The sequence below is a fragment of the Arthrobacter sp. NicSoilB8 genome (genome assembly GCF_019977355.1).
Classification (GTDB): Bacteria; Actinomycetota; Actinomycetes; order Actinomycetales; family Micrococcaceae; genus Arthrobacter.
In genome coordinates this window covers 2,519,489-2,575,198 of record NZ_AP024655.1, presented here as the reverse complement: position 1 = coordinate 2,575,198, position 55,710 = coordinate 2,519,489, and the positions used below count along the sequence as shown (strand labels likewise).

The 55,710-nt window shown below is 67.9% G+C and carries 54 protein-coding genes and 1 tRNA gene (2 of these 55 only partly in view); 21 read left to right on the top strand and 34 right to left on the bottom strand.

Annotated features, from left to right (window positions below):
* Together LDO15_RS11535 and LDO15_RS11530 are read right to left on the bottom strand one after the other, a co-directional pair.
* Positions 1–396: the 5' portion of a VOC family protein gene (locus LDO15_RS11535; RefSeq protein ID WP_223978958.1), read on the bottom strand. It extends 36 nt beyond the left edge of the window; 396 of the gene's 432 nt are visible here — the first part of the coding sequence; the start codon lies at positions 394–396; its stop codon lies off the left edge, out of view.
* Positions 393–899, bottom strand: coding sequence for a helix-turn-helix transcriptional regulator (locus LDO15_RS11530; RefSeq protein ID WP_223978957.1), 507 nt, complete (start codon positions 897–899; stop codon positions 393–395). Before LDO15_RS11530 ends, LDO15_RS11535 begins: the two co-directional genes overlap by 4 nt.
* Before the next feature lie 114 nt (positions 900–1,013).
* Between LDO15_RS11530 and LDO15_RS11525 the strand changes: the two genes are divergently transcribed.
* From LDO15_RS11525 to LDO15_RS11505, 6 genes are all read left to right on the top strand, one after another.
* A complete protein-coding gene (locus LDO15_RS11525) occupies positions 1,014–2,273 on the top strand; it encodes a type III polyketide synthase (RefSeq protein ID WP_223978956.1) in 1,260 nt (419 codons plus the stop codon).
* 126 nt (positions 2,274–2,399) lie between these two features.
* Entirely contained in the window at positions 2,400–3,077 is a 678-nt protein-coding gene (locus tag LDO15_RS11520; protein ID WP_263428389.1) for a class I SAM-dependent methyltransferase, read from the top strand.
* Complete coding sequence (locus LDO15_RS11515; RefSeq protein ID WP_223978953.1) at positions 3,070–4,290, top strand: NAD(P)/FAD-dependent oxidoreductase; 1,221 nt, start codon at positions 3,070–3,072, stop codon at positions 4,288–4,290. Before LDO15_RS11520 ends, LDO15_RS11515 begins: the two co-directional genes overlap by 8 nt.
* Positions 4,291–4,368: 78 nt before the next feature.
* The gene (locus LDO15_RS23385; RefSeq protein ID WP_263428126.1) at positions 4,369–4,494 is read left to right on the top strand and encodes a hypothetical protein; all 126 of its coding nucleotides are present in this window, start codon (positions 4,369–4,371) and stop codon (positions 4,492–4,494) included.
* Positions 4,495–4,503: 9 nt separating this feature from the next.
* Complete coding sequence (locus tag LDO15_RS11510) at positions 4,504–5,598, top strand: hypothetical protein (protein ID WP_223978951.1); 1,095 nt, start codon at positions 4,504–4,506, stop codon at positions 5,596–5,598.
* 9 nt (positions 5,599–5,607) lie between these two features.
* Positions 5,608–6,279 carry a peptide deformylase gene (locus tag LDO15_RS11505; RefSeq protein WP_223978949.1) on the top strand — a complete coding sequence of 224 codons (672 nt, stop codon included), beginning with the start codon at positions 5,608–5,610 and terminating at the stop codon, positions 6,277–6,279.
* Here LDO15_RS11505 and LDO15_RS11500 read toward each other — a convergent pair.
* Positions 6,276–8,405 (bottom strand): S9 family peptidase, encoded by a 2,130-nt coding sequence (locus LDO15_RS11500; RefSeq protein ID WP_223978947.1) that lies wholly within the window; start codon positions 8,403–8,405, stop codon positions 6,276–6,278. The genes LDO15_RS11505 and LDO15_RS11500 overlap by 4 nt on opposite strands.
* 142 nt (positions 8,406–8,547) lie before the next feature.
* On the opposite strand from LDO15_RS11500, the gene LDO15_RS11495 reads away from it, so the two are divergent.
* From LDO15_RS11495 to LDO15_RS11480, 4 genes are all read left to right on the top strand, one after another.
* A complete protein-coding gene (locus LDO15_RS11495) occupies positions 8,548–9,489 on the top strand; it encodes a putative RNA methyltransferase (RefSeq protein ID WP_223978945.1) in 942 nt (313 codons plus the stop codon).
* A 123-nt stretch (positions 9,490–9,612) separates the two neighbouring features.
* Entirely contained in the window at positions 9,613–10,074 is a 462-nt protein-coding gene (locus LDO15_RS11490) for an NfeD family protein (RefSeq protein WP_223978943.1), read from the top strand.
* A 95-nt stretch (positions 10,075–10,169) separates the two neighbouring features.
* Complete coding sequence (locus tag LDO15_RS11485; RefSeq protein WP_223978941.1) at positions 10,170–11,123, top strand: SPFH domain-containing protein; 954 nt, start codon at positions 10,170–10,172, stop codon at positions 11,121–11,123.
* 449 nt (positions 11,124–11,572) lie between these two features.
* Complete coding sequence (locus LDO15_RS11480) at positions 11,573–11,920, top strand: RNA polymerase-binding protein RbpA (protein ID WP_026266329.1); 348 nt, start codon at positions 11,573–11,575, stop codon at positions 11,918–11,920.
* Between the two features lie 207 nt (positions 11,921–12,127).
* On the opposite strand, the gene LDO15_RS11475 is transcribed toward LDO15_RS11480, so the two are convergent.
* The 18 genes from LDO15_RS11475 to LDO15_RS11390 form a co-directional block, all read right to left on the bottom strand.
* Positions 12,128–12,877, bottom strand: coding sequence for a polyprenol monophosphomannose synthase (locus tag LDO15_RS11475; protein WP_223978939.1), 750 nt, complete (start codon positions 12,875–12,877; stop codon positions 12,128–12,130).
* Between the two features lie 509 nt (positions 12,878–13,386).
* On the bottom strand, positions 13,387–15,051 hold the full coding sequence (locus LDO15_RS11470; protein WP_223978937.1) for an amidohydrolase family protein: 1,665 nt from the start codon (positions 15,049–15,051) through the stop codon (positions 13,387–13,389).
* A 92-nt stretch (positions 15,052–15,143) separates the two neighbouring features.
* Entirely contained in the window at positions 15,144–18,044 is a 2,901-nt protein-coding gene (locus tag LDO15_RS11465) for a DEAD/DEAH box helicase (RefSeq protein ID WP_223978935.1), read from the bottom strand.
* Between the two features lie 24 nt (positions 18,045–18,068).
* Positions 18,069–18,863, bottom strand: a complete 795-nt coding sequence (gene tatC, locus LDO15_RS11460; protein WP_223987295.1) for a twin-arginine translocase subunit TatC — start codon at positions 18,861–18,863, stop codon at positions 18,069–18,071.
* A gap of 48 nt (positions 18,864–18,911) precedes the next feature.
* Positions 18,912–19,181, bottom strand: a complete 270-nt coding sequence (tatA, locus tag LDO15_RS11455) for a Sec-independent protein translocase subunit TatA (protein ID WP_223978933.1) — start codon at positions 19,179–19,181, stop codon at positions 18,912–18,914.
* A gap of 35 nt (positions 19,182–19,216) precedes the next feature.
* A complete protein-coding gene (locus LDO15_RS11450; RefSeq protein WP_223978931.1) occupies positions 19,217–19,606 on the bottom strand; it encodes an alkaline shock response membrane anchor protein AmaP in 390 nt (129 codons plus the stop codon).
* A 5-nt stretch (positions 19,607–19,611) separates the two neighbouring features.
* Positions 19,612–21,657 carry a WYL domain-containing protein gene (locus LDO15_RS11445; protein WP_223978929.1) on the bottom strand — a complete coding sequence of 682 codons (2,046 nt, stop codon included), beginning with the start codon at positions 21,655–21,657 and terminating at the stop codon, positions 19,612–19,614.
* Between the two features lie 178 nt (positions 21,658–21,835).
* Entirely contained in the window at positions 21,836–22,231 is a 396-nt protein-coding gene (locus LDO15_RS11440) for an FKBP-type peptidyl-prolyl cis-trans isomerase (RefSeq protein WP_223978927.1), read from the bottom strand.
* 39 nt (positions 22,232–22,270) lie between these two features.
* Complete coding sequence (locus LDO15_RS11435; RefSeq protein WP_223978926.1) at positions 22,271–23,206, bottom strand: FKBP-type peptidyl-prolyl cis-trans isomerase; 936 nt, start codon at positions 23,204–23,206, stop codon at positions 22,271–22,273.
* Between the two features lie 111 nt (positions 23,207–23,317).
* Positions 23,318–24,682, bottom strand: a complete 1,365-nt coding sequence (pafA, locus tag LDO15_RS11430) for a Pup--protein ligase (RefSeq protein WP_223978925.1) — start codon at positions 24,680–24,682, stop codon at positions 23,318–23,320.
* Between the two features lies 1 nt (position 24,683).
* Positions 24,684–25,391: a proteasome subunit alpha gene (gene prcA, locus LDO15_RS11425; RefSeq protein WP_223978924.1), complete on the bottom strand. Its 708-nt coding sequence runs from the start codon at positions 25,389–25,391 to the stop codon at positions 24,684–24,686.
* Between the two features lies 1 nt (position 25,392).
* Positions 25,393–26,235, bottom strand: coding sequence for a proteasome subunit beta (gene prcB, locus LDO15_RS11420; protein ID WP_223978923.1), 843 nt, complete (start codon positions 26,233–26,235; stop codon positions 25,393–25,395).
* 86 nt (positions 26,236–26,321) lie between these two features.
* Positions 26,322–26,525, bottom strand: a complete 204-nt coding sequence (locus tag LDO15_RS11415) for a ubiquitin-like protein Pup (RefSeq protein WP_026266331.1) — start codon at positions 26,523–26,525, stop codon at positions 26,322–26,324.
* A gap of 90 nt (positions 26,526–26,615) precedes the next feature.
* Positions 26,616–28,226: a depupylase/deamidase Dop gene (gene dop, locus LDO15_RS11410; RefSeq protein ID WP_223987293.1), complete on the bottom strand. Its 1,611-nt coding sequence runs from the start codon at positions 28,224–28,226 to the stop codon at positions 26,616–26,618.
* Positions 28,227–28,285: 59 nt separating this feature from the next.
* On the bottom strand, positions 28,286–30,097 hold the full coding sequence (gene arc, locus LDO15_RS11405) for a proteasome ATPase (RefSeq protein ID WP_223978922.1): 1,812 nt from the start codon (positions 30,095–30,097) through the stop codon (positions 28,286–28,288).
* Between the two features lie 84 nt (positions 30,098–30,181).
* A complete protein-coding gene (locus tag LDO15_RS11400) occupies positions 30,182–31,318 on the bottom strand; it encodes a tRNA (adenine-N1)-methyltransferase (protein ID WP_223978921.1) in 1,137 nt (378 codons plus the stop codon).
* Positions 31,319–31,419: 101 nt separating this feature from the next.
* Positions 31,420–32,607 carry a site-2 protease family protein gene (locus LDO15_RS11395; protein WP_223978919.1) on the bottom strand — a complete coding sequence of 396 codons (1,188 nt, stop codon included), beginning with the start codon at positions 32,605–32,607 and terminating at the stop codon, positions 31,420–31,422.
* Entirely contained in the window at positions 32,600–33,385 is a 786-nt protein-coding gene (locus tag LDO15_RS11390; protein WP_223978918.1) for an HAD family phosphatase, read from the bottom strand. Before LDO15_RS11390 ends, LDO15_RS11395 begins: the two co-directional genes overlap by 8 nt.
* Positions 33,386–33,538: 153 nt before the next feature.
* Between LDO15_RS11390 and LDO15_RS11385 the strand changes: the two genes are divergently transcribed.
* On the top strand, positions 33,539–34,444 hold the full coding sequence (locus tag LDO15_RS11385; RefSeq protein ID WP_223978917.1) for a PAC2 family protein: 906 nt from the start codon (positions 33,539–33,541) through the stop codon (positions 34,442–34,444).
* A 71-nt stretch (positions 34,445–34,515) separates the two neighbouring features.
* On the opposite strand, the gene mshC is transcribed toward LDO15_RS11385, so the two are convergent.
* On the bottom strand, positions 34,516–35,796 hold the full coding sequence (gene mshC / locus LDO15_RS11380; protein WP_223978916.1) for a cysteine--1-D-myo-inosityl 2-amino-2-deoxy-alpha-D-glucopyranoside ligase: 1,281 nt from the start codon (positions 35,794–35,796) through the stop codon (positions 34,516–34,518).
* Positions 35,797–35,811: 15 nt separating this feature from the next.
* Positions 35,812–36,645, bottom strand: a complete 834-nt coding sequence (locus LDO15_RS11375; protein ID WP_223978915.1) for an undecaprenyl-diphosphate phosphatase — start codon at positions 36,643–36,645, stop codon at positions 35,812–35,814.
* A 68-nt stretch (positions 36,646–36,713) separates the two neighbouring features.
* Between LDO15_RS11375 and LDO15_RS11370 the strand changes: the two genes are divergently transcribed.
* Entirely contained in the window at positions 36,714–37,649 is a 936-nt protein-coding gene (locus LDO15_RS11370) for an aldo/keto reductase (protein WP_223978914.1), read from the top strand.
* A 51-nt stretch (positions 37,650–37,700) separates the two neighbouring features.
* Here LDO15_RS11370 and LDO15_RS11365 read toward each other — a convergent pair whose 3' ends face one another.
* The gene (locus LDO15_RS11365; RefSeq protein ID WP_223978912.1) at positions 37,701–37,976 is read right to left on the bottom strand and encodes a hypothetical protein; all 276 of its coding nucleotides are present in this window, start codon (positions 37,974–37,976) and stop codon (positions 37,701–37,703) included.
* 39 nt (positions 37,977–38,015) lie between these two features.
* Between LDO15_RS11365 and LDO15_RS11360 the strand changes: the two genes are divergently transcribed.
* Positions 38,016–38,249: a DUF5703 family protein gene (locus LDO15_RS11360; RefSeq protein WP_018772920.1), complete on the top strand. Its 234-nt coding sequence runs from the start codon at positions 38,016–38,018 to the stop codon at positions 38,247–38,249.
* A gap of 86 nt (positions 38,250–38,335) precedes the next feature.
* Here the strand turns inward: LDO15_RS11360 and LDO15_RS11355 are convergent, their stop codons facing one another.
* The gene (locus tag LDO15_RS11355) at positions 38,336–39,499 is read right to left on the bottom strand and encodes an acyl-CoA dehydrogenase family protein (protein WP_223978910.1); all 1,164 of its coding nucleotides are present in this window, start codon (positions 39,497–39,499) and stop codon (positions 38,336–38,338) included.
* A gap of 15 nt (positions 39,500–39,514) precedes the next feature.
* Positions 39,515–40,831: a M20/M25/M40 family metallo-hydrolase gene (locus tag LDO15_RS11350; RefSeq protein ID WP_223978908.1), complete on the bottom strand. Its 1,317-nt coding sequence runs from the start codon at positions 40,829–40,831 to the stop codon at positions 39,515–39,517.
* Positions 40,832–40,995: 164 nt separating this feature from the next.
* On the opposite strand from LDO15_RS11350, the gene LDO15_RS11345 reads away from it, so the two are divergent.
* A tRNA-Leu gene (locus tag LDO15_RS11345) sits at positions 40,996–41,078 on the top strand.
* A gap of 48 nt (positions 41,079–41,126) precedes the next feature.
* On the opposite strand, the gene LDO15_RS11340 is transcribed toward LDO15_RS11345, so the two are convergent.
* The 3 genes from LDO15_RS11340 to LDO15_RS11330 form a co-directional block, all read right to left on the bottom strand.
* Positions 41,127–41,612, bottom strand: a complete 486-nt coding sequence (locus LDO15_RS11340) for a DUF805 domain-containing protein (RefSeq protein WP_223978906.1) — start codon at positions 41,610–41,612, stop codon at positions 41,127–41,129.
* Positions 41,613–41,828: 216 nt separating this feature from the next.
* The gene (locus tag LDO15_RS11335) at positions 41,829–42,926 is read right to left on the bottom strand and encodes an AI-2E family transporter (protein WP_223978904.1); all 1,098 of its coding nucleotides are present in this window, start codon (positions 42,924–42,926) and stop codon (positions 41,829–41,831) included.
* A gap of 53 nt (positions 42,927–42,979) precedes the next feature.
* Positions 42,980–44,500, bottom strand: a complete 1,521-nt coding sequence (locus LDO15_RS11330) for a CYTH and CHAD domain-containing protein (RefSeq protein WP_223978902.1) — start codon at positions 44,498–44,500, stop codon at positions 42,980–42,982.
* Positions 44,501–44,654: 154 nt separating this feature from the next.
* On the opposite strand from LDO15_RS11330, the gene LDO15_RS11325 reads away from it, so the two are divergent.
* Complete coding sequence (locus tag LDO15_RS11325) at positions 44,655–44,918, top strand: hypothetical protein (RefSeq protein WP_223978900.1); 264 nt, start codon at positions 44,655–44,657, stop codon at positions 44,916–44,918.
* A gap of 190 nt (positions 44,919–45,108) precedes the next feature.
* Here LDO15_RS11325 and LDO15_RS11320 read toward each other — a convergent pair whose 3' ends face one another.
* From LDO15_RS11320 to LDO15_RS11310, 3 genes are all read right to left on the bottom strand, one after another.
* The gene (locus LDO15_RS11320) at positions 45,109–46,002 is read right to left on the bottom strand and encodes an alkaline phosphatase family protein (RefSeq protein ID WP_223978898.1); all 894 of its coding nucleotides are present in this window, start codon (positions 46,000–46,002) and stop codon (positions 45,109–45,111) included.
* A gap of 241 nt (positions 46,003–46,243) precedes the next feature.
* Entirely contained in the window at positions 46,244–48,448 is a 2,205-nt protein-coding gene (malQ, locus tag LDO15_RS11315) for a 4-alpha-glucanotransferase (protein WP_223978897.1), read from the bottom strand.
* Positions 48,449–48,457: 9 nt separating this feature from the next.
* A complete protein-coding gene (locus tag LDO15_RS11310; protein ID WP_223978896.1) occupies positions 48,458–49,027 on the bottom strand; it encodes a hemerythrin domain-containing protein in 570 nt (189 codons plus the stop codon).
* Between the two features lie 139 nt (positions 49,028–49,166).
* On the opposite strand from LDO15_RS11310, the gene LDO15_RS11305 reads away from it, so the two are divergent.
* The 6 genes from LDO15_RS11305 (at position 49,167) to LDO15_RS11280 (ending at position 54,438) form a co-directional block, all read left to right on the top strand.
* Positions 49,167–49,520: a TraR/DksA C4-type zinc finger protein gene (locus LDO15_RS11305; RefSeq protein ID WP_223978895.1), complete on the top strand. Its 354-nt coding sequence runs from the start codon at positions 49,167–49,169 to the stop codon at positions 49,518–49,520.
* Between the two features lie 11 nt (positions 49,521–49,531).
* The gene (locus LDO15_RS11300) at positions 49,532–50,323 is read left to right on the top strand and encodes a M50 family metallopeptidase (protein WP_223978894.1); all 792 of its coding nucleotides are present in this window, start codon (positions 49,532–49,534) and stop codon (positions 50,321–50,323) included.
* Between the two features lie 9 nt (positions 50,324–50,332).
* Positions 50,333–51,400, top strand: coding sequence for a glutathione S-transferase C-terminal domain-containing protein (locus LDO15_RS11295; RefSeq protein ID WP_223978893.1), 1,068 nt, complete (start codon positions 50,333–50,335; stop codon positions 51,398–51,400).
* A gap of 387 nt (positions 51,401–51,787) precedes the next feature.
* The gene (locus tag LDO15_RS11290) at positions 51,788–52,861 is read left to right on the top strand and encodes an aromatic acid exporter family protein (RefSeq protein ID WP_223987291.1); all 1,074 of its coding nucleotides are present in this window, start codon (positions 51,788–51,790) and stop codon (positions 52,859–52,861) included.
* 323 nt (positions 52,862–53,184) lie between these two features.
* Positions 53,185–54,102: a hypothetical protein gene (locus LDO15_RS11285; protein ID WP_223978891.1), complete on the top strand. Its 918-nt coding sequence runs from the start codon at positions 53,185–53,187 to the stop codon at positions 54,100–54,102.
* 9 nt (positions 54,103–54,111) lie between these two features.
* A complete protein-coding gene (locus tag LDO15_RS11280) occupies positions 54,112–54,438 on the top strand; it encodes a hypothetical protein (RefSeq protein WP_223978889.1) in 327 nt (108 codons plus the stop codon).
* A gap of 38 nt (positions 54,439–54,476) precedes the next feature.
* On the opposite strand, the gene LDO15_RS11275 is transcribed toward LDO15_RS11280, so the two are convergent.
* Together LDO15_RS11275 and LDO15_RS11270 are read right to left on the bottom strand one after the other, a co-directional pair.
* Complete coding sequence (locus LDO15_RS11275) at positions 54,477–55,397, bottom strand: MaoC/PaaZ C-terminal domain-containing protein (protein WP_223978887.1); 921 nt, start codon at positions 55,395–55,397, stop codon at positions 54,477–54,479.
* On the bottom strand, positions 55,394–55,710 hold the final stretch of the coding sequence (locus LDO15_RS11270) for a 3-oxoacyl-ACP reductase (RefSeq protein WP_223978886.1). It continues 1,024 nt past the right edge of the window; the window shows 317 of its 1,341 coding nt (coding positions 1,025–1,341); the start codon falls outside the window, past its right edge — the gene reads right to left on this strand; the stop codon is at positions 55,394–55,396. Before LDO15_RS11270 ends, LDO15_RS11275 begins: the two co-directional genes overlap by 4 nt.

Sequence of the window (55,710 nt, the reverse complement as noted above, 5' to 3'; positions counted from 1 at the left end):
CAGATTGCCGGCGGGATCGCGGAAGGCGCAGTCGCGGACCCCATACGGTTGCTCGGTCGGTTCCTGGACCACCTCGGCACCGCCGGCCTGCAGCCGCTCGAACGTACCGTCGACGTCGGTGGTGGCCAGGAGGACCCTGGCGTAGGTGCCCTTGGCCATCATCTCTGCGATGGTGCGGCGTTCGTCGTCGGTGACGCCGGGGTCGGCGGCTGGCGGCTCGAGGACGATCGAGGTGCCCGGCTGGCCGGCGGGGCCGACCGTGATCCAGCGCATCCCGCCGTATCCGACGTCGTTGCGGACCTCGAATCCGAGGATGTCGCGGTAGAAGGCGAGGGAGGCGTCCGGGTCGTTGTGCGGAAGGAAACTTGAGTGAATTGAGATGTCCATGGCGTTCATGCTAGTTGCGGCTCGGGGGCGGGCGCTTCTCGATTCCTGATCGGTCTGGTCACCTGTTTCGCCACGCAGGACGGCATCCCCGCCGTCGCCTGCGCCGCCTTGCGCCGGTAGACGCTCGGCGGCACTCCCACCAGTTCGGTGAAGCGGCTGCTGAAGGTTCCCAAGGACAGGCAGCCCACGGCGAAGCAGACGTCGGTGACGCTGAGCTCGCCGAGACGCAGGAGCGCCATCGCGCGCTCGATGCGCCGCGTCATGAGGTAGCTGTAGGGTGACTCGCCGTAGGCAAGGCGGAACTCGCGGCTGAGGTGCCCGGCCGACATGTGTGCTCCACGGGCCAGGGCCTCGACGTCGAGCGGCTGCGCGTACTCCCGGTCCATCCGGTCGCGGACACGGCGCAGCCGCGCGAGGTCGAGCAGGCGCTGTTCGTCACGTCGCTCTTCGTCACGGCGCTGTTCGTCTCTTTGCTGTGGCTCCGGTAGCAGCTGTGGATCGGTGGCGGGCATGCGTGTCACATGTGTGATGGTGCTACGCCGCGGCGGTGTTGTCCAGTGCGGCAGGCACCCCCGAATCTCCGGCCGATCCATTGTCTTTAGCGGCGGGCTCGCTGAGAATGAACCATGACGGTCAACCTGAGGTCTCTGGAAACTGCAGTCCCGCCAACCATCCTGATCCAGCCCGAGGCCAGGGCCGTGTTCGCCGCCCAGCCGGGCCTGACGCGGCTCGGTTCCCGGCTCGTCAACACGTGCTTTGACTCGGCAGCCATCGACACCCGGCACACGGCGGTCCAGGAACTCACCACAGAGAGCCGGGCACAGGATCCCCAGTTTTTCGACCCTGCCACGGGCCTGCTGCTCAGCCCCAGCACCAAGGTCCGGAACGACATCTTCGCCACGGAGGCCACCAAGCTCTTCATAGAAGCCGCCCAAAAGGCGCTCGCCGCGTGCCCCGGCGTCGACGTCCCGGACATCACCCACCTGGTCACCGTTTCCTGTACCGGATTCTTCAATCCGGGCCCGGACTACAAGATCGTCCGGGCCCTCGGCCTGAATCCTGCCGTTCAGCGCTACCACCTGGGATTCATGGGCTGCTACGCCGCCTTCCCCGCGCTCCGGGCCGCGAAGTCCTTCTGCGAGGCCGATCCCGAAGCGGTGGTGCTGGTGGTCTGCGCCGAACTCTGCTCGCTCCACGTGCGGACCTCCAATGATCCCGACACCATCATGGGATCGGCACTGTTTGCCGACGGTGCCGCCGCAGCCATCGTCACCGCCCGGGACATCCCCGGCGAACCCGCGCTGCTGCGGCTGGACCACTTCGAAACCGTCCTGACACCCGTCGGGGAAGAATCCATGGCGTGGAACATCGGCGACGAAGGCTTCGAAATGGTCCTGGGCAACTACGTCCCGCACATCATTGACGACCACATCATCGGCGCCCTCGAGCCGCTTTTGTCACGGGACAGCTCGTTGCACGGGCTGCCCTACCGCGACATCCAGCACTGGGCGATCCACCCGGGCGGCCGAAGCATCCTGGACAAGGTCCAGTCCAGGCTGGACCTGAGCGATGAACAATTGGTCCCCGCCCGCGAAACCCTCCGAAACTTCGGCAACATGAGCAGCGCCACCGTCCTGTTCGTCATCAGGCACATCCTGGACCTGCCGGCCGCCGACGACGGCCAGAATGGCACGGGCGACGCTGCAGTCAACCCGGGTGAGCAGCGGATCTGTTCGATGGCCTTCGGTCCGGGCCTGACGGTGGAAACGGCGCTCTTCACGCGGCTGCAGGCTCCACGGGGTGCCACCCCGGCTTCCGGCTCAGAAACTTCCGCCGCCGACGGCGCCGGGGCGGAGCCGGCGCAGCCAGTATCGGTGCGGGCCTGAGAGCGGGCCACACTGAAATCCTTCAGCGCCAACCCCTTCGGCGCCAATCGGGCGGGCCTCTTGGCCAGCTCTGCACGGCTCCGCGCGGCCCTTCTGCGGGACCGCGCGTCCGACGCCGTGGAGGAAATGGACCTCCCCGGCTGTGATCCCGCCCGGCTTGAGCGGACCTATGCCCAGTTCGCGCTCGTCAACCGCGCGGTCGCCGGCTGGCGAGGCATCTACCGGACCTGGATGCGGCCGCGGCTGTCCACGGATTCCCCCACGTCCCTGTTGGACATCGGGTGCGGCGGGGGCGACGTTTCCGTGTTGCTCGCCCGGTGGGCCGCCCGGGACGGCCTGCGCCTCCAGGTCACTGCCATTGATCCGGATCCGCGGGCCAGCCTGTTTGCCCGGGGCCGCCACGCGTCGGCGGGCGTCACGTTTCGGCAGGCGGCCGCCGTCGAGCTGCTCGACGAGGGCCGGAAGTACGATCTCGTGGTCTCTAACCATGTGCTGCACCACCTTGACGGGCTGGCGGCGTTCCTGGCGGAATCGGCCCGGCTGTCCCGCGGCACGGTGATCCACAACGACCTCCGCCGCAGTCCCGCGGCCTATGCCCTCTTCTTTGCCGGCTCCTGGGTGTTCACCGGCTCTTACATCCGGCAGGACGGGCTGACTTCGATCCGGCGAAGTTTCACCGCCGCCGAGCTGGCCGCCGCCGCTCCCCCGGGCTGGACGGTTGCCCGCCGTGCTCCCTTCCGGAACCTGTTGCTGCTGGACCGCGCGTTCGGCGACCACGGGAAGGGGCCGGTGTCCCGTGGCTGATGTGCTGATCATCGGTGCCGGCCCGGTGGGACTGTTCATGGCCGCGCTGCTGCTGCAGGACGGTGTGGACGTGCAGGTCCTGGAGCAGCGGAGCGCCCCGGATCCCCATTCGCGGGCCATCGGCATCCATCCTCCGGCGCTGGCCGCCCTTGCGCGGGTAGGTGTCGGCGAGGCTCTTGTGGCCGAGGGCGTGCGCATCCGCCGCGGAATCGCCGTGGCCCGCGGGAAGACTCTCGCCGAGATGTCCTTCGCGGGTGTCTCGGACCGTTTTCCGTTCATCCTGTCCCTGCCGCAGGGCCGGACGGAGGCGCTGCTGGAACGGCGCGTCAATGAGCTCGACGACGGCGCCGTGCACCGGGCCGTCCGCCTCACGGGACTGTCCGACGACGGCGCCACAGTCACCGTTGACGTTGTCACCCCCCGCGGTGCCGTCCGCTGCGAAGCGCAGCTGGTCATAGCGGCCGACGGCGTGCGCTCCACGGTGCGGGCCCTGCAAGGCATCGCCGTACGGGTTAAGGACTATCCGGACAGCTACGTCATGGGAGACTTCGCGGACGGGACCGGTTTCGGTCCGGACGCCGCGCTGTTCCTGGCCGGGGCCGGCATCGTGGAGTCCTTCCCGTTGCCCGGTCAGCTCCGCCGTTGGGTTGTCCGGCTGGGCGCCGGCGACATCACTGCAAGCGACTCCACAGGTGGCCTCACTGACGGTCCTCTCAGCGCTGGTGTTTTCAGCGCTGGTGTTCTCAGTGCCGACGGCCACCGCGCCGATGCCCGCTGGCTCATGCAGCGCGTGCGCGAGCGGACCGGGGTAGAGATCGACCCCGGCACCAACAGCATGCTCAGCAGCTTCGGCGTCCGCACACGCCTGGCCCGCCGGATGGTGGCCGGCCGGACCGTGCTGATCGGGGATGCTGCGCATGAGGTCAGTCCCATCGGCGGCCAGGGCATGAACCTGGGCTGGCTGGATGCTGCTGCGCTGGCACCGATCGTGGCGGCGGCGGTGCGCGGCGAGGATGTGGCGGGGAGGCTGCGCGCATTCCAGCGGACCCGGCTGAGGGCCGCTGCCAGGGCCGCACGCCAGGCCGAAATCAACATGGCCCTGGGCCGGCCCCTCACAGACGGCCTCTTGGCAGTGCGAAACACGGCCATCGGGGGCGTGGCTGCCGTCCCGGCCGTGAATTCCCGGATCGCCCGCCGGTTCACGATGCACTGAGCTGAGCTGAACTGTGTACTGAACTGCACTGTGGACTGAACTGCACTGTGGACTGAACAGCTCTGTGTACTGAACTGCATGCCATCAGGCGGAGCGGCGCTGATCATCGCGGTCCTGGGCACCACGCGGCCCGGGGACTGGCCGGCCTCCCACACGGCCTCGAACATGCTGAACCCCGGCACCCGGCTGCGCACCCCGGAATAGACTGTGCGCATGGACGGCTTGCCCGCGGCGCGCCGCCGCCGCACAGTGTTCAGCATCAGGTGCCGCGCAGCGGCTGCCGTGGCTGTGCTCGGCGTTGCCGCGTCCTGCAGCGCGGGTCCCGGCGGCGGACCCGCGGGACCGGCGTCGACGCAGCCCGCGGCGACGCAGCCCGCTGCGACGGCGGGTACCGCCGCCACAGGGCCAGTCACGGCGGAGATCAGCCAGTTCCGCGACAACTACGCCAAACAGATCATCGAAATTCAGCTGACCAACACCACGGGCGGTGCCCTGAGGGTCCTTGGCGCGGAACTGACCAGCCCTCTCTTCGCGGGACAGATCACCTGGCAGGCGACCGCGGGCGGGATCGAGCTGCCGCCGGGCCAGACGAAGAGCCTGCCGGCATCGCTGCCCGCTCCGGAATGCGGCAGTCCCGCACCAACCCCGGCCGCGCCCGGAGCGGCATCGGGCGACGACGGTAGCGCCCAGGTGTCCCTCCGGCTGATGTTGCCGGAGAGTTCTGTGCCGGAGAGTTCTGTGCCGGAAAGTGGTGTGCCGGAAAGTGGTGTGCCGGAAAGTGGTGGGCCGGAAAGTGGTGGGCCGGAAAGTGGTGGGCCCGCTGCCGCCGCGACGGCCCCGGCTGCCGACCCGTTCGGCGTCCTGGTGCGAAATAACGCCGAGATGTGCGTGACCCGGGCGGCCGCGGCCGTGGCCGCCATGATGCTGGCTCCGGACCTTGAGGTCGCCGCGGACGGGCGGACCGCCGTCGTGCGTCTGCTGATCACACCCCGCGCGGCCGGCGGGACGGCCGCGGCCGGGGAGCTGGTGCTGGAACGGATTGAGGAAACCACCCTGCTGGCGGAGGCCCCGCAAGCCCCGTGGCCGCATGACCTGACGCTCCGCGCAGGCGGTTTCCCGGTGGAACTGCGGCTCGGCATCAGGCCCGCCCGCTGTGATCCCCACGCCGTGGCGGAGGACAAGGTGGGCACACTCCTGCCGCTCCGGGTCAGCGTGGGGGGCAGGCAGGGTGTCCTGAAAATCGACGCAGGCGACAAACTTCGCGGCCGGATCTACGAATTTGTTACAACGGCTTGCGGTCGCCAGTAGTCTGAGGGCATGTCCTTTGACGCCAGGCCCACCGATTTCAGCGCCGCCCGGATTCAGGAGGCCGTCCAGGAGATTCTGGGCGCGGGTATCCTTCCACACATTGTCCAGGCGGGGCATCCGGTGCTCCGGCACGTGGCGGCCCCGTACGAGGGCCAGTTGAGCGACGCCGAACTCGGTCACCTGATCGACCTCATGCGCAGCGTGATGCACAAGGCCCCGGGCGTTGGCCTGGCGGCCCCGCAGCTGGGAATTCCGCTGCAGATCGCCGTTCTGGAGGACCAGTTCGCCGTAGATCCCGAAGTTGCGGCCGTTCGCGGGCGTGAGCCGCTGCCGTTCTTTGCCATGCTGAACCCGCGCTACCAGCCCCTCGGCACCACCTCCTTGGCCTTCTACGAAGGCTGCCTCTCCATCGGGGGCCTGCAGGCTGCGGTGCTGCGGCCGGAATCTGTCCGGCTGGACTTCGCGGCCCCGGACGGGACACGGATGCAGCGGACTTTCACCGGCTGGCAGGCCAGGATCGTCCAGCATGAGACCGACCACCTCCACGGGATCCTGTTCCTGGACCGGGCCGAGCTGCGCTCCATCAGCAACAATGCCGAATATGCCGCCCGCTGGGCCCAACCGGACATCAGCCGTGCCCGGCTGGAACTCGGGTTCCTGCCGGACCCGACGGACGACTAGGGCTGCGGCGCCGGATTCCCGGCGGATGGCAGGTACCGGGCCCACCACTTCAGGATCTCGTCGAACCGCTGCTTTCGGTGGTGCGGGGTACCGGAGCGCGACAGCTCATGGTTTTCGCCCGGGAAGACCAGGAAACCGGTCTCGACCCCCAACTGCTTGAGGGCGGTGAAGTACCGCTGGCCCTGTTCCACAGGGCACCGAAGGTCGTCCTCGCTGTGAATCACCAGCGACGGCGTCCGAACATTGTGCACGCGCGCCATGGGACTCTGGGCCGCCATGCTTTCCGCCGAAGTGCCGGTGTATTCGCCGCCGAAGAACCAGCCGATGTCCGAAGAACCGGTGAAGCTCACAGGATCCAGGAAACCGCGCTCCACGATGGCCGCCCGGAAACGGTGGTCGTGGCTGATGGTCCACGCCGTCAGGTAACCGCCGTAGGATCCGCCCATGATTCCGACGTTGTCGGCGTCGAGGTCCTCGAACTTCGCCACGGCGCCGTCCAGGAAGGCGAGGACGTCCTGCATGTCCACGGTTCCCATCCGCTCCTTGATGAACCGCCCGTGATCCTGGCCGTAGCCGGCCGAACCCCGCGGATTGCACATGAGCACCGCGTAGCCGGCCCCGGCATACACTTGGGCCTCGTCGAAGAAGGCCGCGCTGAACTGGGCAAAGGGGCCGCCGTGGATGGTCAGCAGCACCGGGTGCGGCCCGGGGCCTGCCGGCTTCACAAGCCAGCCATGGACCGGGTACCCGTCGGCCGAGGGCAACGTGAGTTCCTGCGGCTCGCTGATGACCGCAGCGCTCCGCAACGGCGCGGAAAAATCCGTCAGGCGGCGCATCTGTCCGCCGTCGAGCACCCCAACATCTCCGGCCGTGGCCTGATCGCTGAAACTCAGCACCAGCGACCCTCCGCCGTCCGCGGCGCCGGTCACCACCCGGGGGCCAGCCAGGAGCACCGCGTGGCCGCCCGCCGCGTCGAACTCGTGCAGCTCCACAGTGCCGCGCGCATTGTTCAGCACCAGGGCGCCCGCGGCGCCGCGCAGCTCGATCCGGCTGCCGCCGGACAGGTCCAGGGTCTCGACGTCGCTGAGCGCCGTGGCGGTTCCGCCGGCGGCCGGCATCGCGTAAAGGGCGGTGTTCCTGGCCACGAAGTCGCGGCCGGATTCGCCCAGGTCCTGGGCGAGGAAGAACAGCCACTGCCCGTCGGCGGACTGGCGCACCGCACTGACGGCCTGCCGTCCGGTGTTGGCCGGCAGGACGGCCTGCGGCTGCCCGCCGGCGGTCGGGACCGAGTAGATTCCGCTCGCGAGGTCGGTGTCGCGGCCCTCGTGAAGGGCCGCGGTGAAGAAGATGGCGGCGCCGTCGGCGCTGAAGCTGGCGCCGTTATGGTCGGCGGCCCCGGTGGTGAGTTGCGTGGCGACCGGAAGCAGGCCGGCGGCTGACTCCGCAGGCCCGGCTGCCGCGCCGAGAGCCTCCAAAGCGCGTCCGGCCGGGGCCACCTTCGGTTCGGCGTCCAGCTGCGGCACCTCGACGAGAAACAGCTGCAGCGGCTTGTCGGCCGTGTAGCCGAGGCCGTTCATCCGGTACTGGAAATCGGTGATCAGCCGGGCGTCCTCACTGCCTGCGCCGACGCCGTCGATGCTGCCGTACCTGCCCTCGTCCGGGGTCCTGGCACTGAACACGATGCTGCGGGAATCGGGTGACCAGGCAAAGGAGCTCACCCCCAGCGGAGCTGCCGTTAGCGGCTGGGGTTCACCGCCTGCTGCTTCCACCACGTGGAGCTGCGGCTTCCCGCCGGCCGCCGCGCGCAGGAATCCGAGGACCTGGCCGTCCGGCGAAAAGTCCGGCGCCGTGTCACGGAAACCGCGCGTCAGCCTACGCGGCCGCTGGCCCGGATCCAGACGGCCCGAATCTGTCGAGTCCCGGTTTCCCGAATCCCCGTCCTCTGACTGCGCGTTCCTTGACACCGGGGCCTCCGGGGCCGGGCCCAGCGGGACAGTCCACAACTGGCCCACGTAGGCGTCGGCATCGAAGTCCGGGCGGATCACGGACACCACGGCCCGGGAGCCGTCGGGATGCACGGCGGGGGCGGAGACGGAATTGAGCAGCGGCAGATGTTCAGATTTCACGCTTGCGAGCCTAACCCTTGGTGCGCGCGCTGTGAAACACCTCACGTGTTACCGGTGCGGCGCGGACACAGGCCCTCGAGCGGCTGCCCCGCAGGGCGCAGTCCCGCATGGCGGCTCCGGGCGCCGCGCATAGGATGAAGGTATGCCTCCTGCCCGTGACATCCCGCTGCTGTGCCCAGTGTGCCGGAACCCCTTGCGGTTTGGCGGCGACGGCGCGCCTACCCTCGCGTGCGGCGCCGGCCACAGCTTCGATGCGGCCAAGCAGGGGTACTTCAACTTCCTGGTCGGCAAGGGCACCGTGTTTGAGGCGGACACCGCAGACATGGTGGCGGCGCGCTTCGATTTCCTCTCCGCAGGGCACTATCAGCCGCTCGCCGATGCCGTGGCCGAACTGGCCATGCCGGCGCTCGCCGCGGCCCCCGGTATCCGGCCCGCGGTGCTCGACGCCGGCACAGGCACCGGCCACTACCTCAGGACCGTGTTGGACCGGGCTGCGCTGGAAAGTTCCCCGCTGGAAAGTGCTGCGCTGGAAAGTGGTTCGGCCGACAGTGCCTCGCCCGGGCGTGTTCCGGCCGCGGCGATCGGCCTGGACATTTCCAAATTCGCCCTGCGCCGTGCCGCCAGGATGAACCCGGACGCGGTGAACGTGGTCGCGGATGTCTGGCAGCCCCTGCCGGTCGCGGACGCCGCCGTCGACGTCGTGACGGTGGTCTTTGCACCGCGCAACGCGGCCGAGTTCGCCCGAGTGCTCCGCCCCGGCGGCCGCCTGGTAGTGGTCACCCCGCGGCCCGGTCATCTGGCGGAGATCGCCGGCCAAGCCGGGATGCTCGGGATCGAGCCGGCCAAGGACGAGCGCCTCGCGGCCTCCCTGGACCGGAACTTCACTCCCGCCGGGGCCAGGGACCTGGACCTGGCGTTGTTCCTGAGCCCTCGGGACGTCGCCAACCTTGCCCTCATGGGGCCGGCAGGCCACCACCTGGACCGCACCGGACTCGCCGCCCTAGAGGACGGACTTCCACAACGGACGTCCGTCTCGGCCCGGTTCCGCATCAGCGTGTTTGAGAGAAATCATCCCGGCAAGTAACGACTTGGCCACTTTGCCCATGAATTCCCGGCGGCCGGTCCCAGCGATTGCCCTTCCGCTTAGGATGGAAAGACAGTTACTGGGGAGCTGCGCCTTCCGCTCCCGGAACTCAAGGGGGAATTGATGTCTGAATGGCTGGCCGAGAACTGGTGGGCTTTGTGGCTCACGCTCTTCCTCCTGTTTGCCGTGGTCGAGATGATCACCCTTGACCTGTTCTTCATCATGCTCGGTGGCGGTGCCCTCGCAGGTCTCGTGGCGGACTTTGCCGGAGCGGATCTGTGGCTGCAGATCATTGCCTTCTGCGTGGTGTCCCTGCTCATGATCGGCTTCGTCCGGCCGGTGGCCCTCAAGCATCTCCACAAGGGGCCCGCGGACCGGCGGACCAATATCGAAAGACTCATCGGCGAATCCGCCATCGTCATGGAGGCCGTGAGCGAAAGCGGCGGGCTCGTCAAGATTGGCGGGGACGTCTGGAGCGCCCGGTCCGAATCGGGAGTCCTGGTGCCCGGCCAGCAAGCCGTGGTCAGCGCCATCGACGGCGCCACGGCGATCGTGGCCCCGCAGCCGGAGTCGGCCATCCAATAACACGGCACCACGACGTCCTGCGGGCAGTGAAGGCAGCCAGCCGTTGATCGGCCGCAGCGAGACAAAGACCAAACAAACTGGGGAATAGGTGATGTATGGATATCGCAGTCGCAATTGTGCTGCTGGTACTAATTGTGTTCGTAATTATTGTGCTGGTCCGATCGGTCCGGATCATTCCGCAGGCCCGGGCCGGCGTCGTCGAACGGCTGGGCAAGTACCAGCGCACCCTGAACCCCGGCCTCACGCTCCTCATTCCGTTCGTGGACCGCTTGCTGCCGCTGCTCGACCTGCGCGAGCAGGTGGTTTCCTTTCCGCCTCAGCCCGTCATCACCGAGGACAACCTGGTGGTCTCGATCGACACCGTGGTCTACTTCCAGGTCACTGATGCCCGGGCCGCCACCTATGAGATCGCCAACTACATCCAGGCCGTGGAACAGCTGACCACCACGACGCTCCGCAACGTGGTCGGCGGACTCAACCTCGAGGAAGCCCTGACGTCGCGCGACCAGATCAACGGCCAGCTCCGCGGAGTCCTCGACGAGGCTACCGGGCGCTGGGGCATTCGGGTGTCCCGGGTGGAGCTCAAGGCGATTGACCCGCCCCACTCGATCCAGGATTCGATGGAGAAGCAGATGCGGGCCGAACGTGACCGCCGTGCCGCCATCCTGACCGCGGAAGGCACCAAGCAGTCCGCTATCCTCACCGCCGAGGGACAGCGCCAGTCCTCCATCCTGAAGGCCGAAGGCGACGCCAAGGCCGCGATCCTGCGCGCCGACGGCGAGGCGCAGGCCATCCAGAAGGTCTTCGACGCGATCCACAAAGGCAACCCGGACCCGAAGCTACTGGCCTACCAGTACCTCCAGACCCTCCCGAAGATCGCCGAAGGCACGTCGAACAAGCTGTGGATCATTCCCAGCGAGCTTGGCGAGGCACTCAAGGGGATCGGCGGCGTCCTGGGGGCCGGGACTGCACCTCAGGCGGCGTCGACGACGGAGGTCACCCCGCAGGCATCGCCGGATGGTGCCGACAACCCAGGGAGCCGGCTTTAGCCCCCGCTCCGTTTGTGGATTGTCAGGGCGCGCTTCGAATTCAGGGCGCCGCGGGCTTCACCGCGTAGTCAACGGCGCCCGTTCAGCCCTCCGCAGGCCCCCGCTTGTCAGGCCCTTTGGCCGGCCAAGCGGAGGCCTGACGGCTGTAAGCACAACCAGGCGCGTAGTGCGTACGCAATTCACGCCGCCCGGCTACTCGCTTTACCTCGGGTGCGCCACTCCCGTATACTTGAATATTTGTCCGGCCGGTTCAGCCGCCCGGAACAAAAACGCTCCGCACAGCGTTGATTCCAATGACGTGCCAAACAGTTTTTGTCCACTGGTGACTGTCACCTGGCCCGGAACTGCGGGCCAGTTACAGTACAGCGCAGTGCAACCAGATATCCGGCGCCTGACGGTCCCCGGATAACGCAGGGCTGGACCCTGCGAACCGAATAGAGGGAGAAAAGATGAGCGATCGCAGCCTGCGGGGTATGCGCCTTGGCGCACAGAGCATGGAGACCGAATCCGGCGTCGAACCGGCTCCGCGCCAGCGGGTTGAATACCGTTGCGAGGACGGCGAGCAGGTGTTCGTGACGTTCTCCTCGGAAGCCGAAATCCCCCCGGTTTGGGTTTCGAAGACGGGCAAAGAGGCCTTGCTGGTGGACGGCGAACGCCCCGTCAACAGCAACGAAAAGGCAGTGCGCACGCACTGGGACATGCTGCTGGAACGCCGCAGCCTCCCCGAGCTTGAGCAGATCCTCGAAGACCGCCTGACGATCCTGCGCGAACGCCGCGGCGAACGCCGCTCGGCCTAGACAGCCGGCGCACCCGCCACCTCAAGCAACGCGGGGTCACTTACGGCCCATCCTGATACCTAGGATGGGCCGTAAGTGACCCCGCGTTGCTTTGTACTGGAAGTGACCGCGCGTTGCTTTATGAAGGGCCGGTCCCGCTTCGCCACTCAGACGATGCGGGACCGGCCCTTTGCGGATCCCTGCCGGGGCGCAGCGGCCCCGGCTGGCTTATTTTCCGGTCGCTCTGCCCGGAAGTTTCCCGGTGAGCGTGTTCCAGCGGGCGGTCAGGCCCCATTTGGTGACGTTGATCATGGCTTCGACCACGATGTTGCCGCTCATCTTCGAATCGCCCAGTTCGCGCTCGACGAAGGTGATGGGGCGTTCCACGATCGTCAGGCCAAGCTTGGCCACGCGCCAGGCCAGGTCCACCTGGAAGCCGTAGCCGACCGAGTCCACCTCATCCAGGTTCAGCTTCTCAAGAGTGGTCCGCCGGAAGGCACGGAAGCCGCCGGTGACATCCTTGATCTTCACGCCCAGCATGATCCGGGCGTAGGTGCTGCCGACCCGGCTGATGGCCTGCCGGTACAGCGGCCAGTTCACCACGCTGCCGCCGGGAACCCAGCGCGAGCCCATGGCGAGGTCCGCGCCCTGCTCCACTGCCTCGATCAGCTGGGGCAGCTGCTCGGGCTGGTGCGAGCCGTCGGCGTCCATCTCCACGAGGATGTCGTAGCCGGCGTCCAGGCCCCACTTGAAGCCGGCAATGTACGCTGCGCCCAGGCCGGCCTTTCCGGCCCGGTGCAGGACGTGGACCTGGCCGTCTTCGGCGGCGATGCGGTCCGCCAGCTGCCCCGTGCCGTCGGGGCTGTTGTCATCGACAACCAGCACATCGGAGGCCGGCACGGCTGTGCGCAGGCGACCGAGCGTCTTGGGCAACGATTCCAGCTCGTTGTAGGTGGGGATGATGGTGAGGACACGCACAGCGAGGCCTTTCCTTGAAGGGAGCGGTCGGTGCGCCGGCAGAGAATCGTTCTACAGTGCCAGGCGCAACTTCCCATTATAGGGAGTTGTGCGCCCACGACGGTCCGCATGACCCCACCGGGCAGGTCCACCCGCTTCGGGCCAGTTCCGGCAGGCCTGAATATTGTGGCGCCGGAACCGTTTTCTGCTGCGAAGTAGACCCGCCCCCTCGGGGTGCCCGTGGTCATGACCAGTAAAGCTCCCGCGGGTGCGGCAACCTGGAATGGACCGGGGACTACCGGAGCCTGCGGCGTACGCAACCCTCCGTTGACCCTCAATGCTACGGGCGTGCCCCGATCTGTCAACCGAGCCGTGACCTGCCGCTATATCCATCGTCCCAGTTCAGGGAGGGGTCCGGCATGCCAATGTTTCGTTCCGGGCGCCGGGATGACGGGCGATGACGAGGGCCGGGATGACGGGCGTTGATGACCCGGCCAGGACCAGCCTCCGCGGCGCGGCTGGAGGCAGGATCAGGCGCCGAGGGCACCGCTGGCATAGAGTTCCCGGCCGTCACGCACGGTCTGAAGGCAGACAGGATCGTTGCCCGTGTCCAGCGCCGGCAGGAGCGGCGTGCGGGCACGGGGGTCGGTGCTCCAGGACTGCACCCGGCCGTCGGCGACCTGCACCATGAGTTCCTCGACCTCCCAGACCGCGAAGCTCGCCGGAGCCCCCGGCACCAGCTGCCCGGCCATCGGATTGCGGTACCGTGCTGCGCGCCAGCCGGCCCGGGTGTGGCCCAGGAACGCGGCGCGCGCCGAGATCCGTTCTGCCGGGTTGGTATGCTCAAGGCACGCGCGCACGCTGGACCACGGCCGCAGCGGGGTGACGGGGCTGTCGCTGCCGAAGCAGATCGGCACGCCGGCCGCGTAGAGACTGGCAAAGGCATTCATTCCGAGCTGGCGGGAGTCGAGGCGCCGCTGGTACAGGCTGTCCGTGCCGCCCCACAGGGCGTCGAAGACCGGCTGGGCGCTGACCGTGACGGAATAGCGGGCCAGCCGGCTGATGGCCGCGGCATCCGCGAGCTCGACGTGTTCGAAACGGTGCCCCGCAGCGCGGACCTTCTGCTCCCCCACTTCGGCTGCGGCCAGGTCGAGTGCGTCCAGGGCCGCGTCCAGGCCCGCGTCGCCGATCACGTGAAAACCTGCCTGGATCCCGAGCAGCGAACACGCGGCAAGGTGGGCGGCCGCCTCGGCCACGGAGAGGTACTGGGTGCCGCGCTCCCCCGGCGCGTCGGCGTAGTCGGCACGCAGGGATGCTGTCCGTGAGCCGATCGAACCGTCAATGTTGAGGTCACCGGCGAGGCCCAGGACCGGCACGCCCAATCCGTCCAGAATGGACCGGGCATGGTCCGCGGAGGCGGCAAGCTCACCCCAATACGGAAGGATCTCCGGCACGCTCGCCCCGTCGGTGGCATCGTTCCAGGCCGCCGCGGCCTGCAGGTCCTCGATGCTCCCGATGTGCGGGGCCGCCATTTCGGCAAGGGCCACATACCCGTTGGCGGCCGCCTCGGCGAGGGCGCGCTGCTGGTAGCCGCGCAGGGCGCCGGCCGGAAGCTGCCGGGCCGCCAGGCGTGCCGCGGTGTGCGCGCCGCGTTTGACCTGGCTGCCGGCGGCGTAGCCATCTCGACCGTCCAGTGCCGCCGACGCCGCCAGGGAACTCGAGACCAGGGCAGAGTGGGCATCCACCCGGGACAGGAAGACCCGGCGGCCGCCGGCGGCCCGCTCAAGCTCGTCCCGGGTGGGCAGTGCGGGATCGGCCCACGTGGTCTCGTCCCAGCCGTGGCCCAGCACGGTACCGTCCGCGCCGGAAGCGGAGTGGCTGAAGGCGGCGACGGCGTCGAGCAGTTCAGCGGCCGAGCGCACCCCGGCGAGCTGCAGCGCATCCAGCGCAATGCCCGTTTCGGTCAGGTGGACGTGGGAATCGACGAAGCCCGGGGCCAGGAGTGCGCCCTGCAGATCGATCACGTCCATGGAGGAGTCCGCAATGGACGTGGCCGCCTGCTCGGAGCCGACCCAGGCGACAGTGTCGCCATCGACCAGCATCGCGGTCGCAAAGGGATCGGCCGCGGTGTAGACGGAGCCGTTGCGGTACAGCGTGACTTTGCGGGGGGCGGGGGCGGCCGGCGAATCGGTCATGGGACGGGAACTCCTTGTAACTGGTGGCCGGCCAGCGCCGGCGTGTTCGAAATGCTCGGAAGGGCTCTGTGGGACCTCCACATACGCCGGCGCTACGCCACGGAGGAATAGGCGACGACGCCGCGCTTGATGAGCTTGATGGCGTCCGCGCACAGCCGCGCGATCCGGGGGTCCAGGTTCGGGATGTCGGCGAGCTGATCCAGGAGGTCAATCACCTGTTTGACCCAGCGGACGAAGTCACCCGCGGCAAGGTCTGTGCCGCTCAGGACCTCCTGGAGGTGCCGGCCCTTGGCCCACTTGAAGATCGGCCAGACAAGGCCGAGTTCAGGCTCGCCGGTGAGCGGCAGCTTGTTCGCTTCCTCCACGTCTTCCAGGGCGGACCACTCGCGGACCACGGTGTCCACCGCGGATTCCAGTGAGATGCTGGGCATCTTGGGCCGCAGGCCGCGGTCCTCGCGCTTGGCCTGGTAAACGAGCGTGCTGGCCAGGGCGGCGATTTCGGCGGCGTCGACGTCGTTGAATGCGCCCATCCGCAGGGACTGCGAGATGAGCAGGTCCTTCTCGCCGTAGATCCGCCGCAGCCGCTGCCCGTCCGGGCTGATGGAGAGCACGCCGGTGTCCGAGGTCTCCAGGTAGCCGTAGCTCGTCAGGACCCCGCACACGCGGTCAAACGTCTTGGCGATCGTGTTGGTCCGGCCCTGGATCTGGCGTATCAGCCCGTCCGTTTCCTGGCGGAGCTTCCACCAGCGTTCGGACCAGCGGGCGTGGTCCTCGCGTTCGCTGCAGCCGTGGCACGGGTGGGCGCGGAGCTCCCGGCGCAACTCGGCGATCCGCTTCTCCTGGCTGGGTGCGGCCGCGGACCGGCCGAAGTCCTCGTCGCGGCGCGCCGGCGCCGGCGGCCGGTGCTCGCGGATGGCGTTGCGCACCGAGGACGCCAAATCGCGGCGGGACTTGGGGACCTTGGCGTTGAACGTCTTCGGAATCCTGATCCGGGTGATCGGCGATAACGGACCTTCAACGTCGTGCAGGCCGATCCGGCGGAGCTGGTTGTCCATCGTCATGACGGCCGGGCGGGGCTCCCGGGATTCGTGGTCGGAACTGAGCACCACCGCGAGGCCCGGCGACTTGCCGGCCGGAACATCCACCACGTCGCCTGGCAGCAGCCGGCTCAGCGAGTCCTCAGTAAGGGACTTCGCGGCCCGGGAGCTGCTCCTGGAGGCGGTCTTCTCGGCATCGGCCAGGGCGCGCCGCAGCCGCGCGTATTCGGTGAAGTCCCCCAAATGGCACGTCATGGACTTGCTGAACCCGGTGAGGGATTCCTCCCGGCTCCTGACCTGCCGGGCCAGGCCGACGACGGACCGGTCCGCCTGGAACTGCGCAAAGGACGATTCGAGGATCTCGCGGGCGCGGGGCCGGCCGAACTGTGCCAGGAGGTTGATGGACATGTTGTACGTGGGCCGGAAACTCGAGTTCAGCGGGTAGGTCCGCCGCGAGGCAAGGCCGGCCACGGCGGCCGGGTCGGTGCCGGGCTGCCACAGGACCACGGCGTGGCCTTCGACGTCGATGCCGCGGCGCCCGGCCCGGCCCGTCAGCTGGGTGTACTCCCCCGCCGTGATGTTCACGTGCGCCTCGCCGTTGAACTTGTCCAGCTTCTCCAGCACGACGCAGCGGGCCGGCATGTTGACGCCAAGGGCCAGCGTCTCGGTGGCGAAGACGGCCTTGACCAGCCCGTCGACGAACAGTTTCTCCACGACCTCCTTGAAGGTCGGCAGCATGCCCGCGTGGTGCGCGGCCAGCCCCCGCAGCAGGCCGTCCCGCCAGCTCCAGAAACCGAGCACATCGAGGTCATCCGAGGGGATGTCCTGGGCGGCTTCATCGACGCGCTGGGCGATGATCTGCTGCTCCCGCTCGGTGGTCAGCCAGAGCCCGGCGGAGACGCACTGGGCCACTGCCGCATCGCAGCCGGCGCGGGAGAAGATGAAAGTGATGGCCGGCAGGAGGTCCTGACGGTCCAGGCTGGCAATGACCTGGGGCCGGCTGGCCTTTCGCACCGGGCTGCGCTGGCCGCCCTGCGGTTCGTCCCGCTGGCCGCGCTGGTTTCGCTGCTGGCGCTGGTTCCGGCCGCCGTGGCCAAAGCGGCCGCGGAAGTTCATCTGGCTCTCGGCCCGTGCCATGGAGAGCAGCTCGGGGTTGACCTCGAAGCCGGCCCGCTCGGAGATCACGCCGGTCCCCGCGGTTTCCGCCGTGGCAGCAACGTTGTCCTCGCCCGCGGGCGCGATTTCATCAAAGGTTGTGTCGCCGGCGAAAAGGTCCACGATCTTCCGGCCCACCATGACGTGCTGCCACAGCGGCACCGGGCGGTGCTCGGAGACGATCACGTCGGTCTGTCCGCGGACTGTGTCGAGCCAGGCACCGAACTCCTCGGCGTTGGAGACCGTGGCACTCAGCGACGCCACCTGGACTTCGCTGGGCAGGTGGATGATGACCTCCTCCCAGACAGCGCCGCGGAACCGGTCCGCCAGGTAGTGGACCTCGTCCATGACGACGAACCCGAGGTCGTCCAGGGTGTCCGAATCCGCGTACAGCATGTTGCGGAGCACTTCGGTGGTCATGACCACCACGGGGGCGTCGCCGTTGATGCTGGTGTCGCCGGTGAGCAGGCCCACCTGGGCGGCGCCATACTTGGCGGCCAGCTCGGCATACTTCTGGTTGCTCAGGGCCTTGATGGGCGTAGTGTAGAACGCCTTGAGCCCGCGCTGGAGGGCCAGGTAGATGGCAAACTCCCCGACGATCGTCTTCCCGGCACCGGTCGGGGCGGCCACCAGCACGCCACGGCCGGCCTGCAGTGACAGGCACGCCTCGCGTTGAAAATCATCGAGCTCGAATTCGAGCGAGCGGATGAATCCGCCCAGATAGGTCTTGGCTTCGGCGGCCCGCTCGACGCTGGCGCGGTAACGTTCGGACGGTGACTCCGGCCCGGGGTTTAACGACATGCTTCCAGCCTAATGCGCGAAAGCCTACAGATTCTCCAGCTCGGTGCTGGGGGTGGCCTGGTCGGCGGTGGCTTCGGTCTCGGCGGCGCGCTTGACGGCGCGCCGTTCGCGCCGGCGGTCGTTGAGCAGGCAGAGCCCGATTGCGGCGAAGAACAGCGCCAGCATGGGCACTGCGAGGTAGAACATGCTCATCGCGTCGGCCCCGGGTGCGGCCATCGCGGCGAACAGGCAGACCAGGAACACGGTGATCCGCCAGCTCTTGACCAGCTGCTGGCCCTTGATGAGGCCGGCCAGGTTCAGCCCGAACAGGACCACCGGGAGCAGGAAGGCGATGCCGAAGGCAAGGAGCAGCCGGAGGACGAAGGACAGGTACACCTGGGCGCTGATGAAGTTGGAGCCGCCCGACGGCGTGAAATCGGTCAGGACGCGCACGGCGTTCGGCAGCACCATCCAGGCCAGCAGGACCCCGCCGATGAACAGCGGCACGGCCGCTGCCACGAAGGACAGGGCCAGGCGTCGTTCCTTCTTGTGGAGCCCGGGCACAATGAAGGCCCACAGCTGGTACAGCCAGACGGGGCTGGCGATGATCAGGCCCAGGAACACGGAGACCTGGATCATGAGGTCGAACGAGCTTGCGACGCCGTCAAAGTTCAGGGTGGCCTGGCGGCCCTCGTGCCCGTTGAGGTCACGGATCGGCTTGATCAGCGCCGCCAGCATCGGCTGGTAGACGAGGAACCCCAGCACGGTCCCGATGACGACGGCGATTGCCGCCTTGAACAGCCGGTTGCGCAGCTCTTTCAGGTGGTCGAGGAGCGCCATCCTCCCCTCGGGGTTCGATCGACGGCTCATGGTTACTGCCATGCGGTCTTAGGCGCGGGTCGACGGCGGAACGTCGGTGCCGTCGCCCGTGCGGCTTTCCGGTGCGCCGGCCTGCGGGTGGTTGATGACCCGGCCTTCGACCGGCTCCGAGCCGTCCTTGGCGTCGGAGGTGCCGTCCTTCTTCATTTCCCGGACTTCCGACTTGAAAATGCGCATCGACTGGCCCAGGCTGCGGGCCATGCCCGGCAGCTTCGGTGCTGCGAACAGCACCAGTGCCAGAACGATGATGATGATGAGATGCCAGCCTTCAAGCCTCATGTCGTGAGGTCCTTTCGTTTGAATACATCCTATGTCTAACCCAATTCAATGTCGCGCAGCGCCTGAGGCTGCCCGCGGCTCTTCTTGCGCTGGATGCGGCGCAGCCTGCGGGCGTTTTGCCGGGAAAACTTGGATGCGTGGTAATCATGACGCATCCGGGCAGGTGAGGCAAAAACGGCGTCACCTGGTGTCGGCCGAGGGGCCCCGTCCGCGCCGTCCTCCGCACCGGTGGCGGAGCCGGCCGGCCCGGCTGCGGCGTCGGCGAATACCGGCGACGGCAGCCGGGAGAACCGGTCGGCTGCTTCACTCAGTTCCCCAAGCGTCGTCGTGAATTTCCGGAACAGCCGCACGCCGAGCAGGACGTAGAACAGCAGCGACAGCGAGACGAGCGCTATCCAAATGAGGATCCAGGACCACCAAGGCATGCTAATCAGTCTATCGGGCCGGCCGGGAAGTCTTCGTATTGCGCCAGGGCAGCGGCGAGCCACTGCCGGGACGCGTCCGCGAGGGCGCCGGGCTGCAGGATCCGCACCATGCCGCCGTGCTGGGCGACGAACGTCGGGAGCCAGTCGGTGCTGCCAAACCGGATTTCGGCGAGCATGCCGCCGCCGGGCAGCGGCGCGGTCCGTTCGGCATAGTAGTCGTCGGCCAGTCCGGTGCCGCGGGGCGCCAGTTCGACGACCACCAGCGTGTCGTCGTCGTTGGGGGTGAACAGCTTCACCGGGAAGCCGTCCAGCGGCTTGGCAGTCCCGGCTGCCGGCCGCCCGTTGGGGGTCAGGGCCTCGATCCGGTCCAGGCGGAAGTTGCGCAGCCCCCGGGCGGAGTGGCAGTACGCCTCGAGGTACCACGTGTTGTCCAGCGAGTAGAGCCGCAAGGGGTCGACGTCGCGCTCGGACACGGCGTCGCGTTGCGGCGAGAAGTACACCAAGTGAAGCTGGGCGCCGGACCGGATCGCGGAGCGCGCGGTCTCGAGGGTGGCGGAGTTGCCAGGTGCCACCTCGGGGCCGGAGAGCGCGGCGGCCTTGAGCCCCTCCTCCCCTGCCGCGGCCATGAGCTTGAGCGTCACCGATTCGAGCGCGCCGCCCTCGGCGACCTCGGGCAGACCGTTCAGGGTTTCCAGGCCCGTCAGGAGGGCGCAGGCCTCATCCACGGTGAAACGGACGGGGCGGGTCAGGTCCAGGGCCTGGGTGATGAAGACGTGGTCAGTGTCCCACTGAATGTCCAGCAGATCGTCGGGGTAGCCTTCGGGCAGTCCCGAACAAATGAGGATCCGCAGGTCGTCCTCGAGCTCTTTGCGGGTGATCCCGAACCTGGCGGCGACCTCGCTGATGTGCAGCCCCTGGTTGTGGACGAGGAACGGCACGAGTTGCAGCATCCGTTTGAGCTGGTCCTCTGACGTGCGTTTGCGGCTCCGCGCCGCGTGCCCGGCGTCCGGGAAGGCCACGTCAGGAACCGGCCGGGCGGCGAACCCGGCGGCTGCTGTGAGGCGGCGGCGGACGGCGGCGGCGAGGTCGGGAGGCGAAACCACCCTGACCCGGGGGCCGTAGGACGCGAGTTCCTCGGCGAGCGTTTCGGCGTCGCGGAAGGGCACGGTGAGGCGGTCGGTTCCGGTCGCCGGATGCGCAGCGTGTTCCGGTGTGGCGGATTCCGGTGCAGCGTGTTCCGGTGTGGCGCCGGACGCCGCCACGGCGCGCTTTCGGAGCCCCAGCAGCCGTCCCTGCTCGACGTCGACGACGGCGGTCTGCACCGGCAGCTCGGGCAGTCCCGCCAGCTCGGCGCGGACATTGAACCCTTCCGGGGGCTTGAAACTTTCCTTCTCCAGCACTGTCACGGCGGAGGTCAGGCGGGAGAGGCGGAAGAACCGTTTGTCCCCGCGGGCCCGGTCGTGGCCCACGAGGTACCACTGCCCGAAGCGGCTGCCGAGGCCCCACGGCTCCACCAGCCGCTCCTGCTCCTGGCCGGTGCTGCCGGCGAGGTAAGTGAAGCTGACCGGGTGCTGGGCGTGCATCGCGGACACCAGGTCTTCGAAAGCCTGGCCGGCGGGGCGGATGCGCGGCTGGACCGCGGCGGGGAGTCCGGCGTCGACGAGGCCGCCGGCGGCCTGCAGCTTGCGGACCGCGTCGAGGGCGGCGGAGCCGAGGGCGGCATGCTCCCAGAGCTGCGCCGCCAGGACGAGGACTGTGCACTCCTCTGGGGTGAGGCTGACATCGGGCAGCCGGTTCGATTCCTTGCCGATCCGGTAGCGGGTGGTCGCCGGGTCGTCGGAGCCCCAGCCCTTGTCCGTCACGGTTTCCACGTCGAACCCGAACCGGCGCAGCTCGCCCTTGTCGCGTTCGAACCTGCGGCCGAAGGCGACTTCACTGCTGGTGGTGTCGTGGTAAACCTTCTCGCGCAGCTCGCCGCGGCGCAGGCCGTATTTGGTGTTGAGCAGCGCGATGAGCAGGTTCAGGAGGCGTTCTGTACGTGAGGCGGACACCTCGCAAGGGTACTAAAGCCGGTCCGGGAAAATGACGAAAGCGCGGCAACAGCCGGAAGAACTTTTCCGATTGTTACCGCGCTCGCGCCCCCGGGGGCAAAACAGCCGGCTGAGTCAGTGGACTGAGTCAGCCGGCTGAGTCAGCCTGCGGCTATTGCTTGCGCGTGGGTGTCGTCCCTTAGCGGACGGCGACGAGGTCCACGACGAAAATCAGGGCCTCGTTGGGGCCGATTGCCCCGCCGGCGCCACGGGAGCCGTAAGCCAGTTCGGAGGGGATCTCGAGGCGGCGGCGGCCGCCGACCTTCATGCCCAGCAGGCCCTGGTCCCAGCCCTGGATGACCTGGCCGACGCCGACCCGGAAGTCCAGCGGCGCGCCGCGGCCCCAGGACGCGTCGAATTCTTCGCCGGTGGACCAGGCGACGCCCACGTAGTGGGTGGATACGGTGTCGCCGGCCTTGGCCTCGGCGCCGTCCCCTTCGATCAGGTCGGTGATGACCAGTTCGGTGGGGACGTCTCCTTCGGGGAATTCAATTTCGGGCTTCTCGCGGTCGAGGTTGCGCTGTCCAAATGACATGGTTGCTCCTTTGGGGTGACGTGTGGTGGATGCGGTGGATTACTTGACGCCGAGGATGTCGACGACGAAGACGAGGTCGCCCTTCGCGTCGCCTTGGCCCTGATCACCGTAGGCGAGGTCCTTCGGGACCACCAAAAGGACGCGGGAGCCGACCGTCTTGCCGGTCAGGCCCTGGGTCCAGCCCTTGATGACGCCGGTGAGCGGGAAAGTGGCCTTCTTGCCGCTTTCATAGCTGGAATCGAAGACCTTGCCGCTGGCGAGGGCAACACCCACGTAGTTGACCGTGATGGTGTCGGTCTCCTTGAGGGCCTGGCCCTTGCCCTTGATGAGGTCCTGGGAGATCAGCGCGGTCGGTGCGGCAACGCCCGCCACCGAGATCTCCGGCACGCCCTTGTCGTTGTCCTTCACGGTCGGCAGACCGGCCGGCGGGGTGACTGCGTCGCCCTCGGGCTTGTCCAGGACCGGCGGGGCGTCCTTGGCGGAGAGCACCTTGACGATCAGGAGCTGCGTCGGCTTGGCCTCCGTGCCCTCGGCCGCGGCCTGACCGGGGACGGCCAATGCAAGGTGGGAGCCGACCTTGGCGCCGACGAAGGCGTTGTAGATCACGGGGCTGCTGGTCTTGAGCTCGTCGTTCAGCTCCAGCGGCTCCGGATCATTCGGGAACGTGTCTTCGAGGGTGGAGCCGTCCGTGCCGTTGAAGGCCACGATCGAAATGTCGGCGATCTGGTTGGCCTTGACCCGGTCTCCGCTGCCCTCGGTGACCACCTTGACAGTGGCTTCCTTGACGTCGAGCGGCTTGGTGAATTCGACACCGGGGGCCTTCTTGTCACCGTTCTCCGTCAGCTTGACAGAGTCCAGCTTCGCGGTCTCACCCGCGGACTGGCTGGTGGGTTCCGGAGCGGGAGGCGCTTCGCTGCCGCCGCAGGCGGTCAGCAGCAGCAGTCCGGGAAGAAGAATAGCTAGTAGTCGGCGCACTTAGAAACTTTCGTCGAGGCAGGGTGGACTCAGTGCCGTTCGGTTTCCCGCGGCAAAGAAAGCAGCGGCCGCAAGGCGGCCCTACCTCAGAATAACGTGCAAAGCTGGGTATCAGCCCATCGAGTCCAGGAGCGCATCCACCCGTTCGTCGACGCTCCGGAACGGGTCCTTGCACAGAATGGTCTGGTGGGCGCGGTCGTTGAGCTTCAAGTGGACCCAGTCCACGGTGTAGTCCCGGCCGAGCTCCTGGGCGCGGCGGACGAAGTCGCCGCGGAGTTTGGCCCGCGTGGTCTGCGGCGGGGCATCCACGGCGTCCTTGACCGCGGTGTCGTCCACTACCCGGCGGACCGCTCCCCGGGCCTGGAGCAGGTAGAAGAGGCCGCGGCTGCGGGAAATGTCATGGTACGTCAGGTCCAGCTGCGCAATCCGGGGCGCGTCGAGCCCGAGCCCGTGCCGTTCGCGGTAGTTGTCCATGAGCTTTTTCTTGATGGCCCAGTCGACCTCGGTGTCGATCGTGCTCGTGTCGCCGCTTTCGATGGCGTCCAGGGTGCGCTCCCAGAGGTCCAGGATCAGCGGCACGTGCGGATTGTGCGCACCTTGTTCGGCCACGAACGCCGTGACCTTGGTCAGGTACTCGCGCTGGATTTCCAGGGCCGTGAGCTGCCGGCCGTTGGCGAGCCGCACAAGTGCCCGGCCGGTGAGGTCGTGGGAGATCTCCCGGATGCTGCGGATCGGGTTCTCCATCCGCATGTCGCGCATGATCACCCCGGCCTCGATCATCCGCAGGATCAGGTCCACGGTGCCGATCTTGAGCAGGGCCGTGGTCTCGGACATGTTGGAGTCGCCCACGATCACGTGCAGGCGCCGGTAGAACTCGGCGTCCGCGTGCGGCTCGTCCCGGGTGTTGATGATGGGCCGGGAGCGGGTGGTGGCGGAGGAAACGCCTTCCCAGATGTGGTCGGCACGCTGGGAAAAGGCGAAGGTGGCCCCGTGCGGGGTCTTCAGGATCTTCCCGGCCCCGGCGATCAACTGCCGCGTCACGAGGAACGGGATCAGGATTTCGGCGAGCCGGGAGAATTCCCCGCGGCGCGGGATGAGGTAGTTTTCGTGGCTGCCGTAGGAGTTCCCGGCGGAGTCGGTGTTGTTCTTGAACAGGTACACGGTGCCGTTGAAGCCCTCGGCGGCCAGCCGTTCCTGGGCCTCGTCCACGAGGTCGCAGAGGATCAGTTCCCCGGCGCGGTCGTGGGCGATCAGCTGGGCGAGGTCGTCGCACTCGGCTGTGGCGTACTCCGGGTGGGATCCGACGTCCAGGTACAGGCGCGAGCCGTTGGTCAGGAAGACGTTGGAAGACCGTCCCCAGCTGACCACCTTGCGGAAGAGGTAGCGGGCCACTTCCTCGGGCGCGAGCGGCCGGGATTCCGGACTTGAATAGGAAATTCCGAATTCGGTTTCGATGCCGAAAATGCGCTTGTCCATTTCACTTCTCCTCAGCCAGCAGTGCCACGATGTCCGCGTCCTCGAGCCGCCGGAAAGCGCGGCGGGTGCCGCGGCTGCTTTCCGAGCCGCGGTCCAATACCGCAACTTCCAGCGCGGATGCCGGCAGTGTGGTTGTTTCTTTGTCCGCCACGAGTCCTGCGAGGGCCAGCCGGATGGCCCCGGCGAAGTCGAGTTCACCCTGCCAGCCCGCCGCGACCGCTTCGGACACCTTGTCCGCCTGGCCGCCCATCACAATGAAGCCGTGTTCATCGGCAATGGACCCGTCAAAGGTCAGCCGGTACAGATGGTCCGCCTCCTGGATCGGAGCGACTTCCGCCACGGCCAGTTCCACCTCGAAAGGCTTCTGCTCGGCCGTGAACACGGCGCCCAGGCTCTGTGCGTAGACGCTCGCGAGGCCGCGGGCCGTGACGTCCTCGCGGTCGTAGGAGTAGCCGCGGACATCGGCGTACCGCACCCCGGCCTGCCGGAGGCTCTCGAACTCGTTGTACTTTCCGACGGCGGCAAACGCGATCTTGTCGTAAATCTCGCCGATCTTGTGCAGCGACGGCGACGGGTTCTCTGCCACGAGGGCAATTCCGTCCCTGCAGCTGATGACCACCACCGAGCGGCCGCGGGCGATGCCCTTCCGTGCGAAGTCCGCACGGTCCTTCATCAGCTGTTCGGGCGATACATAGAACTGCTGGGTCATGTCAGGCCTCCCGCTGAGCGACGGCGCGGGATTCGATGATGCGGCCGGCGACGGCGGCGAGGTCGCGGTCCGGGACCCGCACGGCACCTGTCCGGTTCACCACGTACACCACCGGCCATAGTTGCCGGACAGGGTCCGGGCCGCCCGTGGCGGAGTCGTCGTCGGCAGCGTCATACAGGGCCTCGACGGCGACCGCCACGGCGTCCTGCTCCGAGAGGCCGGGCCGCCACAGTTTCTTGAGCGCACCGCGGGCGAACATCGAGCCGGATCCGACGGCATGGTGCTCCTGCTCCTCATAGCGGCCGCCCGTGACGTCGTACGAGAACAGCCTGCCGAACCCGGCGGGACGGTCGAATCCCGCGAACAGGGGCACAACGGCGAGGCCCTGCATCGCCATGGGCAGGTTGCCGCGCACCATCGCTCCGAGCCGGTTGGCCTTGCCATCCAGGCTCAGGAGCGTGCCCTCGATCTTTTCGTAGTGCTCCAGCTCAACCTGGAACAGCCGGGTGATGTCGAGGGCGATTCCGGCAGTTCCCGCGATGCCCAGCACCGAGTACTGGTCGGCGGGAAAGACCTTTTCGATGTGCCGGCTGGCGATCACGTTGCCCATCGTGGCGCGGCGGTCCCCGGCCATCAGCACTCCCCCGGCGTACGTCATCGCCACGATGGTGGTCCCGTGCGGGGCCTGGAGCGGTGACGCGGAGTGCGCTGCATAGCCCGTGGCGGGCAACTGGTTAACAAGCACCTGGCCGAAAGGCATCAAGTCGGGCCGTTCGCGCTGCAGATGCTCGGTGAATGAGGACGTCGCGTTGGCTGCTACTCGGTTGGCTGTTGTTTCCTGCACTAACGCTCTCCCTCAACGTGGTGGATCAACGACTCTTCCGGCCCTTAGCCCCTCCTGCCGCCCTCATCCGGCGGCCGGCGGCGCTCCTACTGGCCGCCCTTTTGGACGAAGGCCCGGACGAATTCCTCGGCATTGGACTCCAGCACGCCGTCGATCTCGTCGAGGAGATCGTCCACGCCCTGGGTGGCTGCCGACGCCTGGGCGTCCGCGGGGGCCGGCGGCGCGGCGGGGACGTCCTCGTCAACCTCGGTGTCCCGCGACTGCGGCTGCTGCTGCTCCTGGCCTGCCATTGTTTTCTCCTTCATGTCCGTCCCTTTTCTCCTAAGGGACATCCTGTAGCAATAGTGCCACGCCGGGGGCGCCCGCGGGGGGCTTTATTCCTAGGAACCGGGGCTGAGTCCCAGCAGTTCTGCCAGGAACGGGCCGGCCTCCCGGTGCCGGGCAAACAGGGGTCCGGTGAGGGCTTCGGTTCCGCGCAGCGGTTCGCGGGTGGGGACCCGCTGGAGCCTGCCGCGGCCGGGGAGATCGAAGATCACCGAGTCCCAGCTCGCGCCCGCCAGGTCCGCTCCGAAGCGGCTGACGCAGCGTCCGCGGAAGTACGCACGCGTGTCCGACGGCGGTTCGGTCACCGCGCGGCCGATCGCGGCGTCGTCAACGAGGCGCTGCATCCGGTCGCGTGCCAGGAGCCGGTAGTACAGGCCCTTTTCGGGGCGGATGTCGGCCCATTGCAGGTCCACGAGGCCCAGCCGCGCGTTGTCCCAGTCGAGGCCGTCCCGCTGGCGGTAGCCCTCCAGCAGGGACAGTTTGGCGAGCCATTCCACCGAGGACGCGGCCGCCGCCCGGTCGCCGCCGAGTTCGCTCAACGTGGCGGACCACCGTTCCAGCACCTCGTGCGTGTGCCCGTCGCCGTCCACGGCGTCCGCGACCCCGGTGTCCTGGGCGTGCTTCGACGCGGCCTCGAAATAGATCCACTGCAGGTCCAGGGCCGTGATCCTGCGGCCGTCTGCCAGGCGCAGCATGGCGGTGAGCGACGTGTCGTGGCTGACGGCCTGCAGGGCGGCGACGGGCTCGTGGATTTCGATCCGCGGCGCCAGGCCGGCCTCGATCAGGCTCAGGACCATCGCGGTGGTGCCGAACTTGAGGAAGTTGGACCCCTGGCTGAGGTTGGCGTCGCCGATGATGACGTGGAGCCGGCGGTATTTGTCCGCGGTCGCGTGGGGCTCGTCCCGGGTGTTGATGATGGGGCGCCGGATGGTGGTTTCCAGGCCCACTTCGGTTTCAAAGAAGTCGGCGCGCTGGCTGATCTGGTAGCCCGGCCGGGCACTGTCCTGGCCGAGGCCCACGCGCCCGGCACCGCAAATGATCTGCCGGGTGACAAAGAACGGTGTGAGGCCGCGGACGATGTCGCCGAACGGCACCGAGCGGGGCATGAGGTAGTTCTCGTGCGAGCCGTAGGAGACCGACTTGTTGTCCGTGTTGTTCTTGTACAGGTTGACCGGCGGCAGCTCGGGATCGGCGGCGAGGCGCCGGACCGCGGCCAGCGCCACGAGGTCACCGGCGGCGTCCCACGTGACGGCGGCGCGCGGATTGGTCACTTCGGGGCTGGAATACTCCGGGTGGGCGTGGTCGACGTACAGCCGGGCGCCGTTGCCCAGCACCATGTTCATGAGCAGCGTGCCGGACTCGTCCTCGCCGTCGGCCTCCAGCTCCTGCCGGCCGTAGGCGAGGGCTATCGCCTCGGCGTCCAGGACCGGCGGCTGGTCGGTGAGCTGGTCCGGGTCTGCGCTGCTGCGCTCCAGCGTCCAGCCGCGGGCGTCGTGCAGCGGTTCCTCGTCGGTGTAGTCCCAGCGGGTTTCGGCGCCGCCGGCAGCGCGCTGCCGGGTTACCTGGGCGTACGCCTGGATGACCCGGGCGGACATCATCGTGGCGTTGGCGCCCGGGGCAGACGGCGCATGGATGCCGTATTCGGTCTCCGAGCCCATCACCCGCATGGCCCCGCCCACGGGCAGGCCGCCGGCGGTGTCGGCCGGCCGGCCGGGGACAGCAGCCGTCACAGGTACTGCCCTGTGCTGGGCATCGTCTCGATGGACTTTCCAGGCTCCTGGCCGGCCTTGCCCTGGACGATGGTGCGGATGTACGTGATGCGCTCGCCCTTCTTGCCGGAGATCCGTGCCCAGTCATCCGGGTTGGTGGTGTTGGGCATGTCCTCGTGTTCACGGAACTCGTCCACGACCGCCCGGAGCAGGTGGTCGATCCGCAGGCCCTTCTGCCCGATGGTCAGCAGGTCCTTGATGGCGTACTTCTTGGCCCGGTCCACGACGTTCTGCACCACGGCGCCGGAGTTGAAGTCCTTGAAGTAGAGCATTTCGGTGTCGCCGTTGGCGTAGGTCACCTCGAGGTACTCGTTGGACTTCTCGGTGGAGTACATCGCCTCGACGGTCCGCTGGACCATGGCGTCCACGGTCGCCTGGACATCGCCGTTGTGCTCGGCGAGGTCCGACTCGTGGAAGGGCAAGTCCGTGGTGATGTACTTGTTGAAAATGTCGGCCGCGGCCTCGGCGTCGGGACGCTGGATCTTCACCTTGACGTCCAGGCGGCCCGGGCGCAGGATCGCGGGGTCGATCATGTCTTCCCGGTTGGACGCACCGATCACGATCACGTTGTCCAGCCGTTCGACGCCGTCGATCTCGCTGAGGAGCTGCGGGACGATGGTGGTTTCGACGTCGGAGGAAATACCGGTGCCGCGGGTGCGGAACAGCGAATCCATTTCGTCGAAGAAGACCACCACGGGGCTGCCCTCCGAGGCCTTCTCCCGGGCGCGGGCGAAGATCAGGCGGATATGCCGCTCCGTCTCGCCGACGTACTTGTCGAGCAACTCCGGGCCCTTGATGTTCAGGAAGTAGCTCTTCATGTCAGTCTTGCCGGCCCGTTCGGCCGCGCGCGCGGCCAGCGAATTCGCCACGGCCTTGGCGATCAGGGTCTTGCCGCAGCCCGGCGGGCCGTACAGCAGGATGCCCTTGGGGGCCTTCAGTCCGTGCTCTCGGTACAGGTCAGGGTGGAGGAACGGCAGTTCGACGGCGTCGCGGATCTGTTCGATCTGCGGGCCCAGGCCGCCGATGTCCTGGTAGGTGATGTCCGGTACTTCCTCGAGCACCAGGTTCTCCACTTCGGAGCGCGGGATTTTTTCCAGCGCGTAGCCCGTGCGTGAATCGATCGAGAGCGCGTCGCCCACCCGGAGCTTCTGCGCGAGCAGGGCGCCGGAGAGCCGGATGACGCGCTCCTCGTCGGCGCGGCCCACCACCAGGGCGCGGTCGGTTCCCAGCAGCTCCTTGAGCGTGACCAGGTCCCCGGCCCGCTCGTAGCCGAGCCCGGCCACGACCATCAGGGCCTCGTTGAGCAGGACTTCCTGCCCCACCGCCAGTTGGTTGATGTTGACGAGCGGGCTGATCCCGACGCGCATCTTGCGGCCGGCGTTGAAGATGTCCACCGATTCCTCGGTGGCCGCCTGCCCGCTGTTCCCGGCGGTCGGCTGCCGCTTCGGGTTCAGCTGAAGGATCGTGCCGAAGCTGTACGGCGGCTGTCCCTCCTGGTCGAGGGCGTTCTTGAGCCGCAGGATCTCGGCCTTGGCCGTTTCCAGCATGCTGACCAGCTTGGAGTTGTTCTGGGTCGCGGCGGCGAGCTGGCGGTCAATGTGCCGGAGCTTGTCCCGGAGGATATTGACCTGCCGCTCGGCGACGGACAGTTCGTTGGCGGCGTACCGCTCGCTGTCGCCGGTTGCGGCCCGGCCCGCGTCCCCGCGTGCGGCAGCATCCGCCGCGTCCTCGGCCGGTGTGAAGCCCGGGTCAGTGTTCGGAGTCTCCATCGTGCATCAGCCCCTTCCTGCTCTTCTGTTAAGACCATAGCCCTAAGAAGGCGGGTGCCGCTGGAGACATCCGAAATATGCTGCCTAGTTCGTTATCTCCGGGGCGTCGACGACGTTTGTTCCGGCGATTGCGTCGCGGGCTGCGCGGCGCAGCTTCTTGTCCGAGACGGCACGTTCGCCGACAGCGCCAGGAGTCCAGGCATTGACGTCTTCTTCGTTGAAATCGGTCTTGGAGGGGCGGCGCTTCACGGAGATTCCCGTGACGCCGTCGGCGAGCCGGCGGGTAACCAGAAGGAAACCGGTGTGGGCGACCATGCGGTGATCCGGGCGCACGGCCAGTCCTTCGAGGTGCCAGCCGCGGACCATGGATTCCCACGCGTCAGGTTCGGTGAAACGGCCGTCGGCGCGGATCGCTTCGGCTGTCCGCGAAAGCTGCGTCACAGTCGCGACATAATTGATCCACACTCCGCCGGGGGCCAGAACCGTGGCGACTGCGTCGAGGCATTCCCAGGGGGCGAGCATGTCCAGGACCACCCGGTCCACGGAGCCGGGCTCTTCGGTGCGGACCACTTCCTCCTGGAAGTCGCCGAGGGAGATTTTCCAGGCCGGGTGCGGGCCGCCGAAGATGGTCTCGACGTTGCCGCGGGCGATGTCCGCGAACTCCTGGCGGCGTTCAAAGGAGTGCAGGTAGCCGTTGTCCCCTACCGCGCGAAGCAGGGAGATGGACAGGGCGCCAGAGCCGACGCCGGCTTCAACAACGCGTGCGCCGGGGAAGATGTCCGCCATGGTGACGATCTGGCCGGCGTCCTTGGGGTAGACCACGGCCGCGCCGCGCGGCATCGAGAGCACGAAGTCCGAGAGCAGCGGGCGCAGGGTCTGGTACTGCTGTCCGACGTTGTTGACGACGACGGAGCCGTCGGGCTTGCCGATGATCTCGTCATGGTTCAGGAAGCCGCGGTGGGTGTGGAAGGCTCCGCCGACTTCGAGCGTGATGGTGTTCATGCGGCCGCGCTCGTCCGTGAGTTGGACCCGCTCGCCTTCGCGGAACGGTCCGCGTCGGCGCGCGGCGCCGGTCGCGCCATTCGCGGCGACAGAAGCAGCGTCAACTGCGGCAGTGGTGCCTTCAGGGCTGGTGGTGCCGGCGGGGCTGGTGGTGCCTTCAGGGCCGGTGGTGCCGGTGGCGGCGGTCCCTGCGGTGTTGGCGGCGGTGTCGCTGCTCATGAAGATGTTCCTCGCTCCTGTAAAACTGTGTGGCCGCGGACATGCCGGCGGGCACCGGTCCTTGCGCGTGGGGGCCGGAAATTCACGACCGCCCAGTAACTCTACCGGTTCTGCCCCTGGTTCTGGCGTTCGGTCCGGTACTTGCCCGTAATGGCGCTGAGGACGGCGGACTGGTGGAGCAGCCCGGTAACGGTGCCCTCGCCGTTCACCACCGCGTACTCCTGGCCTTCGAGCTGGGACAGGTACTGCACGAGCTCTTGGCCCTTAGACCATTCGGGCACATACGCGCCGGCAACAAGGGCATAGGAAACCGCGGTGAGCGGAGTCACGTCCGCCAGTGCGGCGGGAACGGTGGCCGCCGCACCGGCGTCGACGATGCCCACGGGCCGGCCGTCCCGGTCACACAGGACGACGGCGGGCTTGCCCGCTGTGGTGCCGGCCAGGAAGTCGGCAACCGTGGCGGTTTCCGGAAGCCCGACGGCGGGCTCGGCGAGGGCGGCGGCGTCCACGAGGTACAGCCGGCTCCGCATGCGGGCTTGCTGAATCGCCGCCGATGCCCCCATCCAGAGGAAACTGCCCACCAGGGCGGTGATCAGGGTGAAGGAAATGTCCGGCCGGGCGCCGCTGAGCAGGGGAAGGATGATGAACCACACCGCCAGGGCGATCACGATGATCCGGCCCGCCCAGCCGGCCGCGATCGTTCCCTTGTCCTGGCTGCCGGTGGCTTTCCAGACGGCCGATTCGACGAGCCGGCCGCCGTCCAGCGGAAGCCCGGGAAGCACGTTGAAGATACCGATCAGCAGGTTGGCCCAGACGAAGATGTTGGCCAGGATGTCGGCCACGCCGCCCAGTTCCCCGTACGAGAGCAGGAGCCAGCCGGCGCCGGCCAGAACGAAGTTCGCCGCCGGGCCCGCCATGGCCACCAGAACGGAGCGGCCCGGTGAAGCAGTGAAACTTTGGAACTGGGTGTGCCCGCCCCAGAGGTTGAGGACAATCTTCTCCGTGGGCCAGTGGAACAGCTTCGCGGTCAGCGCGTGGGCGAGTTCGTGCGCCAGCACGGAGACCAGGAGAAGCAGCGCGTAGGCGAAGGCGACGAAGAAGGCGGTGATGCCGAGGCGGGGGTTGTTGGTCTGCAGGACCGGTCCGTAGGCGATCACGGTGAAGGCCGCGATGATGAACCAGGAGTAGGCGAGAAAGACCGGGATGCCGGCAATGCGCCCCAGCGGGATTCCCTCCCGGCGGGTGCCCGGGTCCTTGCCGGGCTGTCCCTGGCCGCCGGTGTCAGCCACGGGCAGGACCCGCTCCCGAGTGCACGGCCGCCTCCAACGTTGAGTCCGCGGCAGGGTCCGCCGCACGCCCGAACGTGGCGTCCGGGAACTCGTGCCGCAGCGCCACGAGCTCCTCCAGGTCCGCAACGGTGCGGCCTTCGAGGGTGTCCCAGGTGGCGCGGCGGGGATCATGCGGCAGGGGAAGGATGTGCGGGATGGCGACAGTGACGACGCCGGAGGCCAGGGCGGCCGCGACGCCCGGCACGGAATCTTCCAGGGCCACGCAGTGGTGCAGGCCGAGCTCGGGATCCTGCTGCTGCAGAAGTCCCACGGCTGTCAGATACGCCTCCGGGTGCGGCTTCCCCTGCGTGACGGTGTCCCCCGTGACGAGGAACTCGAAGTAGGGTTCGGGCAGGCTCGCCACGATCTCGCGGGCCAGCGGGGCCTCGGACATGGTCACGAGGGCGCAGCGGACGCCGGCGTTGTACAGTTCGTCCAGCAGTTCCCGGGCCCCGGGCCGCCAGGGAACAGAATTCCGGACCTGGCTGACCACATGCCCGGTGAGGGTGTCGATGATGTCGCGCCGTTCCATCGCCACGCCGGCCTCCTGCAGGATGCCGGCGGAAAACGTCAGGGACTGTCCCACGAGCTGCATGGCCTGATCATGGGACCATCGTCCGCCGTGGGCCTCCACGAGCGCGCGTTCGGCTGCGATCCAGTAGGGCTCGGTATCGACGATGGTGCCATCCATGTCCCAGAGCGCTGCTTTAAGGAGGGGCCGGGAGGCTGAAGATCGCATGCCTTCCAGTCTACGGGGAAGCCCGGTGCCGGGCGCCGGCGCTACGCCTACGGCGAATTTTCACCGCCCGACCGCGGGTTTCCGGGGCGCATGTGCGGATTCGCGGCGCTCCATTGCCTGCACTGGGCGGGGACTTGGACGTAGGGTGATGGCATGAACAGCTTCGAGGCAGACCCCACCGAACCAGGCGCCGTCTCCGAGCCGGAGCGGCTGCTGCAGCCCGTCCCCGAGGGCCGGCGCATCACCGTCATGCTGGCGGCCTTTGAGGGATGGAACGACGCCGGGGAGGCCGCCAGCGATGCCCTGCGCTACCTGAACAAACTCTGGGGCGGCAAGAAGGTCGGGTCGATCGATGCCGACGAGTACTACGACTTCCAGTTCACCCGGCCCACGATCCGCCGGACTGCCTCCGGCGAGCGGAAGATCAAGTGGCCCTCCACGCGGATCTTCAAGGCCAGCGTCCCGGATTCGAACGTGGACGTGATCTTCGTCCAGGGCACCGAGCCGTCCTACAAGTGGCGCGCCTACACCGCCGAACTGCTGGTGCACGCCGAAGCCCTCCACGTCGAGTACGTCATCCTGGTCGGCGCCCTGCTGGCCGACGTCCCGCACAGCCGGCCGATTCCGGTCAGCACGTCCACCGACGACAACGCTCTGCGGGAGCGGATGGACTTCGAGGCCTCGCAGTATGAGGGGCCGGTGGGAATCGTGGGTGTCCTGGGCGAAGTGGCGTTGCTGGCCGGGCTCCCCACGGTCTCGCTCTGGGCTGCCGTGCCGCACTATGTGGCCCAGGCCCCGTCGCCGAAGGCGCAGCTGGCAATCCTGCACCGGATCGAGGAGCTCCTGCAGGTGCCGCTGGACACCCACGAACTGGTGGAGGAGGCTGACGCGTGGGAGCGCGGCGTAGACGAGCTCGCCACCGAGGACCCCGAAATTGCGGCGTATGTGCGCCAGCTCGAGGAGGCCAAGGACACCGCCGACCTCCCGGAGGCCAGCGGCGAATCAATCGCCCGCGAATTCGAGCGCTACCTCAAGCGCCGGGGCAAGGACAAGCCCTAGCAAGGGCAAGCCCGGCCAGAACAAGCCCTGGCAAGGACAAGCCCGGCAAGGACAGCGCGGGTTGCCGGTTGTTAGAGTTCGACGCCGAGCAGGGCGTTCACGGCGTCGCTGACCAGCGCCGCATCCGTGGCCGAGGCCGCCTCGGGAGTTTCCAGGGCAGCCTTGGCCCAGGCGTCGACGGCAGCCAGGGCGCCGGGCGCGTTGAGATCATTGGCGAGCTCGGTCCGAAGCCGGCCGATGAGGGATGCGGCGGTTCCCTGGGGCGCCACGGCGAGGGCCTCGCGCCAGGTGCGGAGCCGGTTCTTGGCTTCGGTGAAACCTTCTGCGGTCCAGGACCAGTCCGTGCGGTAGTGGTGGGCCAGGATCGCCAGCCTGATCGCGGCCGGCTCTTCGCCCTCGGCGCGGAGCCTGGACACCAGGACCAGATTGCCCTTGGACTTGCTCATCTTTTCGCCGTCGAGGCCCACCATGCCGGCATGCGCGAAATGGCGGGCCAGCGGCACACCGGCCAGGGAGTACGCGTGGCCGGCACCCATTTCGTGGTGCGGGAAGACCAGGTCCGAGCCGCCGCCTTGGACGGTGAACGGCTTGGGCAGGTACTGCTGGGCGATCACGGTGCATTCGATGTGCCAGCCGGGCCGGCCCTCCCCCAGCTCTCCGCCGGCCCAGCTGGGCTCGCCGTCACGTGCAACGCGCCAGAGCAGCGGATCGAGGGCCTGGCGCTTGCCGGCCCGGCCAGGGTCACCGCCGCGTTCGGCGAAGAGTTCCAGCATTTCGGCGTCGGAAAGTCCGGAAACAGAGCCCAGGGTCCAGGCGTCGACGGCGTCAACTGAATGTTTTCCGGCGGCCTCTACGTCGTAGTAGACGTCGCCGTCGGGCTCTCCGCCGGTGCCGGGAACGCGGTACGCGAGGCCGTTGCGCAGGAGGCGTTCGATGGCGGGAACGATCAGCGGGACGGCCTCGACGGCGCCGACGTAATGGTCCGGGGCGAGGACGTTCAGGGCTTCCATATCGGTCTGGAAGAGCTCGATCTGGCTCGCGGCGAGAGCGCGCCAGTCGACGCCGGTAGCCGTCGCGCGCTCAAGCAGGGGGTCGTCGACGTCGGTCACATTTTGGACGTAGGCGACATGCTGGCGGCCGTCCCGCCAGGCGCGGTTCAGCAGGTCGAAGGCGACATAGCTGGCCGCGTGGCCCATGTGGGTGGCGTCGTAGGGGGTGATGCCGCAGACGTACATGGACTGCTCACCCGTGGCCTCCAGGGTGACGATTCCGCCCTTGGCGGTGTCGAAGAGGCGCAGGGCAGGCATGCTGCCCGGGAGCTGGGGAACAGGGCGGGAGATCCAGGATTTCACAGCCCAAGCCTAGTGCTAGGCGCTGATGACATTGAAACCGAGCAGCAGGAACAGGGCCAGCCCCAGGAGGATCCGGTACCAGACGAACAGCCGGTAACCGCGGGTTGAGACGTACTTGAGGAACCAGCCGATGATGACATATCCCACGAAGAAGGCGATGACGGTGGCGAGAGCCGTTTCCGCCAGGCCGTACGGGCCGGTGATGCCTTCCTTGGAGACGACCTTGTACAGCTGGAACAAGCCGCTGCCGAACACCGCGGGAATGGCGAGCAGGAACGAGTACCGTGCCGCCGCCTCGCGGGTGTAGCCCATGAGGAGGCCGGCGCTGATGGTGCCGCCGGAGCGGGACACCCCGGGGAAGAGGGCCAGGGCCTGGGCAAGCCCGTAATAAAGGCCGTGTTTGTACGTCAATTGCGTGAGCTCGCGGTCCTGCCGGCCTATCGTGTCGGCCACCGCGAGGACCATGCCGAACACAATGAGCATGGTCGCGACGCCCCAGAGGCTGCGGAGGACCGACTCGATCTGGTCCTGGAACAGCAGTCCGAGGACGATGATCGGCAGGCTGCCCAGGATGACCAGCCAGCCCATCCGTGCGTCCGGGTCCCGCCGGGGCACCTTGCCGCTCAGCGAACCGGTCCAGGCGCGGATGATTCTCAGGATGTCACGCCAGAAATAGACGATCACGGCCGTCTCGGTGCCCAGCTGTGTAATGGCCGTGAAGGCGGCACCCGGGTCGGATGCGTCCGGAAGGAAGGTACCGACAATCCGCAGATGGGCACTTGAGGAGATCGGGAGGAACTCTGTCAGTCCTTGTACGAGGCCCAGCAGAGCCGCTTGTATCCAGTTCACGTTTATAGACCCTACGTTATGAAGCCTCGACGTTATGAAGCCACGCGAATCCCCGTAAGCTTGCTGACATGCAGCAGCGTTATGTCGGCAACAGTGGGTTGCGCGTGTCCGCCCTTTCCCTTGGCACCATGTCCTGGGCCCGGGAAACCGAGGAGCAGGATGCGGCAGCCCTGCTGCGGGCGTTCGTCGATGGCGGCGGGACGCTGATCGATACCGCGGCGTCCTACGCTGACGGCCAGGCCGAGGCGATGCTCGGCGGCATGCTGGGCGACGTCGTCGCCCGCTCCGAGGTGGTCATTTCCACCAAAGCCGGGCTGACGACGGCGGACGGCCGCCGCAGCGTCGACACGTCACGCAACGGGATGCTCTCCGGCCTTGACGCGAGCCTGGCCCGGCTGGGAACTGACTATGTGGACCTGTGGTTCGCGCACGCCTGGGATCACAACGTGCCGCTGGAGGAAACTCTCTCCGCCCTTGACTTCGCCGTGCGGTCCGGCCGGGCACGCTACGCGGGGGTCTCCAATTTCAACGGCTGGCAGACGGCCAAGGCCGCCGCCATTGCCGGTTTCCCGCTGGTGGCCAACCAGTCCGAATACTCGCTCCTGCAGCGCAGCGCGGAGATTGAGCTGATCCCGGCAATCGAGGACGCCGGACTCGGCCTGATCGCCTGGGGTCCGATGGGGCGGGGCGTCCTGACCGGAAAGTACCGGGGGCATATCCCCGCGGACTCCCGTGCCGCCCACCAGCGGCTTGCCACCTACGTGGAGCCTTATCTTGAGCCGACGGCGTCCAGTGTCGTGGAGGCCGTCGCGATGGCGGCGAAGGGCCTGGGCCGGACCGCACTTGACGTGTCGCTGAGCTGGCTCCTGTCCCAGCACGGCGTGGCTACCGCCGTCGTGGGCGCACGGACACCGGTGCAACTCAAAGAGATCCTGGATTCTGCTCTCGCGCCGCTCCCGCCGGAGATCGCCCAGGCGCTCGAGGATGTCTCCGACCCTGCCTGAGGTAGGCAGAATATTTCCGGAGATTACGTCCGGAGAGCGGCGCGCGCCCGCCTAGTTCTCTGAGTTCTGCAGGATCTCGAGGTCTTCGTCGTCGTCAATGTCCTCGTCGTCCTCCTCCTCGTCGTCTTCCTCGATGACCTGGAGGGGCGTCACTTCCCCATACGCTTCGTACAGGGCGTCGTCGTAGACTTCAAAGGCATCAGCAACGGCAAAGAACGCCGCTTCGACCGCGGGATCCCCGTCACTCCTGCGGGCGGAGGCAGCTGCCAGGTGTTCTTCCAGTGCAGAGGTAAGAGACGCAAGCGCGACACGCGGATCGATGCTCATGACTTCACGTTAGCCGGAAAAAGACGAAAATGGAGAGCAATGAAAGAACATTTTCTGAGCAGCTCGGTCCGGCGGGAACGGGACTATGTGAAGCAGTACGAATACCTCGTGCTGACGGTCGGCCCTGAGGATTCGCTGCCTGAGGCGCGCCGCCGGCTCGTGGAGCATTCCGAGTACGGTAAGTGGGAGCTGGAACGCAGCCGCCTCTATGTCGGCGGCGGCCGGCGCTTCTGGCTGCGCCGCAAGGTCATCCAGGTCCAGCGCACCGTTTAGTGCTCGCACTGCCTCTAGTCCAGCGCACCGCCTGGTCCACGCACCGTCCGACGCTCCCCTGAGTGCCGGGCGCGGCTCAGGCCGCCTCAGGGTGTGTCGAGCGGGCCCAGCCAGGCGTTTGCCACCGTGTTGTGCGCGGACTCGTCGTCCGACGGGTGGAACATGCCGGCGAGCACGTCCCGGTACAGCCGCTCCAGTTCTGAACCGCGGAAATAGCTGGAGCCTCCGGAGACCCGGATGGCGAGGTCCACCACGGTGCGGGCCGTCTCCGTTGCCCGAACCTTGAGGCCCACGAGCCGCGGGAACCACTGGCTGCCCAGGTCCGCCAGTTCGTCGACGTCGGCCGCCACCCGGGACAGCTGCGGGTACAGCGCGTCCATGGCGATCGCCGCTTCTGCCACCTTCCAGCGGATGTCGGGGTCCTGGGCCAAGCTGCGTCCGCCGTTCTTGAACGATGTCCGGCGCTTTACGGCCTCCACCCCGAGCGTGAAGGCCCGTTCGCCGATGCCCGTGTACACGGCGGCGAGCAGGGTCTCGAAGCAGGCAAAGATCGCGAAGATCAGGTGGTCGGCGTTCGGGCCCACCGGCAGCTTCCTGAAGATCCGTTCCGCCGGGACGACGGCGCCGTCCAGGACTGTCGTGTTGGACTGGCTTGCCCGCATGCCGAGGGTGTCCCAGTCGGGCAGGATCTCGTACCCGGCGGTGTCCCTGGTGATGAACCCGTGGACCAGTTCCCCGGCGCCGTCCCCGGCGGAGGCGTCCTTCCCGAAGATCCCCAGCCGGGTCCACGCCGGTGACAGGCTCGTGAAGATCTTGCGTCCGGTGAAGCTGTAGCCGCCGTCGGGCAGCGGGACGGCCTCGGTGCGCGAATCGAACAGCACGGAGTCGTTGCCGGCCTCGGAGTTGCCGAACGCGAAGACCTCCCCCTGCGCGGTTTCCTTGAGGACGAAGTCCAGCGAGGAGTCACCCCGGGCGGCAAGCACGTGCGCGACGCCGGTCCACACGAGGTGCATGTTCACCGCCAACGCGGTGGCAGGAGCCGCCGTCGCCAGCCGGCGCTGCAGCTGCGCCCCGGCTGCCAGCCCGAGTCCCAGGCCGCCGTCGGCGACTGGGACGAAGATCTTCAGGTAGCCGGCCGCCTTCAGCTCCGCGAGGTCTTCGTGGAAGAAGGCGTTGTCGCGGTCGTAGCCGGCGGCGCGGCCGCGGATCCGTTCCAGCAGGGGCCCGGTGAGGATGTCCTCGGGCATCATGGCCGGGGTCTCCGCTCAGTAGTTGGTGAGCAGGCTGTTCAGCACCCGCGCACCGAACTTCAGGGAATCGGCCGGCACGCGTTCGTCGACGCCGTGGAACATGCCCGTGAAGTCGAGCTCGTCCGGAAGCATCAGCGGGGCGAAGCCGTAGCCGGTGATGCCCAGCCGGCTCAGGGACTTGTTGTCCGTTCCGCCCGAGAGCGTGTACGGCAGCACCTTGGCGCCGGGGTCCTCGGAATGCAGGGCATCGATCATCGAATCGACGAGGTTGCCGGCGAACGGCACCTCCAGCGAAACGTCGTTGTGGACGTAGCTGATGTCCACGCCGGTGCCCGCGAGCTCCCGCACGATCTCCAGCACGTGCTGTTCCTGCCCGGGCAGGGTGCGGCAGTCGATGAGGGCTTCGGCCGATTCGGGAATGACGTTGTGCTTGTAGCCGCCCTTGAGCAGGGTGGGGTTGGTGGTGTTCTGCAGCGTGGCGCCGACAAAACGGGCCACCGTGCCGAGCTCCTTAAGGATCTTCTCCGGATCGTCCGGGTCGAATTCGACGCCTGTGAGTTCGGTCACGCCGTCGAGGAACTGCCGGGTGGTCGGCGTGAGCTCGATCGGCCAGTTGTACGCACCGATCCGGGAGACCGCGCCAGCGAGCCGCGTCACGGCGTTGTCGGTGTTGATCTGGGAGCCGTGGCCCGCACGGCCGTGGGCGACGAGGCGGAGCCAGGAGAGGCCCTTCTCGGCGGTCTGGAGCAGATACGTGCGCTGGCCGCCGATCGTGGCGGAAAAGCCGCCGACCTCGGAGATGGCCTCGGTGGCGCCGTCGAAGAGTTCGGGCCGCTTCTCGACGGCGTAGCGGGCGCCGTAGGTGCCGCCGGCTTCCTCGTCGGCGAAGAACGCGAAGATGAGGTCGCGCTTGGGCTTGCGGCCCGTGCGGGCGAAATTGCGGAGCACGGACAGGATCATCGCGTCCATGTCCTTCATGTCCACGGCGCCGCGCCCCCAGATCAGGCCGTCCTTGAGTTCGGCGCCAAAGGGGTCCACCGACCACTGCTCGCGCAGGGCCGGGACAACATCCAGGTGGCCGTGGACCACGAGGGCGCTGGCCGAGGGGTCCTTCCCCGCAAGCCTGGTGACCACGCTGGCGCGGCCGGGGGCGGCCTCGAAGATTTCGGCGTCCAGCCCGACTTCCGCCATGAGCCCGGCGGTGTATTCGGCGGCCGCCCGTTCACCGGGGCCGGAGCCGTCACCGTAGTTGGATGTGTCGATGCGGATCAGCTCCTGGCAGATCCTGACGACCTCGTCCTCGGGCCTGGGTTCGGTCCGGTTGTCAGTCATAGCGGCTCCTCTTTGCGGTGGCTCAATTGCTGGCTTCAGCCTACCCACACGCCCCCCGCAAGCCCCGATTATTTGTTTCCGGAAAAGTCGTGCTAGAGTCTTTCTCGCTGCTTCCGAGAAAAGCAAAACGCTGAGAGGCGAAAATGTTCTCGGAATTACCACCTGCGCGGGTGGCGGAATGGCAGACGCGCTAGCTTGAGGTGCTAGTCCTCGAAAGGGGGTGGGGGTTCAAGTCCCCCTCCGCGCACAAGGGAAAACCCCTGGAATCCAAGGATTCCAGGGGTTTTTTGTGTCTTCACGCACGTGGGCCCGGGCTTGGCCTCGGGAAGGGGTTATAGGACAAAATGTGTGTCCTATAACCCTCGGGAAGCCCCACCAACGTGAAAGCACCGCAAAGCAGCGGGGCTTTCACGTTGGTGGTTCGTGCCGGATCAGCGTACCGCTGCCAGGTGTTGGCCTGCGGTCCGGCGGGATCGAAACGCTGCCCCTCGGGCCTGGGCTCCATGACTGTGAAGACGAGCAGGATGATGCCGCCAACGAACGGGATCAGCCCGGGCAAAAGCATCCAGCCGCTGAAATTGGCGTCGTGGAGGCGCCGGAGGGTCACGGCCAGGGACGGGCCGATGACCGCCAGGAACCAGATGGCGGCCAGGATCAGGCCCGCCATCATGCGGGTGCGGGTGCGGGTCCGGAGACGCTGGTGCCGTGGGGCGCCGCAAAGGGGTGCCGGGAGCGGAACCGCTCCGGCGGGGTGGGCATACTGCTGCGGGGTGTACGACATGCGGATCTCGTTGAGTTTGGTGACTGGAGTGGAGCGTGGTCGCCAGGTAAGCAGCCGAGGCGCATTTGAGCGTCAGTGCGATGCCGGCCGGGCCGGCCCGTCCCGGCGGGCTCCGGCGTCACCGGCGCGGTTTAGGGCCGGGCGCGTTCGGCGTCGCGGAGCCGTGCCCGGTGCCGTGGGGCCTGTACTGGCCCGGCCTGTACTGGCTCGGGCACGTTACTCAAGAGGTTCGTCAGCCGGCAGCCCAGGCCCGGGCAGCGGATCGGGGCCGGACCACGTCTTGAGGACTGTCCAGGCCACGGCGCTGACCGGCACTGCCAGCAGCGCTCCGACGATTCCGGCGAGCAGGGTGCCAGCGGCCAGGACGAGCAGTATGGCCAGCCCGTGGATGCTGAGCACTTTGCCCATCAGGACCGGCTGCAGGAAGTGGTGTTCGAGCTGGTTTACGCCAATCACGACGGCGAGGACGATGAGCGCCTGGACGGGGCCGTTGGAGATCAGCGCGACGGCGATGGCGAGGGTGCCTGCGACGGTGGCGCCGACGATCGGGATGAATCCGCCCATGAAGATGAACACGCCCAGCGGGAGGGCCAGCGGTACGCCCATGATGGCCAGGGTGATCCCGACGACGAGACCGTCGATCGCGGCGACGATGGCGGTGCCGCGGACGTACCCGCCCAGGACGACGGTGCTGCGGTCCGCTGCCAGGCGCGCCTTGGCGCGGTGGTCGGCGGGAAGGAACCCGATGAGGAAGGTCCGGATCTCGGGGCCGTCCTTGAGGAAGAAGAACAGGGTCACAGCCATCAGGACCGCGCCGGTGAAGATCTCCCCTACGGTGCGCGCCCCGGTGAGGGCTTCTGCGCCGAAGGAGCTGGAGGTGAAGAACTCCCGCACGGAGTTGACGGCCGCCGTGATCTGCTGGTCGCTGACGGGGACAGGTCCGTTATTCAGGAAGGAATGCAGCTGGTCGATCCCGGTGGCGGCGCGGGCTGAGAGCTCGGCCCACTGGTTGCTGACCAGGACCACGATGCCCGTCACGATTCCGCCGACGACGGCGAGAATGGCCACGAAGGAGGCAACGACGGCGAGGGCACGCGGCCAGGAGCGGCCTGTGAGCCAGCGGACCAGCGGGGAGATCGCGGCGGCCAGGATGACGGCAATAAGGACCGGGATGATGACGAGCGAAACGCGCGTCGCGGCCCAGATGATCGCCCAGGCGAGGGCGGCTACCGTGAGGGCCTGGACGGAGCGAATGCTGGCGCGTCCGAGTCCGTCCGACCATAGGTCCGCGATTCGGGTGCGGGGTTCGGTCATCCGGGTTCTCTCTTTCGCAGCGCCGGGGTGGCTGCAGGCTTTTCGTCCCGCAACTACTTCCAGTCCAGCGGCTGTGGCTTGGAGGTCTCCCACACGTCGTTGAAACGGGCGCGGGACTGATCGCCGCGTTGTTCCTCCAGCGCATGCAGGCGCCCGTAGCTGAATCCGCTCCCCCCGCCGGCCGCGGACTCTGCCGCCAGCTTGAGCAGGGTCTCCCGGATTACGACGCTGTCATGGAAGTCTCCGAGTATCTCTTGGATGCCTTCCGCGGCCCTGGCAAGGTCAGTTGCCTTCTTGCCGAAAATCGGGGACGCCGCTTCGGCGGCATACCGCAACCGCTTGGCGCACTTGCGAACCTCATGCAGTGCGGCGTCCTGCGGCCCCGTGTCGCTGGCACTGTCCACGGCGCGGACGGCCTTTTCCATACGCTCTTGCTCAGCAGAGACGAGGCGGCCAATCGTCTTCAACGCTTCCTTTCCTGCGGCGTCCGTGAGCGGAGGGTCCGCAAGGAATGAGTCAAGGGAATCGAGCAGACGGAAGTAGCGGCCGCTGTCCAGGGCCGCCAGCCCTGCGGCCCGGGCCGGACGATAGATGTCGTCCAGGTGCTTCTCGATCTGTTGCGCAACGGGACCCATCAGGAACTCAGGAGGTTCTGCACTGATCATGTCGTTCAAGCGGGCCCGGATGACTTCGATGTCGCGGGCCTCGCCCACGGTCCCGGCGAGCCATTGGAGTTCGGACCGCAGGAAACGTGTGGAGGGGGTGTCCAGGAGCTTTCGGAAGGTGGCCAGCGCCGACCGAAGCCGGCGCGCCGCCACCCGCAGCTGATGCACGGCATCCGGCGCGTCGACGCGGACGCCCGGGTCGTGCGTTTTCAGGGCCTGGATCTGCCGGAAAATGTAGGACAGCGCGACATCCGCGGCCGGTCCTTGCCGCTCCGGACTCGGAGCCGGCGCGGGATCGCCCGGATAGTTGGAACCAAGCGCTCTTGCCAGCTTGGAGGGCAGGGTGGCGAGCGGAACTCCTGCAGCGGCGAGCCGGGCGTCAGCGTCCTTGAGTAGCTTTCTGTGGCCCTCAACGAGCTCGATTTCCCATTCCCGCCACCGCTGCGGTTCCGCCGGGGCCGCGAGGCTTTGCGCCTCCACGCGGTCGTCGCTGAACTGGGCGAGGATTGCGCCGTCGGCGCCGTACAAGAGAGTCGAGCTTCGCAGGGTCTTGATGCGTGCGACGGGCTTGAGGGCACGGCCGCGGGTGTGAACCAGCACGTGCTGACGCAGCCGCTCAGGCACTGATTCCTGGTCGTTGCCGAGCGGTTCCACGACTTCCTGCCGCTCCTCGGCAGTGACCGGGAGCTTCAGGTGCCAGCCGGCATCCAACCCTCCGGTCCGCCGTCGCAGGGTGATCCGCTGCCCGGCCAGGGCCAGTCCTTCGGTATCAAAGTAGACGGCGTCCAGCTGGTCGCTGCCGGGCTCGCCAACGTGGTCGACACCGCGGATTGATGCCAGCCGAGGAAGATCAGCGGATTCCCCCGGGCTGTACTTGCGTTCCACCTCGATCGCATCGAAACGGGCCATAACCAATTCTAAGAACTGCCGTGCGCACCGGGCCTGTGCCCAAAGCCCCTAATCGGGGATGCGGCGGAAAATGAGCCTTGCCGGGACAGTGAGCGACGAGTAGCGTTCGGCGCAGTGGGCCTGCAGCCCGCGGCCCCCTGCGAGAGGATGCGCCATGCCAACCGTGATCGGCCACCACGATGTCAAGGACAAGGATCATTGGCTTGCCTCACCGAAGCGCGAAGAGGTGTTCGGCCCCATGGGGATCACCAACATTCGCACGTTCGTCAACCCCGAGAACCCGACGCAAGTCGCAGTGATGATGGACGTCCCTGACCTGGATGTTCTCAACACCGCGATGCAAACCGAGGAAATGAAAGCGGCGATGGCCTATGACGGTGTTCTGCCAGAGACCTTGGTGATTCTCGTCGAGGCCTAAGTCTGCCGTTTCCGGGACGCCGGGTTCCGGCGCCCGAGTGTGGCGAAGCTCCGATCAAATAGCGGTTGACCGGAGCTTCGGGACCATTATGGACAGGACTTCCTGTGTGTTGGCCGGGAAGGACGGATCGCCGTCGTCTATCGGTTCTCCACGCGGTGGGCCGGCCCCAGTCAGCATCAGCCGAACAGCGCTAGCGGTTGAGCAGTTCAGTCATGAGGGGCGCGCTGCTCACATTGCCGGTCAGCGGCGCCAGTCCCCACACGTCCTCGATGGTGTGCAGCAGCGAATAATGTGAATAGGCCGACTGGGAGGTGAATCCCTTTCGCGCCGCCGGACCGGCAAAGACCGTGGCCACCCGGTTGTCTTTCTTACTTCCCTCATCCCACGTGACCACGAGCAGGGAGTTCTGCGTCGTAAAGGCAGGCGACCCAAGGATCCTGGGGACCTCGCGGGACAGCCAGTCGTCTCCGGTGCTGATCGGGCAGTCGTGGGTATCGTTGCACAGGTCGGGACTGATGAAGGCGTAGTCCGGGAGGGCGGACGCCGACCGCAAGTCCTGGTCCAGCTGTGCAAAGGGGACAACATGGGCCGAACACGAGGCCTTGTCACCTGTCACTGCCGGGTAATACATGAACGGGTTGTGCTTTACCGCATACCGCCGGGAGTCTTCCGCGACGCAGGGAGCAGGCATGCTCTCGGCGTACATCTTCCACGTCCGTCCGGACTGCGTGATCTCATCGGCGATGGACCGCACATCCGCCGTGCAGGACTTCGGTTTGCAGTCGCTGGTAATCCCGGCGTTCGTTCCGCTGGTCAGGGCGAGATAGTTCGGCAGGCTAGGGTGCATGATCGCCCGGTAGTTGCCGGCCAGCGCGTATTCCGCAGCCAGCTTGTTGAAGAAGCCTGCTTCGCTGGCCCCGAGAATCTGGGAGGCCGCCTTGTTTTCCTGGACGATGACGACAATGTGCTCGATGCCGCCGCTGCCGGGCAGCCCGGGGGCCGGGTGCGGGGCGGGCTGCGCGAAGTACGGGGACGACGGCGGTGTGGCGGCGGGAGGCGTGCCCGGGCTACCTGACGCCGGCACGGACCCGGAGGGTGCAGCCTCGGTAGTCGCGGACTCAGCAGGCCCGGGCGGACCGGGCTGCACCGGGGTGCAACCCGCCAGCAATAGCGCCAGCGCCCAACCGCCAGCCAAAGAGCGTCGGCCGTTCCGCTTCATCGGACCATGCTAACGGCCAGCCATAGCACCGCCAATGGCGTCTTGAAGTTACGCCTCAGTTACGTCTCAGACCCGGGCCGGGCCCGGCCCGGGTTCCAGGGCCGGCTCAGGTCAGGTCCTGGTGCAACGCCTGGCGGACGGTGCCCAGGAGGGACAGGAACCGCTGGTCATCCGGCAGGTCATCAATCAGGACCACACCCCCGGGACCGGCCAGGGGGATGCGCCAGTTCGGGTACTCGGTACTGGTGCCCGGCTGGTTCTGCGTCCGGGTCTCCCCCACCGCGTCCACGAGGGCAACGCCCAGCAGCAGGGAAGGGGCCAGCGCCGTGTACGCGTACAGCGCCTCGACCGTGGCCCGGACGCCTGCGCTGTCAGTACCGTCCGCGTGGCCCAGCAATCCGCGCGCACGGACTTGGCCCAGTACGGCCTCCTGTTCGGCTGCGGCCTCGGCGCGTTCCTCCTCCATGGGCCGCCGCAACAGCCCCAGCGATTCGCGCAAGGTGACGTGTTCCCCGGCAAGGTAGCCCGCCGTCGGGGGCAGGTCGTGGGTGTTGACGCTGGTCAGGCATTGTTGGCGGTAGTGCTCCGGCGGGATCGGCCCGTCCGCGTCGTGTTCGAACCAGAGGATCGATGTGCCGAATATCCCGCGCTCGGCCAGATAGTCGCGGACCCACGGCTCGAACACGCCCAGGTCCTCGCCGATCACGATCGCACCCGCCCTCTGTGCCTCCAGGGCCAGGATGCCGATGAGGGCCTCGTGGTCGTAATACACGTAAGTGCCGCTCTCCGGCCCAGCGCCCTCGGGGATCCACCAGAGCCGGAACAGGCCCAGGATGTGGTCCACACGGATGCCGCCGGCGTGCCGCAGCACGGTCCGGAGCATGTCGCGGTAGGCGGTATAGCCGGATTCGGCGAGCCGGCCGGGATGCCAAGGAGGCTGGGACCAGTTCTGGCCCTGCTGGTTGAACATGTCCGGCGGCGCGCCCACCGTAACGCCCCGCGCCAGGACACCGGCCAGGGTCCAGGCGTCGGCGCCGCCGGGTTTCACGCCGACCGCAAGGTCATGAACGACGCCGATCGCCATCCCGGCCTGGCGCGACGAAGCCTGTGCCGCCTCGAGCTGCTGGTCGCAGAGCCACTGGAGCCAGCGGTGGAATTCGATCCGGCCGGAGAGCTTCGACCGCTGTTCCGCACAGTACGGCGCAGCCGGGGTTACAGCAGCGGCGGCCCACTCGGGGGACGACGGCGGGAGCTGTTCGGCGAGCGCGCACCACAGCGCAAAGTCCTCGAGCCCCTGCCCCTGGTCGGCGCAGAAGTCCGCGAACTGCCGCGACCGGGCCGGACCGCGGCGGACCGCAAACACGAGTTCAAGGGCAGCCAGCTTTGCCGCGAAGCTGGCGTTGCGGTCCAGCAGGTCCCGGGACCGGTTGGCCGACTTCACCCCCTCCGCCAGACGCATCACCTCGGCCCGACCGGCGGCGTCGAGGTAACCGAATTCCGGGATTTCCTCGACGCGCAGGTAGAGGGGGTTGAAGAAGCGCCGCGTGGTGGGCAGGTACGGGGAGTCTTCCACCGGCGGCGCTGGTTCGGCGGCATGCAGCGGATTGACCAGCACGAAGCCCGCTCCCTGCTCGGCCGCGACCTCGGCGAGGTCGGTGAGATCCGAAAAGTCGCCAATCCCCCACGAGCGGGAGGAGCGAACGGAGTAGAGCTGGGCCGTCAGCCCCCACGTGCGTCGTCCTGCCAGACGGGTCGGGGTGCGGAGCCGGCCGGGTGTCACCACCAGCGGGCACTGCGCCAGCGTGCCGCCGGCCTCCGCCCTCAGGGTATGCCAGCCCAGGCCAAGGTGGCCGGGGATGGCAAACGTCGCGCGGCCGGTGAGGACGCCGTCGACGTCGACGGGCTGCTCCCAGTTCTCACGCTGGGCGGCCTCGTGCCGGCTTCCGTCCTCGGCGTCGATCCACACACGGACGTCGCTTCCGTGCGGGACATGGACGTCCACGTGGATATCCTGTCCTTCCCTGAGGACAAGGACGGGCGGGAGGATGCGCCGCCACGGCGCCAGCCGGGACTCTGTTAGGGAGCGTTGCTGCTCCTCGGGCCCGTTGGCCGGGACCCCGAGGGACGCCAGGACGGCCTGGAGCGTGCGGGCTGCTACGGAGCGCTTCACTCCGTCCCAGCCCCAGTAACTCGTGCCTACCCCATGGGCAGCGGCAAGCTCACACAGGAGCGTGTCTGCCGGATCAGTGGTCCCGGGGTTACCGGGCTGTCCGGGGTGGCCGGGGGTCTCGTGGTGCGTGCGGTCCGCCATGCGCCCACTCTAGACGGTGGTCCCGCGCCCCGTCCCGTGTTGATGGACGTGCGTTTCACCGACTAGTTCATGCAGGCCTTCGACGGCGCGCGCGAGGGACATCCCGGGGGACGCAACGATGAACGGCATGAGGAGCCTGTTCTCCTTATCCAGGTGCAGGGCGAAGATGTTCCGGATGGAGCCGGCAGCCACGGCGGCATCCACCCCGGCGGATCCCCGCAGTTGCTCGACCAGGCCCACGATTACCTGATGCTCCGCCAGCATCCCCTCCACGAGCAGCCGGGCCTCCGGGGTGCGCCCCGCTCCCCCGTACAGCGGACCCTCCTCGGCGAGCGCATGCGGCACGAGCTCGGTTTCGCACCATTCCACCAAGACCTCGTGGGCATCGTGTTCAGCTACGGCGTTCCCTGCCGTCACCGCGTGGATGAGCGCAGCCGCCATGGCGTCGAGCCGCTTGAGCATCGCCGCGTGGTGCTTTTCCACGGCCTCAAGGGCGCGGACTTCGTCGTCCGCACCCCCGGGCAGCGCATCCCCCGGCCGTGCGGCCGCGGAGTCGGGATTGTCCACTGGGTTGTCCATGGGGGACTCCTGGCTGTGCAGGGCTGATGGTCGGTTAACACCTTACGGACAGGCGGGCCCGAGGGGACGGGTCTTTCGGCCTGGTCGGGCGGACCGCATTTTAGACGCGGCCCCGGCGTCCGCGCTAGCCTTGCAGCCTATGGTTGACGTCGAACGGTTCCGGATCCTCCTCCACGAGGAGCGCGACCGGAAGCTTGCCCTCCTGCCCGCTCTCCGCGGGGACATCCTCGCGGTGAATGCCGCCCGCCGGGATTCAAACGTCGACGACGAACACGACCCCGAGGGTGCCACGATCGCTTTCGAACTCTCCCAGGCATCCGCTCTCCTGGAACAGAGCCGGGCCGGCCTGGCGCACATCGATGCTGCCCTCTCCCGGATCGAAAACGGCACTTACGGGCTCTGCGATGTGTGCGGCGCCGTGATCCCCGACGGCCGGCTGGAAGCCCGGCCCTGGACCCCCTACTGCCTTCAGCACGCCTCTGGCAAGCGATGACCCTGGTTAGCATGCCCGCAGAACCGAACCTCGCCCAGACGTGGTGGGACCGGATCGTCGCCGGATTCACCCACGCCCCCAGTCCGCACGTGACCAGCACCGAGCTCGTTGTGGTGATCCTGCTCGCGGTGGCCGTGTCCCTGCCCCGCCTCACCTGGCGATACTTTGGCCTGCTCGCCACAGTGACGCACGAACTCGGCCACGCGTTTGCGGCCCTCACCACCGGCCAGCGGCTCGGCGGCATCCGGCTGGGCCTGGACCACTCCGGCACCACCACGACGTACAGCAGGAGCCGCCTCTCCGCAGCCTGGTCCACTTTCTGGGGCTACCCGGTGCCCGCCGTCGTCGGCGCCGTGATGGTCTGGTGCGGTTTCAACGGATGGGGCCCCGCCGCGATGTCGGTGGGCACGCTGATCCTCCTGGCGTCGTTCCTGTTCCTCCGCAACGGTGTCGGCCTGCTCATCACCGCCGCCGCCGTGCTGGCCTCCGCGCTGCTGGTGCTGTTCGTGCCGCCGGTGTTCAACGGCCACGTGATGATCGTGCTGGGCCTGGCGCTCCTCGTCGCCGCCGTGAGGGACCTCGGCAAACTCTTTAACGTCCATGTGCGGCACCGTGAAAGGCTCTCCACGTCGGACGCCCATCTGCTGGCGCGGGCCACCTCCGTTCCCGCCGCGGTGTGGATCGCGCTCTTCGCCGCGGTGGTGGCCGCCGCCTGGTGGTTCGCCTGGCAGCCGATGTCTCTGGTGTTCGCGGCCCCGTTCGGACAGTTTAATTGGTTCGGACAGGTCAACCCGCGGCCGTAGGCTGGGACCATGAGCCAGACGACGCACACCGACGACCCGGGATTCAGCACCAGAGGCGCCTACGTGACCGGCGGCGAGGAATTCACCCGGGACACCAACTACATCGAGGACCGGATCACCCGGGACGGTACCCCAGGCGGCAACGGCGAACCCGGCTGGCCCGTGGAGCCCGGCCGTTACCGCCTCGTTGCGGCGCGTGCGTGCCCGTGGGCCAACCGCACGGTGATCGTGCGGCGGCTGCTGGGCCTGGAAGATGTCATCTCGCTCGGCCAGCCCGGTCCCACCCACGACGCACGGTCCTGGACCTTCGACCTGGATCCGGACGGCAGGGATCCGGTCCTCGGGATCGAACGTATCCAGGACGCCTACTTCCGCCGCTTCCCCGGCTACCCCCGCGGGATCACCGTCCCGGCGATCGTGGACGTCCCCAGCGGGCAGGTGGTGACGAACAACTTTCCCCAGATCACGCTCGACTTCGCCACGGAATGGACGCAGTATCACCGGCCCGGCGCGCCCGACCTCTATCCGGAGCACCTGCGTGAGGAAATCGGCGTCGTCAACAGGCGCATCTTCACGGAGGTGAACAACGGCGTCTACCGGTGCGGTTTTGCCGGCTCCCAGGCTGCCTACGATGCCGCCTACGACCGGCTCTGGACGGCCCTGGACTGGCTCGAGGACCACCTTGCCGGGCAACGGTATCTGGTCGGCGACACCATCACCGAAGCCGATGTCCGGCTCTTCACCACCCTGGTCCGCTTTGACGCCGTCTACCACGGACATTTAAAGTGCAACCGGCAAAAGCTCAGCGAGATGCCGGTTCTCTGGGCCTATGCGCGCGACCTCTTCCAGACCCCCGGGTTCGGCGACACCATCGACTTTGTGCAGATCAAGCAGCACTACTACATCGTGCACGAGGACATCAATCCAACAGGGGTGGTCCCGCGCGGACCGGAGCTGTCCGGCTGGCTCTCCGGGCACGGCCGGGAAGCGCTGGGCGGCCGGCCCTTCGGCGACGGGACGCCTCCCGGACCGGTCCGCGCCGGCGAAGAGGTCACCCCGGGCCACGGCGCAGCCTGAGGCCGCCGGCGCCCCGGTCGCCGCTGGTGTGTTGGACATGAACCTGGGGTCCACGGAACACACAGCGCAGTCCCTCGCGGCCGGCTTTGCCACCCGGGAGTTCAACGAGGTGCGTGAGCTCTTCGACTCCTTCCTTTCCGAGGACCGGCGGCCGGGCCCGTCGGCTGTCCGCAGCCGTACGGCAGGCCGCCCAGGCGGCCGCCGCAGCATCCTGAACGGATTCCGCTCGGTTCCTTCGGCCCGGTCCGGGATTCGTCCAGTTGTCGCAGCCGCCTCACCGCCCTAGGGTGGGCCAGGATGACCACTCCAGAAATGACGCCCGGCAGCCCGCCCTCCCCGCTGCGCAGATGGACCCGCACCGCGGGCAGTGCGGTCGCCGCGGCGGTGCTGTGGCCGCGGCTCCAGCTGGCCCTGAAAGCGGCACTGGCCGCCGGCATCGCCTTCGCGATCGCCCCCTTCATGCCGGGCTCCGCCGCCGACTACCCCTACTACGCCCCGCTTGGCGCCCTGGTGGCGATGTATGAGAATGTTGCCGGGTCCATGCGCCAGGGCCTGCAGACGCTCGTGGGCCTCGCGATCGGAGTAGGCCTGGCGTTCATGCTGTTCAGCCTCGGCGAACCGACTCCCCTGACGGTCGCGGTGGTCATGGGTCTGGGCGTCGTCCTGGCCGGGCTGCCGAGAATCGGCTCGGGCAGGGACTGGATCCCGACGGCTGCGCTGCTGGTGCTGCTGGTCGGCGGACACAACCCGGACTCGTTCTCGTTCGGGTACCTCTTCCAGATGGGCGTCGGCGTCACGGTGGGCATCATCGTGAACCTGCTGGTCTTCCCGCCGCTGCACTTCCGGGCCGCGGCCCTGAGTATCGCGGAACTGCGCCAGGCACTGGCCCAGCAACTCTGGGACATGGGCAAGGCCCTCAAGGAAAGCTGGCCGCCGGAACACGAGGACTGGGCCCGCCGCTCTGACGCCCTGGCGGCCCATGCCCGCTCCGTGCGGTTCGCCGTCGAGAAGGCCGACGCCAGCCGCCAGGCCAATCCCCGGCGCCGGCTGCATCCGCGCGATCTGGACCTGGACTACCGGAACCTGCGGGACCTGGAGCGGATCACCTTCCACGTCCAGGACGTGACCCAGGTGCTCGCGGACGTCATCTGGGCCGACGATACCCCGTTCGTGGTCCCGGACGAATACGCGGTGCCCCTCGGTGACGCCCTGACCGCCGTCGGCGACGTCCTGCGTGCCACGGAGGAGGATCACCCGGACCGCCTGGCCGAGCTGGCCGGTTTAGCCGACGCGGCGGTCCAAGAGCTGACGGCCCGGATCGGCTCCGAACCTCACACCCATGACGCCCCCAGCGCGGTGGAATCCATCCTCGTGAGCCTGCACCGCATGCTGCGGGTCGCGAAGCCCGGCCAGCCGGAGGTGCAGCAGACCAACCCGTCCGGCACCCCGCCCGCCGGCTGACGTATACGACCGCCCGGCAGGCGGCACGCACGAGGCAGCCTGGCGGCACGCACGACGGCGGCTCCCGCCGGGGGTGAACCCCGCGGCAGGCCCGTGCCGACCGCACAGAACAATGCCTTCGTAAACACAGATCAATGCCTTCGTCGGCCTGTGTCCTGGGGAAAAATCCCTCGGCTGCCCCGGTAACGCGGGTGTAACAGCCGCCGGTGTATCACTGTGTCGGACACCACTAGGCAGGGGATCTGGGCAGAGGTACGCGACCGCGACGATGTGTGCACGGTGTACCTCGACGGCCAGATACTCGACGCATAGGAAGAAGGATCATGCTGCGCATCCAGGTCGATATGTTCTCGGGCCGGCCGAACCCGGAATGGATCATCACCGACCGCGGGACCGCCGAGGAGCTGCTCGAGGCCGTGGCCTCCCATGAGGGCATCGCAGCTCGCCCGGCCAGCGGTTATCTGGGGCTGGGATTCCGGGAGATCCGTATCTCGAGCCTCGAGGATGAGCCGCCCGAGCGCAACGGCGTGCCCCGCGACTTCGCCCTCGCGTCCGTCGCGGCCGAAGACTTCCAGGCGTCCGGAGAGCTAGCACTGAGAGTGGTGGAGTCGATGGCACACTACCGGGAGGTCCAGCTCGTCGCGCACACCCTGACCCCGCTGACCACCGAGCTCCTGGACCTCATTCGCCAGCGGCTCCGCGAGCACCTCGCGGACCCGCCAAAGATCTCCTGCTTCACGTGGCCGCCGTACAACCCCCTGCGCACGACCGTGCGGGACGAGCATTGCGAGAAATGCGAGTACGAAGTGAGCCAGTTCAACCCGGATTTCTGGAATGCGCCCGCCGTCCGGCCTCACAACAACTGCTACAACTACGCGCGCAACTGGCGCACCGACACCTTCGCCCAGCCGGGCCGCGCCCACGGTGCGCAGACCTCAACGATGGCGTGCGCACCCGTGACCGCGGCGGCGATGGCCGACGGGCTGCTGCGTCGGTGCGACTGTCTGCCTGCCGCGGAGTGGCCGCGAAGGCTGATGGCGCTGGTCGTCGACCCCGGCTGGGACTACCATTGGTACCGCCACCAGCGCGGTGGCTTCTGGGGTCACAAGCCGGGCAGCACGGCCGCCCGGAACACCGACAACAACAACGTCGTCATCACCGACCCCGAGACGTGCGCACGTGGCGGGTACACGGACTTCTGCGGCTACTTCTACGCAGGCCGGTCGGTCGTCATCAACTGAGGTGTCCGAATGCTCGTCGAACTTGACGCCTTTAGCGGGCGGGTAAACCCGCTGTGGCAGCTCGACGCCGGCCAGGAGCAGCGCGTCCGGGCACTGCAGCAAGGGCTGCCCGAGCGCGGAGAACCGATGGCCGAGCCCCCGGGACTCGGCTACCGGGGGTTCCGCTACACCTTGGACGGCGTCCCTTGGCGGGCCTGGAACGGGGCGGTGGCCGGGCGGGGACGGGCATTCGATGATCCTCGCCGAACCGTGGAGCGCCTGCTGCTCGAACTCCTCCCGACGGAGTACGCAGCCCTGCGCGAGCGGATCACAGACGAGCTGGAGAAAGAGAACTGAGCGCAGCACCCCTCCGAGGTGCTGCGCCAGGCGTGTGATCAGCCGCCAGGCAGCGCCGCGACAGAGCCGCTGAAGTGCCGGCGCCCGGACAGCGGGTTCCACGCCACGTAATCCGAACGCTGCCAGGCGCCGCCGTCGGCCTGCACAGTGCTGATGTCCAGGGCCACACGGGCCGGCAGGAACACCGGCGCCTCGAAGGCCACCTCCCAGCGGAACGTTTCCCCCTTGACGGCCCCGACGTCGGCCAGTGCCCGCGACGCGAGGTACATGCCGTGCGCGAGGGAGCGGCGCATGCCCAGAGCCTTTGCTGTCAGGACGCTCAGGTGGATGGGGTTGAAGTCTCCGGACACGGCGGCGTAGGCGCGCCCGGTGTCCACTCCCAGCTGCCAGAGCGCCGTGGGATCCGGTACCTGGAACGGCGGCGGCGTCACGGGCACCGAGGGCTTGTCGATCCCGGGGAGGAATACGCCTTTGGCCAGGTAGGTCGAGACCCCGCGCCAGCGGATGGCGTCCTGCCCGGCAGCCCGGACCTCCGCCACGACATCGAGCTGCGTGCCGGCCCGGTGGCCGCGCAGGTTCTCGACCCGGGCCCGGATGTCCAAGGCCTCCGTGAACAGGACCGGTGCGGACTGCACCACCGTGTTCGTCAGGTGGATCATGCCCAGCAGGGGCAGCGGAAAGTCGTCCCGGTTCATCACGCTCATGGCCAGCGGGAACGCCAGCGCATGGATGAACCCGGCGGGCAGGACATCGCTCGCGGTCTCGCCAACCAGGTGCTGGTACGCCGTCAGGTTGGCGACGTCCGCACGCACGCCGCGGACCTCGTGCGTGTAGTCCGGCAAGTCGGTGCCGCCGTGGGTGCCCAGGACCCGGCGCCGTGCCGCGGTGGCCGCGGCGTTGACATAGAGCTTGGACAGGGCCGGCATCTCGCCCAGGATGACGGTCTGGGGACCGCTCATGCGCCCACCAGGTTCTGCCCGCAGACGCGGAGCACCTCTCCCGTAATGCCGCCGGCAGCGTCGCTGGCCAGGAACGCGATGGCCTCGGCCACGTCGCCCGGCCGGCCGCCCTGCTGCAGGGAATTGAGCCGCCGCGCCACTTCGCGCGTGGCGAAGGGGATGCGGGCGGTCATCTCGGTTTCGATGAACCCCGGAGCCACGGCATTGATGGACCCGCCGCGCTCGCCGATCAGCGGCGCCGTGGCACGGACCATGCCGATCACGCCTGCCTTGGAGGCGGCATAGTTGGTCTGGCCGCGGTTTCCGGCGATGC

Coding starts and splice junctions, on each gene's coding strand:
- prcA (WP_223978924.1), bottom strand. CDS start 25,391: ATGACCCAGCAGTTCTATGTATCGCCCGAACAGCTGATGAAGGACCGT.
- LDO15_RS11505 (WP_223978949.1), top strand. CDS start 5,608: ATGTCCTTTGACGCCAGGCCCACCGATTTCAGCGCCGCCCGGATTCAG.
- malQ (WP_223978897.1), bottom strand. CDS start 48,448: ATGGCGGACCGCACGCACCACGAGACCCCCGGCCACCCCGGACAGCCC.
- LDO15_RS11350 (WP_223978908.1), bottom strand. CDS start 40,831: ATGACTGACAACCGGACCGAACCCAGGCCCGAGGACGAGGTCGTCAGG.
- LDO15_RS11275 (WP_223978887.1), bottom strand. CDS start 55,397: ATGAGCGGTCCCCAGACCGTCATCCTGGGCGAGATGCCGGCCCTGTCC.
- LDO15_RS11300 (WP_223978894.1), top strand. CDS start 49,532: ATGCCCGCAGAACCGAACCTCGCCCAGACGTGGTGGGACCGGATCGTC.
- LDO15_RS11285 (WP_223978891.1), top strand. CDS start 53,185: ATGCTGCGCATCCAGGTCGATATGTTCTCGGGCCGGCCGAACCCGGAA.
- LDO15_RS11305 (WP_223978895.1), top strand. CDS start 49,167: ATGGTTGACGTCGAACGGTTCCGGATCCTCCTCCACGAGGAGCGCGAC.
- LDO15_RS11470 (WP_223978937.1), bottom strand. CDS start 15,051: ATGACCGATTCGCCGGCCGCCCCCGCCCCCCGCAAAGTCACGCTGTAC.
- LDO15_RS11490 (WP_223978943.1), top strand. CDS start 9,613: ATGTCTGAATGGCTGGCCGAGAACTGGTGGGCTTTGTGGCTCACGCTC.
- LDO15_RS11330 (WP_223978902.1), bottom strand. CDS start 44,500: ATGGCCCGTTTCGATGCGATCGAGGTGGAACGCAAGTACAGCCCGGGG.
- LDO15_RS11525 (WP_223978956.1), top strand. CDS start 1,014: ATGACGGTCAACCTGAGGTCTCTGGAAACTGCAGTCCCGCCAACCATC.
- pafA (WP_223978925.1), bottom strand. CDS start 24,682: ATGGACAAGCGCATTTTCGGCATCGAAACCGAATTCGGAATTTCCTAT.
- LDO15_RS11465 (WP_223978935.1), bottom strand. CDS start 18,044: ATGTCGTTAAACCCCGGGCCGGAGTCACCGTCCGAACGTTACCGCGCC.
- LDO15_RS11295 (WP_223978893.1), top strand. CDS start 50,333: ATGAGCCAGACGACGCACACCGACGACCCGGGATTCAGCACCAGAGGC.
- LDO15_RS11480 (WP_026266329.1), top strand. CDS start 11,573: ATGAGCGATCGCAGCCTGCGGGGTATGCGCCTTGGCGCACAGAGCATG.
- LDO15_RS11485 (WP_223978941.1), top strand. CDS start 10,170: ATGGATATCGCAGTCGCAATTGTGCTGCTGGTACTAATTGTGTTCGTA.
- LDO15_RS11385 (WP_223978917.1), top strand. CDS start 33,539: ATGAACAGCTTCGAGGCAGACCCCACCGAACCAGGCGCCGTCTCCGAG.
- LDO15_RS11530 (WP_223978957.1), bottom strand. CDS start 899: ATGCCCGCCACCGATCCACAGCTGCTACCGGAGCCACAGCAAAGAGAC.
- LDO15_RS11370 (WP_223978914.1), top strand. CDS start 36,714: ATGCAGCAGCGTTATGTCGGCAACAGTGGGTTGCGCGTGTCCGCCCTT.
- arc (WP_223978922.1), bottom strand. CDS start 30,097: ATGGAGACTCCGAACACTGACCCGGGCTTCACACCGGCCGAGGACGCG.
- LDO15_RS11510 (WP_223978951.1), top strand. CDS start 4,504: ATGGACGGCTTGCCCGCGGCGCGCCGCCGCCGCACAGTGTTCAGCATC.
- LDO15_RS11360 (WP_018772920.1), top strand. CDS start 38,016: ATGAAAGAACATTTTCTGAGCAGCTCGGTCCGGCGGGAACGGGACTAT.
- tatC (WP_223987295.1), bottom strand. CDS start 18,863: ATGGCGCTCCTCGACCACCTGAAAGAGCTGCGCAACCGGCTGTTCAAG.
- LDO15_RS11450 (WP_223978931.1), bottom strand. CDS start 19,606: ATGCCTTGGTGGTCCTGGATCCTCATTTGGATAGCGCTCGTCTCGCTG.
- LDO15_RS11280 (WP_223978889.1), top strand. CDS start 54,112: ATGCTCGTCGAACTTGACGCCTTTAGCGGGCGGGTAAACCCGCTGTGG.
- LDO15_RS11400 (WP_223978921.1), bottom strand. CDS start 31,318: ATGAGCAGCGACACCGCCGCCAACACCGCAGGGACCGCCGCCACCGGC.
- LDO15_RS11335 (WP_223978904.1), bottom strand. CDS start 42,926: ATGACCGAACCCCGCACCCGAATCGCGGACCTATGGTCGGACGGACTC.
- LDO15_RS11325 (WP_223978900.1), top strand. CDS start 44,655: ATGCCAACCGTGATCGGCCACCACGATGTCAAGGACAAGGATCATTGG.
- tatA (WP_223978933.1), bottom strand. CDS start 19,181: ATGAGGCTTGAAGGCTGGCATCTCATCATCATCATCGTTCTGGCACTG.
- LDO15_RS11365 (WP_223978912.1), bottom strand. CDS start 37,976: ATGAGCATCGATCCGCGTGTCGCGCTTGCGTCTCTTACCTCTGCACTG.
- LDO15_RS11415 (WP_026266331.1), bottom strand. CDS start 26,525: ATGGCAGGCCAGGAGCAGCAGCAGCCGCAGTCGCGGGACACCGAGGTT.
- dop (WP_223987293.1), bottom strand. CDS start 28,226: ATGCGGGTGATGGGCTCGGAGACCGAATACGGCATCCATGCGCCGTCT.
- LDO15_RS11340 (WP_223978906.1), bottom strand. CDS start 41,612: ATGTCGTACACCCCGCAGCAGTATGCCCACCCCGCCGGAGCGGTTCCG.
- LDO15_RS11495 (WP_223978945.1), top strand. CDS start 8,548: ATGCCTCCTGCCCGTGACATCCCGCTGCTGTGCCCAGTGTGCCGGAAC.
- LDO15_RS11390 (WP_223978918.1), bottom strand. CDS start 33,385: ATGCGATCTTCAGCCTCCCGGCCCCTCCTTAAAGCAGCGCTCTGGGAC.
- LDO15_RS11310 (WP_223978896.1), bottom strand. CDS start 49,027: ATGGACAACCCAGTGGACAATCCCGACTCCGCGGCCGCACGGCCGGGG.
- LDO15_RS11440 (WP_223978927.1), bottom strand. CDS start 22,231: ATGTCATTTGGACAGCGCAACCTCGACCGCGAGAAGCCCGAAATTGAA.
- LDO15_RS11355 (WP_223978910.1), bottom strand. CDS start 39,499: ATGATGCCCGAGGACATCCTCACCGGGCCCCTGCTGGAACGGATCCGC.
- LDO15_RS11520 (WP_263428389.1), top strand. CDS start 2,400: ATGGACCTCCCCGGCTGTGATCCCGCCCGGCTTGAGCGGACCTATGCC.
- LDO15_RS23385 (WP_263428126.1), top strand. CDS start 4,369: ATGCCATCAGGCGGAGCGGCGCTGATCATCGCGGTCCTGGGCACCACG.